We start from the raw sequence: 57,148 nt of genomic DNA, 5'->3' as shown, positions 1-57,148 counted from the left end.
TGCGCGTCGATAGAGGTCGGCCACCCAGGCATTGGACAGTCGGGAGTCGAGGGCGAACTCACAGACCGCGTCGCGCAGTTGTTTATCGGCCGGCCAACAGACGCTGACGATGGTGAATTTGCTCGAGTGGCGCGTCGAACGCATCACACCGGCGGCGCATAGGTCGATCTGGAGCGTGTCGCTGGCGGTGGACGATTGCGGAGCGCGTTTCGCGACCTAGACGCGTGGCTCATGGCGCCCCCGACCTCCCGGCCCTAGTGATTCGGTCTGCTCGGCGAGCACCGCCCCGACCAGCCGGATCACCGCGGCCCGGTCCGGGAAGATCCCGACCACGTCGGTGCACCGGCGGATCTCCTTGTTCAACCGCTCTTGCGGGTTGTTCGACCAGATCTGGCGCCACAGCTCCCGCGGGAACGAGGTGAACGCCAACTGGTCCGCCCTCGCGGCGTCGAGATGCTGTGCTGCGACGGGAAACTTCGCTTCCAAGCCCTCAACGACCCGGTCGAACTGCGCGTGCACCTGCGCCGCATCGGGCTGGTCGAACACCGTGCGCAGCAGCGTGAGAACCCAGGGCTGCGCCGACTTCGGGACCCCGGTGGCCAGGTTGCGGGCGTAATGGGTGCGGATGATCGTTGCCAGCTCGCCCCGCCGAGGGTGGCGCCGATGGCCTCGACCAACCCGGCATGAGCATCGGAAACAACCAGCGCCACCCCCGACAGCCCACGCGCCACCAGCGAGCGCAGGAACGCCAACCAGCCCGCCCCGTCCTCGCCCGAGACGACGTCCAGACCCAGACCTCGCGCTGCCCACTCCGGAAGTCTCCGCGGCCGATGTCGCCGAGACCAGCTACACCTGTTTCGCCCACCCCAGGGACGCGATCGAGGTGCGGCTGATCGTGCGCCGGGTCCGCCCCGCCCCCGGTTCCCAGCTAACGTTGTTCACCGACTGGGACTACCACGTCTTCGTCACCGACCGCGACGGCAAGACGCTCGAACTGGGGGCCGATCACCGCCGCCACGCCGTGGTCGAGCAGTCCATCGCCGAGCTCAAATCCGCCGGCTGGGCCCACGCCCCTTCGGGCCGGTTCTTCGCCAACGCGGCCTGGACCAGCCTGGCGGTCATGGCCATAACCTCGCTCGCGCCATCGGCGCGCTCGCCGGCGCCGAACTGGCCCGCGCCACCATGACCACCCTGCGGCTGCGGCGCAGGCTATTCACCGTCCCCGGCCGGCTGGTGCGCTCCGCCCGACGCCAGCACCTACGCCTGCCCCGCAGCTGGCCCTGGCAGACAGCCTTCCTCACCACGCTGACCGCCATCACCGCGCTGCCCATGCGATGTTGAACCACCGCTGACCCGAAAGCCGGACAGACCGACCGATCACGCCCGCCTTCAGACCTACCGACAGGGGATCGCCAAGATCACAAGCAGCGAAGATCCACCTCAAAGCTGGGCCGCGGATCCGGGCTCAGGCGTCTTTAGGCCAGCAAATCGACAGCGAGGGCCTGCTGTGAAAAACCTCCATCTCGCGGTTCCGGACTGGACGGGTCCGGTGCGGAGTTCGGCAGACTGTGACGGGACACGCCAGCGCAACCTGGCGGTCATGCTCCTGATCAGGCCAGCTGCGCCGGTCACATCCGCTGCTGCCATCACCAGCTCGGCATGACCGAACCGGTCCAACGATCCTCACAGTCAGCCCCAAGCGCGGAGGTTCGTGGACCGACGAGATGAAGCAGTACCGGCCCCCAGGGGTGCTGGATCTCGGACCAGCGCGCCTCGGTCGGGCGGGCAGGACGGCGTGTATCTCGTTGACGTCCTACCGTCGGCGCTGCGGCTTGTTCCTGGCCGTTGGCTGCTTCGAATCTTCGCCAGCGTTGGCTTCGAGTTCGTTGATGCGGGCGTGTGCGGCGTCGAGTTCGTCTTGCAGGCCCACGATCCGTACGGCGGCGTCGAGAGTCATTCCTTCATCGAACAGCGCGCGCATCCGGGCGGCGAGTTCGAGTTGGCGGCGCGAGTAGCGGCGATGTCCGCCGCTGGAGCGGTGCGGTTCGAGAATGCCCGCGGCGTCGAGGCTGCGCAGGAACGCAGGCTGCACGTGTAGTAGCTCCGCGGCCTGGCCCATGGTGACGGCGGGGTAGTCCTCGTCGTCGAGTCGGCTTACACCCATCGGGCGCCTCGTTTCCCTTCCTGACCTGCCGAGTGGCGATACCCGCCGGGTGACGCGAAACGGGGCCCGGCCGTTGAGCCGGGCCCCGCATTGACAAGGTGTTTACGGAAGATCCAGATGTTCGGGGGTTGTCCTGATGATCACCCTCCCGTCTGTCTCGACCGGTCGCCGTCCCTGTGGCGTTCGAGCTCGTTTCCTACTGGACGAAAAGTATCGTCTGCACTGTAGGTCCTGTCAAGCGGTGAGCGTAGAACGCTGGGCGTCTGTTCGTGGACGCGCCGCCGGTGGTTCGATTCCTCATCTGCGCGATGGCCCCGCTCCGGGGCAGAGCCGGGCGGGGCCTCATCGCTTGCTGGACGTGCCAACTGATTGCACTCGTTGTCACGCCTCGTGTCGATGGATAGACCCACCACCTCCTCTGCTTGTCTCGGATCGACGCTGTCGGACCGGTGGGGTGCCCGGACAGGCGGGCCGCGTTGGCGGGCGCGGAGGTTCTGCGGCCGGTCGCAGCTGTCCCGCCTGGAGTGGGCGGCCGCCAGGGCGCGACGGCGGTGCGGTGGTAGCGGTCCGGTCACGGTCGTGACCGTGCGGGCCGGTGCGAGCCGTTGCTGGTCACCGGCGGCGTCGGGGAGGTTCGCGGCGATGATCGCGTTGAACTCAGCCCGGAGCAGCTCGTGGTCTGCGCAGATCAGGTCGACGAACGCCGCGGTGATTTCTGCGGCGTTCGCCCACTCGTCTGCGCGGAGGCGCACGGTCGCGGCGGGCTCAACTGTGGGGTGGTCGCTCATAGCCACTGCCCTCCCCGGTCGATCACCGTCCCCGGGGTCGGGGTTCAGGTTGAGGCGTTGATCTGCTTGGGCTCGCTGCCGGCGTCGGAGATGGCGATCCTGCGGGGCTTGGCCTTCTCCGCGATCGGGATCCGCAGGGTCAGCACCCCGGCGTCGTAGCTGGCGTCAATGTGGTCGACGTCGAGGGTGTCGCCGAGGAACAGCTGCCGGGAGAACACCCCCAGTGGGCGCTCGGCGACCTGCATCTCCACGTGCTCGCCGGTCGCGACCGGCCGCCGCTCGGCCTTGACGGTCAGCACGTTGCGTTCGACGTCGAGTTCGATCGCGTCCGGAGACACGCCGGGCAGGTCGAACGCGACCACGAACTCGTCCCCGGTCCGGTAGGCGTCCATCAGCATCGCGGTGGGCCGCGACCAGGTGCCCGGGGCGTTGGTGCCGAACACCTGCTGGGTCAGCCGGTCCAGCTCACGGAACGGGTCGGTGCGCATCAGCATCGCAGGCCACTCCCTTCATGATCGACGACAAGGCGGCGATGCTCTGTTGCGGCCCGAGGGATGACCCGGTACCGCTCCAGGTATCTGCAATCATAGGTAGAGGTTTCCATGTTCGCAAGCCTAGTATTGCCGTAGTCGGAGTTGGATGGTTGAGCGCGGGGAGGTCGCGATGGGCCTGACGAACGTGTGGCTGCAGACCGCCGCGGACGGGCGGGTGCGCACCGATCAAGTGACCGGAATCGGCGCCCACCAGGCCCCGGCACCGAGTGGGAAGCCGTCGCGTTGGCTACTCGATGTGGTGGTGCCGGTCTCGACCGGCAACGGCACCCGGGAGAACTAGGGAGTCACCGTGTCACCCGCACCCTGATCCAGACCTCCGAGCACCCCGGGGGACGCTCCCACCGAGCTGACCCCGCTGCTCACCCAGCTCGACATCACCCTGACCCCTATAGCGATCACCACCAGCCATGAGGACAGCCGAGACGAGGTACCCGGCAGCGATTCTGCGGATACCGCCCGCCTACCGGCACCAGAGACGATCTCGTCTCCGGATCCGGTCTGGTGAAGTTCCGCTTCGTCCCCTTCGCCAGCCCCGCGCCGGGCCATCACACCGACGCCGGATACCTCTGAACGTGCCCGGTCCTTCTGCGCTCGTCCGACCATCCGCCGCCGCAGTTCGACCGCGGTGTCGGGGCGGCGATCCGAGGCGGCGGAGACGGGAGGCAAGCGGCTCGCGTCTCCGCCGCGCAGGCCAGCGCGCTGGCGTAGCCAGCGGACAAAAGGTCGCCCCGGTACAGCCTCTCCGCGCTGGCCCTTGCCGCGGGCGCCCAGGAGTTTCAGTCGACTATCGCCGCTTAACGCTCCACAACGCCGTCAACCTCTCAAAACCAGCGGACCGGCAGGCATGGCTCCGCAAAGTGAGCTTCCCCCGGTGGCCCGGAGTGCTGGCTACCTGGCGGCGGCCGGGTCGGGCTCGGCAGCGTCAGCTGCCGGGTTATCGCTTTGGCCAGCATGCCAGGCGGCTTCGTACTCGTCGGGTGAGCGCCAGCCCAGCCGGTGTTGGATGCGTTCGGTGTTGTACCACCCGTCGATGTAGGCGAACCGGTCGTTCTCCGCCTCGTCGCGGGTCCGCCACGATTTTCGGTAGACCAGCTCGGTCTTCAATGTGGAGAAGAAGTTCTCCATCAGCGCATTGTCGTAGGAGTCCCCGACCGAGCCCATCGACGCAAGAATGCCGTGATCATCGAGGCGTTGACCAAAGCGCAGCGACGTAATTCGAACCCCTGTCCGAGTGATGGACCACCTGCCCGTCGCGGATCCCACGGGACCAGACCGCATACTCCAGCGCGCCGAGGATGAGGTCGGTGTCGCAGCAGTCCGAGCACCGCCACCCGACGATCCGGTTGGAGAACGCATCGCGCACCGCGGCCAGCCAGAACACCCCCTGAGCGCACGGGATCCGGGTCGCATCGGCCACCCAGAGCCGGTTGGGCGCCGGCGCGGTGAAGTCGCGGTCGACCAGATCCCGCGCCGGTTGTCGCGGCCGGGTTCTGCCTGGTCGAGCAGGTTCTCCACCTCTTACGCACGCGCCCTGCAATCCGGCCTCCCGCATCAACCGCTCGACCCGCTTGCGGGAGACGCGAACGCCGCGCCGTAGAAGGGGTGGCGTGCCCCCGCGGCGAGCCGTAGGTGGCGCCCGAGCGGTCGTGGATCGCGGCGATCTCGGCGAGCAGCACCGCGTCCGCCTGCTGCGACTCGGATGGCCGTCGGTGGCGGTCCAGCCAGCCGTAGTACGTCGATGGCGCGATGCCCACGACGCGCCGGATCGGGTCGACCCCGAACCGGTCGCGGAGATGCGCGACCGTTTTCAATACTTCTTCCTTATCGGGTGCATTCCCTGGGCAAAAAAAGCGCTTGCCGCCTTCAGGATTTCGTTGGCCCGGCGCAGCTCGGCGTTCTCTTTGCGGAGTCGGCGCAACTCCTCGGCCTCCGCGGTCGTGGGCCGGTCGGTGCGCTCGCCGCGGTTGGCCTCGTCCTGGCGAATCCAGTTGCGCAAGGCCTCGTGATGCACGCCCAGCTGCTCGGCCAGCCGACGGATCACCGGCCGCGGGTGTGTCTCCCGGTAGAGACGCACGGCGCGTTCACGCAGCACGTCGGGGTACTTCTTCGGTGCTGCCACAGAGACTCCCCTCACGGCCTACGGCCATGATCGTCGGTCTCCGGGCTACCGGGGGAACCTCACCTCTGTCCAAGCCTTGGAAGCCGACATCCGCGCCTGGATCGCCACGTGGAACACCGACCCGAAGCCTTACGTCTGGACCCGGACTGCGAACGAGATCCTCGAACGCCTCGCCAGTTATTTGAACAGGATTCCTGACTCAGGAGACTAGTTGGAGCCGATCCGGCCGGACAGGTAGGCCACCAGGGCGCCGACGTGGTTCAGCCGTCGAACCTGACGGGACAGCGCGAGAAGCCAGATCCTAAGGCTGCGCCCACCACAGCGAGCTTCGTGAGTACTGGCTGCGCGGGCCGGATCCGATACCTCGATTGCCGATTCAAGTTTCGGGACTAATCGACATGTATAACGAGTCGAAGCCGATCAGTGCGACGGCATCACACGGTGCGCGCAGCTCGGGAGGCAAGGTTCAAGCTCTTGTTGCAATGGCAAGGGCCGCAAGGGTCGTGGTTCATGCCGATCGCGCTTGGCGGCGGGTCAGGCGCCGGACCGCCCGGCCCCAGGGTGCCGATGAGGAAGAGGCGGTGAACCCAACGATTCGGCGGACCGCGCGCTCGAACTCCTCCACCGCGTTGACCACTGCCTCGGAGGTATGAGCCAACCTCGAGGGCGCCTGCGCGCTGTCCGACTCGGTCGCGCGGGCGTACCAGGAATCGAGGGCGTCCGCGTAGTTCCCCACGGTGTATCGGAGCTGGTCGGCTGCCCACGCGATGCTCTCGCTGCCGGAGATGCGCACCACCGGCAGCCGGGCGCGCAGCTGAGTCCAAGCCTCCAGGTACGCCACGTGCTGCTTCTCCCGGCGCTCGCGGCCGGCCGCGCCGGACTCCAGGACCGCGCGCAGCTCCCGGGCGTGGTCGAGGAACACGTCCACCGCGCTGACGTAGGCGCCGGCGGCCTCCCGCAGGGCGTCTTGGTTGGCGCGCTCGCGCTGGCCGCGCGAGCCTAGCCAGTTGTTCACCACGATGCCGCCGACAGCGATGAGCGCCGGGCCGAGGGCGAGGATGGCTCCGGCGCTGCTCACCGGCTCGATGTTTGCCATCCCCTGCTCCCCTGTCCCCGCGCCGCCCGCTGGCGCACTGCCATGCCCGATTCGAGCGCTACGTCTATTCCCCACACCCACCACGACCAGCTGCTCGCGGACAGTATCGATCATGAGTCAATTGCCCGGAACGTCGGCCCCAATGAGGCAAGGTTCGATTTCACCGCGCTGCGCAACTCGCCCTGAACGAGACCGATCGCTGCAGCCACACCGAGCAGAACGACGCCATCTCTGCCTACGTGCGCTGGCACAACCTCCGAACCCAAACCCCAGGTCAGCTTCGCGGTCGGCTCACCGATCCGGGCGAGGACCGATTACCCGCACGGTGCAACTCCGCGCGGGCCCGTTCGCCCCACCCGTGCGACCGAGGGCATCAATGGTCTCGCGGACCGGTCGCCGGTGGATACGCGACTACACAACGCGGCGCCGCCTCCGCAGCAACTCCGCGAAGGCCTGCTTGAGGCCGTTGGGCTTTCTACGCCGCTCCTCGCGCGTGATCGCGCCCCTGACAAGGGGGCCGCGATGGGCAAAGGTCCACGTCGCCGTGAGCTCTCTGCTGAGAGCATTGACATCGTGGCGTAGCCAGCCGGCGAAAGCGACCCCGCGGTCGACCAGAACCCTGGTACCGCGTTGAGTAGTACTGGGGCCGCCGCTCAGGAGGGGTCAGCTGCAGGCCCCTGTGGACCGTTGCGCCTCGGCTTGGAGCGCGCGGCATGCCGCGGTACCGGCTCGGCGACTTTCATGCCGTCGTCGGTCCTAATTCGGCACAGTGCGCGGCCGTCAGTGTGTGACCACGCGGGCACGGGCCCGTCGGCCATCCGCCAATAGCCCGGCCGCTGCACCCGGACCGCGCGACGACAGACCGGGCAACACAGGTTCTCGGCCTTCTGCCACCGACGCTCCTCGCGTCCGGACGGTCCGGGCACCACGTACCGGCGATTGATCACATCAGCCGAGCGTGGTGCCGCGTGTTGCTTCCTCGTGGCGTGCGGCGTGGTCATCGCGCGACCACGAGGCCGCCGTGCCGACGAACACGTCCCAGCCGCACCCGGACCGGACGCTTCCCCCGACACGGAGGGAGGTGGGTCGGTGATCGCAGTTGCAGGGCCGACGAAGGCGTCGACTATGCGAGGCCATCGAGGAGGTGCGCGACGGGGTCGACTGTCCGTTGCCGGTGTCGCAGGTGGTGTCGGGACCACGACGGTCGCCACGGCCATCGGCGCCGTAGACGGGGGCCTGTTCGTCGGACGTCCGGTCGGTGTACTGGTCTGCCGGGCCACTGGTGACTCCTTGATCCGAGCTGGCCGCGCGGCACAGCTTGTGACCGCAGCGACTGGGAGCAAGCCAGTTCTGGCGGTCACCGCCGCGGACGCGTCAGGACCGAGCCGCCCGGTGACCGCCCGACTGCGCCTCCTGGAGCCGCACGCAGCAGTTGTCGTGCTGCCGTTCGTCCGGCGCTGGCGTGACCTCGCCACCCCGCTGGACGAGGTACGCGGCTTGCTCACCGTCCCCCGGACGGAGATGCCCCGCTCATTACGGCGCTACGCCGCCGCCCTGAACGACCTGTGCGCCGGCCTGGAGCACCGCTCCCCGGCCACGGCCCGCCCGGCGGCTACGGCCGGGCGGGCCGCAGTCCCCACTCGAGGAAGGACATCATGATCGTGCTCAGAGCCGCTGTTCCCAACCCACCGCCTGCTGCTCCGCCGGGTCTCGACGAGCTCGCGGGTGAGCTGCTCGGGTGGCTCAAGTGGGGCGTGATCGTCGCCGGGGTCCTCGGGATCTTCATCTGCGCCCTGATGCTCATCATCGGCCGCCGCAACCGCTCGGCCACCGCCTACGAGGGCCTCGTCGGGTCGGCGTGGGTGATCGGCGGGCTCGCGCTGGCATCGGTGGCTGCGCTGCTGGTGGGGGCGTTCCAGATATGACCAAGCGCCTCCTGCAACCCGCCGTCGCCGCGACGGTGGTGCTGGCCGCTGCGGTCGGTTGCTCCACGACCCCGGGCCCGGAACACCACGCAACAGATCGTGTCGTGCTCGTGGCAGTGCCCGGCGGCCTCGCAGCCTCATCGCTGCGGCACGGCCCTTTCCAGGAGCTCAACGGCCGCGCGATCGGATTCAGCCACGACGAGCTGGGCGCCGGGCTCGCGGCGACCCACATCGGAGCCCGCACGGCACCCGCCGCAGGAACGGACGTCGCTTCAGCGACGCTCGACGAGCAGTGCTGGGGCGACATGGCGCGCGCCCGTGAGCGCCTGTTCACCGCCCTCCCCCGCCCTGACGCCCCGCCGCAAGAGACTGTCAGCGCGACGGCGATGTACTACCGCGTCATCGCCGGCGACGCCCGCGGCGAGTTCGTGGTGCTGTCGTTGCTGGCCGACACCCCGCAGGCCCGTGCCCGGGGCGGTCTCTCTCGTGTCGACGCGACGATGCGCTGGTCCGGACAGGACTGGCAGCTGCGCGTGCCACTCCCCCGCCCCAGCGTCCACCCCGACACCACCGGCTACCGCCTGCTCGGACCGACACCGTGAACGCCCCCATGCAACCCGCAGACGGGTGCGGAACCTTCGACCTGGGTTGCCAAGCCGGCCAGGCGTTCGGATCGGTACTGCAGAGCATGATCGCCGAGGTCGCGCGCGGCGCAGCCGAACTCGTGGTGACCACCGCGACGTGGTGGGTGGAGACCGACAGCGTCGACCCCCGCGATCCCGCCGTTGTTGCCGCGCAGGGCGCCACCCGGGACCTGATTCTGATCATCCTGGTCGCTTCGGTGCTGGTGCAGTCGATCCGGCTCATACTTTCCCGTAAGGGCGAGCCATTGATCATGGTGGCGACCGGGCTCATCCGCTACGCGGTCGTTTCAGCGCTCGGGTTGGTGATCTTGCAGAGCGCGCTGCGCGCCGGCGACGCTCTGGCCAGTCAGCTGCTCGACGGTGCCGCGAACAACTTCGCCCTGCTCATGCAGCAAGTCCTCACCGATGGCGACGCCACGTTCCTGGTGCTGCTCGTCTCGTTGATCGCCGCGGTGCTCTCACTCGTGCAGTGGGTGCTCATGGCGATGCGCCAGGCCGGGCTGCTGGTGCTGGCGGCGATGCTGCCCCTGGCCGCGTCGGGGTCCTTGACCCGCTCCACCCGGGGCTGGCTGGACAAACTGATCGTGTGGCTGATCGCAATGGTCGCCTACAAACCCGCGGCCGCGTTCATCTACTACATCGGCTTCTCTTACCTGTCCTCCCCGAGCGCGGCTGAGGGCGGCAGCACCGCGACGATGATCACCGGACTCATGGTGCTGCTACTCGCGGTGATCGCGATGCCGGTACTGCTGAAGTTCTTCGCCTGGTCCGGCACCCAGATCAGCGGCGGCGCCGGCAACGGCTCCGGGTTCCTCGGCGCCGCCGGCGCGATCGCCATGACCCAGGGCCACGGAGCAAGCGGGGCAGTCGGACGAGCCGCCACGATGGAGGCCAACGGCCCCGGCTCCTACGCAACCTTCGGCGGTCAGGCAGCTCCGAGCGGTGCCGCTTTCAGCAGCGGACAGGTGGGCCCCGGCGCTGCCGCTGGTGCAGGCTCGGCCGGTGCAGCCTTCGGTGGCGCGGCAGCTGCCGCGGGCATCGCGGCGACGAAGGCCGCTCAAGGCGCCGCCGGCCAGATGCTCGGCAAGCCCGATGCGGGAGACCGCGAATGAGCATCAACAACTCTCGAAGCCTCGACAATGGGCCGCGCCTGTTCGGGAACTGGCGCGCCGAACGCGGCTGGGGCATCGGATCGCTGTCCACAACTTCGACAATCGTGCTTTTTGGCGCCGTCCTCGCCCCGCTGCTGGCGGTTTCTGCCGTCCCGTCCGCGACCATCCCGCTCCTCGGCGCCTCTGCCCTAGTCATTGCAGCGGTGGTCGTGCGCGTCGGCGGCGTCAGCGCCACCGACCTGGTGCTGCGCTGCGTGCGCTTTCACCGGGCGCGGGTGGCTGGGTGGACGGAGCTGTCCGCGGGGGTGCTGACCGAGCATCCCCGAGCGGCGGACCTCCCCGGTGTGCTGGCGCCGCTTCGCCCCCTCGATGTCGATGACGGCCGCGGCGGGCGGCACGCCCTGCTGTGGCACCGCCGCACCGGCACGCTGACCGCGGTCCTGCGCTGCTCCCCCATCGGCCTCGACCTCGCCGACCCCGATCGCGCCGACACCTGGGTCGCCGCGTGGGGCGCCTTGCTGGCCGACCTGGGCTACCTGCCGCTGATCCGGCACATCGCCGTCACCGTGGACACCGCCCCGGCCGGTGGCACCACGGTGCGCGACCACGTCGCCCGCGAACTCGACCCGGCCGCTCCCGCTCTGTCGCAGCGGATCCTGGCCGAGCTCGTGGATCTCACCCCGGCCACGACCGCGGACATTGATACCCGCGTCTCGGTGTGCCTCGACCCTGCTCGTGCCACTCCACGCCCCGCTGATCTGCTTGCCGCGGCGGTGGAAGTCGGGCGCCGTTTGCCGGCGATCGAGAACAGCCTCGCCTCGTGTGGCGTCGCCGTCCTCGGCCGCGCCTCCACCGGCTGGATCACCGGCCGCATCCGCGCCGCGTTCGATCCCCACCTGCGCCCTGACATCACCCGCCTCGCCGACAGCGACTCGATCCTCGCCTGGCACGAGGCCGGGCCGGTCGCGGCCCGCGAGCGTTGGGACAACTACCGTCACGAGGGCGGCCTGTCGGTCACCTGGGCGTTGCGGGAGGCACCGCGGCAGGCCGTCGGCTCCGGCGTGCTCGCCCCCTTGCTCGCCCCCGGCCCGTTCCCCCGCCGCACCACGTGGCTGTACCAGCCCTACCCGGCCGATCAGGCCGCGGCGAAGGTGGAAGCCGAGGTCACCTCGGGGCAGGTCCGCCGCGCCTGGGCCGAACGCACCCGCCGCGACGAAACCCAACGCGAGCGCGACGACCGAGCCCGCGCTCTCCAGTCTGCGCGCGAAGAGGCCCAGGGCGCCGGGGTTGGCCGCTTCACCCTCTACGTCACCACCACCGTGACCCACGACGACAACCTGCCTGCTGCCGTCGCCGACGTTGAGCAGCGCGCCGGCCAATCGAAACTGCGGCTACGCCGCCTACGCGGGGCCCAGGCCGCCGGCTTCGCCACCGCGCTCGGGGTCGGCATCGACCCGGCCGACCTGCTCACCCACCGCCGCGGCCGCTGACCACAAAAGGATCACGCGATGACCACACCCGACCACGACCCGATCCCCCGCGCCTGGGGATGGCCCGTCCGCGGCGGCGGACGCGCCGGGCACGTCGAAGCCGGGCACCACTTCGCCGCCACCACCAGCCAGGTTTGCGGGCTGTTCCCTTTCGCCACCCCGTCTGGCAGCGACGTGCGCGGCGTCCCCATCGGCCGACACCTACACACCGCCGAACCGGTCGGACTCGACCCCGCACACTGGCTACGCACCGGCCTGGTCTCCAACACCGGAGTCTGGGTCCAAGGCCAGCCCGGCATCGGGAAATCCTCGATCACCAAACGCATGCTCACCGGCCTGGTCGGATTCGGTATGCGCGCGGTCATCCCCGGCGACGTCAAAGGCGAGTACACCGCCCTGATCACTGCCCTCGGCGGCTCGGTCTGGCACATCGGCCGCGGCCTGCACGCGCTCAACCCGCTCGACGCCGGCCCGCTTCGGGCCGCGATCACGTCTGCCTCGGCTACCGACAGCACCCGCCTGCTCGAGACGCTGCGAGCGCGGCGATTGTCGCTGCTCGAGGCGCTGATCACGATCGTCCGCCGAGACGAGCCGGATGTCACCGAGCGCCGGCTGCTCGGGGCGGCGCTCGATATCGCCGTCGATGCCGCGCACGGACGCGAGCCGCTCATTCCCGATGTGTTCACCGTGCTGCTGTCCGCCGCAACCCCGCTCCAGCTGATCGCCGCATGCGCCGACGACATCGACTACCGGTGCCTGACCCGCTCGCTGACCAACGCCCTCGGGCTCCTGTGCGAGGGCGCGATCCGCGGCATCTTCGACCGCCCCAGCAGCGCCAGTTTCAACCCCACCACCCCGGCGCTGTCCCTGGACATCAGCGCACTGGACGACGATGACGACGACGTCGTAGCCGCCGCGATGCTCTGTTCCTGGGCCTGGTCCGCCGCCCTGACCGACGCCGCCGCCTACGGCGAACAGCGCCGCAACGTGGTGCAGGTGCAAGACGAGCTGTGGCGCGCCCTGCGCGTCGCTCCCGGGCTGGTGGAGAGGTCGGATCGGATCACCCGCCTCGGGCGACACCGCGGCGTCGTGTCGTTCCAAGTCACCCACTCCCTCGACGACCTGGAAGCCCTGCCCACCGAATCCGACCGCGCGAAGGCCCGCGGCATGGCCTCCCGCAACGGCGTGCTGCTCCTGGGCGGAATGGCCGAGAAAGAACTCGACGGACTGCGCCGGATCACCGCGCTCAGCCAAGGCGAGGCCGCGCTGATCACCTCCTGGGCCGCACCCCCAACCTGGCATGCCGGTCGCATCCACCCCGGGCGAGGCAAGTACCTGATCAAGTCCGGACAACGGGTCGGCCTCCCGGTCGCGCTCACCCTGACCCCGACCGAGATCGCCTTGCACGACACCGACCGCGCCTTCCACCGCAACGAGCAGCCGTGACACCCGGCCTGCTCCGCGAGGCGACGGCACCACTGCTGCTCGTCGGCGCAATCGGGTCGGTCTCAGTTCTCGTTGGAAACACCTGGGTGGCTTCGGGCGCCGCCGCGCTGGTCGGCACCGGTGTCTGGTTCGCGCCCGAGGCGAACGTCGAACTGCTGGTCCGTCTCGTGCGCGACGGCGCGGCCGGAGTGCTCGCGCCGGGCGCCAGCCCGGCCGCGTTCTACAGCCTCTTCTCGCTGCTGCTCATGGTCGAGGCGTGCCCGGCGCTCGTGATCGGACGCGTCATCGCCAGGCGCGGACGCCCGGGCGATCCGCAGCGCGCGATGCTGCGCTCCACCGAGCTGGGCGACCTGACCGGCGCCGCCGCGGTCCGCCGGGCCCGACAGCTGCGACCCGCCGCGCGCGAGTTCGGCAGCTCCGATCATGGGCTGCGGCTGATGTCGGTCGACCGGCATCCGGTGTCGATGTCGTGGGAGGACGTCGGGCTGGTCATCATGGGCCCGCGGTCGAACAAGACCAGCGCGCTGGCCGTCCCCACCGTGCTCGCCGCACCCGGCCTGGTCGTCGCCACCTCGAACAAAGCCGACCTGTGGGCCCTGACCTCCGGGATGCGCGGGCAGGCCGGTCCGGTGTGGACGTTCGACCCACAGCGCATCGCACATGCTCGGCAGACCTGGTGGTGGGATCCGCTGCGCAGCATCGCCGACGCTGACCCTGCCGAACGCGTCGAAGCCGCCGCGCGGCTCGCCGGGCACTTCATCGCCACCATCGGCGGCGACCGACGTGACCCGTTCTTCCACGCCGCCGGAGAGCAGGTCCTCACCGCCACCCTGCTCGCCGCCGCGATCAGCGGCGGCACCCTGCGCGACGTCCTCGCCTGGCTACAACCCGGCCGCCGCGACGCCATCGCCGCCCTCGACAACGCCGGAGCCGGAATGGAGGCCGCCGACCTCGAAGCCACCCTCTCCGGGGCCGACGTCACCACCAAAGGCATCTTCCAAACCGCGCGCACCGCCACGAAAGCACTCACCTCCGAGCGCCTGCTGCGCTGGATCACCCCACCCCACACCTGGCGCGACCCTCCCGAACACGACTGGCCGGGCGAGCTCGACCTGTGGGACCTGCTCGCCGCCGCCCGCACCGGGCGCGCCACCATCCACCTGCTGTCCAAGGAAGGCGCCGGCACCGCCGCGCCCGTCGTCACCGCGCTCGTCGACCGCATCCTCGAGATCGCCGAACTCCTCGCCCAAGCCTCCGGCGGCCGCCTCGAACCACCCGTAGTCGCCGTCCTCGACGAAGCCGCGAACATCTGCCCGATCCGCGCGCTCCCCCAGCTCTACAGCCACTACGGCTCCCGCGGCATCCAGGTCCTCACCATGCTGCAGAGCTACCAACAAGGCGTCGGCGTCTGGGGCGAACAAGGCATGCAAGCCCTCTGGTCCGCCGCCACCATCAAAATCATCGGAGCCGGCGTCGACGACCACAGCTTCCTGCAACGCCTCTCCGGGCTCATCGGCGACCACTACGTACCCCGCGTCTCCACCAGCGTCGACCGCGGACGCACCTCGCGCCAATACTCCCACGCCCGGGAACCGATCATGCCCTCCTCGGCTCTCCGGGCGCTCGCCCGCGACCGAGCCGTCCTGCTCACCACCGGACGCCGCCCCGGTCTCGGACACCTGCACCCCTGGTACCGCGAACGCGACCACACCGACATCAGCGACTACTCCCACACCGCACTCGCGGAGCTCAAGCGCGCCGCCGCAGCAGCACTCGGCCCCGACAACCCCGTCAACCGCCCGAAGGAGCCAGAGGATGACCACGTCTGACGACCGGCTGATCGCCGAGCTGTGCGCCCGCGTCCAAGCCCTCGAAGCCTGGCGCACCCACCAGTCCGATCAACTCGACGAACTCCTCAGCAACATCCCCACCGCCAAGCCCGTCGACATGACACTCGCCGAGGACGACGACCAGCTCAACACCGACGCCCTGATCGACTGGGTCCACGACACCGTCACCTCAGTAATCGCCCGACCCCTGCGCGGCGAACTCACCTGGTGCCCGCTGTGGTGGGAACACCCCGAAGCCGTCTTCCGCCTCGAAGCACTCCGCCGCGCCTGGACCGAACTCGCCCCCGAACCCGGCGCCGCCATGTCCATCTGGATCCGCGACCACCTCGACCCCTGCCTACGCGAACTCCTCACCCCCCTCGGCCCCTTCGCCGACTGCACCCACAACGAGCGCTACCGCGCCCTCAACGGACACACCCCACTCCCGACACTGCCAACAAAGACACCAGAACAGACCGGGTGAAGCTCGTGCGCACAGCTGCCATCGTCGGCGCTGGCCTCGTCACGGCACTGCTCATTCCCCTGCTCGTCGTCGGCGCTCTGCTGAGCGGTTTGAGCACCTCGGCATCGTCGATCGGGGTCAACACAGCGGCCATCCCAGCGCTGGCGGCTGAGTCCCTCGACGTCATCACTTCAATCACCAGCACCAGCTGCCCCGAACTCCCGCCGGTCTGGGTGATCGCCCACGTCCAAGCCGAGTCCAGCTGGAACCCCACCGCATTCAGCACCGACCGCAACGGCGGCGCCGCCGGCCTCTACCAACTCAACGAGACGAACTGGCGCGAGGCCGGCGGCGCCACCTGGACCAGCAACCCACCGCCACCGAGTGCCGACATCCTTCGCCCGCAGGAACACCTGCGCGTCGCGATCCCGTGGATCTGCCGCAACCTGCGCCTCGCCACCGCGCACCTACGCGCCACCGGGAAACCAACGACACCGCTAGACGGCATGCTGGTCTGCCACATCGCCGGATGTGGCCGCCTCACCGGCTCGGCGACTGGCATCCCGAGCCCAGGCGAAGCGGACTGCGACACCTCGTGCATCGAACTCATCAGGAAGTACATCGACCACGTTCACGAGCTCGTCAAGCAATACAGCGCCCCAGCAGGCCCCGTCTCCATCAACGATCTCCCGGCACCGACATCATTCACAGCAGCCAGCAACACCTGCACCGCCACCGACCCCACCGGCGGACGCTGCCTCACCCCCGCCACCCGCCACGCCCACGACGAAATCATCCGCGCCTTCGGCAAGCCCGGACCCGACGCCCCGATTCGCTCCGCCGGCTGCTGGGACGAACACGCGTGGAACCCTGACAGCGACCATTCCCGCGGAACCGCGTGCGACTACTTCCCGGCCAGCGCGGGACGATTCCCCGAGGGGGACGACCTCCAGAACGGCTGGCGACTCGCAACCTGGCTCCGAACTCACGCCGCAGCACTCCGGGTGAAGTACGTGATCTGGCAGGGCCGGTTCTGGTCACCCGACACACCCGACACCAACGGCTGGGGACGGCCCTACACCGGCGGCGGAATCTACGACCCCAACGACGCCACCGGCGGCCACTACGACCACCTACATCTCAGCATTCTGAACGGAGATGGACTGGCTCCACAGCGCTAGCCCCGCGTCTCGGAAGTGGATCGACGGGTCGAGAGCGAGCCGCTCTCACACGAAGGCAAGGGACGGGATCGACGTGTCACTCACAAGTCTGAGACGCTCCTCCCATGGATCTTCGTGAGCTGACAGCGCAGGTGGAACGTGTATCCCGCCAGTATGCCGCGGAGTTCGGAATTGAGCGGACCAGTGACTGGCAGATCATGAAGCTTCACGAGGAGGTCGGTGAGCTCACGCAGGCACATCTGATGCGGCAGGGACAAGCGCGGTCGAAGGGTCTGAGCGCGGCCGAGCTGGATGCGAAGTTCGCTGCCGAGATCGCCGACGTCCTCTGTCACACGTTGCTCATCGCCCGACATCACCACATCGACGTCCAGAGTGAAGTCGAGCGGAAGTGGCTGGCTCGGGCGAAAGCGCCACTGGAACCTTTCCCGGCGGGCGACAGCACCTCTCCCTGAGGTGGTGACCTCCTTGCGGCGCTGGCTGTTCTTGCGCGCGTCGGGCCTTACAAGACGGAGACCACTGGGAGCCCTGGCCAGGGAAATGCAACAGGGCTAGGGGAATCTGGTTTCGTCTTAGATCTCACTGACTCGCACAAAAACCCAGCAAGAGACGTAGCCGTGAAAACCCTATTCGATCAGCGTCTTGCGAAATTCCACGCTCGATCTAGAATGCAAGCGCCAGGCTAAGCCATCGGCTCCCCGCTCAGCAACACAACCGTGACACCGACTCGCCATTGAAGGGAACGACGTCGGGACCGAGGATGCATCAGCACGCGCTAACGAGCCAGCCTCCAGCGTTGATCTCAACGGAATTGCCCACAGCGAGAGCGCGCCACTCGGCGCGCAAGTTCGGCCCGCGATGAAGCCACCTACGACCTTTGGAAGCCCGGTCTGTAACGCAATGCTCACCCGAGTGCGGGGTCCAGAACTCAAGACCGAGGCGACTGAAAAGTCCGCACTCTACGCACAACACTTTTTGGATTGGGGTACCGACAACACCCGCACTACTTCAAGGAGTTGGACCACGCCCCACGTCCTGAATAAGCAATTCAAGTGCACTAATGCATGCCTTCGCGAGGTCAGCGTTCGCAGGCTGCCCAGATCGAACCGAAAGGCCAGGATGCACGTAATTGCGCCACGGCCTGCAGGTGAAGTGGACGAACTTTGCAGTTTCCTGATCAATAAGCCGCCTGGGAACAGTATCCTTATTTCTATCCAACTGTTGATTGAATTTTGGGCAGCACGCTTCTATCAGCTGACTCAGGTTCTTCTTCAGCAGGGATCCATGGTCTGCCGACGGTTGATCAGCTAACAACGCGGCCAAGAGAGTGCCCTCGATCGCTGCACCCGCCATAACGACCGCCGCCCTATAATTCCTGGATGCCAGGCATCTACTAGCCTCGTCACGATCCTTCTCGATGAATTCGCGCAGTTGCGGATTTCCGACGAATCCGAGAGGGTCGAGTTCCGCTGCCCTTTGCTCACCGATGCGCTGCTCAACATCCGGGATCAGCCACCATTCCCCGTCAAGGCGAACGGAAACCGATCCGACTCCCTGCTCTGCGGGCAGTCCGGACCGCCAGTGCATCAACGAGGCCCGAAGATGGAAGGATTCCGACAATCTTTCCCATGTCAATCGATTAGCGAAGCTGCTTGCCATCGTCAGCGATGGCGCTTCGATCCAGCGCGCCAAGATGCCCCGTAAGGACGCAGAGAACTTGGGCGACTCCATAGAGAAGTTGGTGTCATCCCTTAAGAATAAGCGGGCAAAGTGCGCCAAGATCGCCAGGTCAGAAACTTTCGCGAGCCGACCATAGTGCGGACTCCGATAATTCCACTTCGGGAGTACATGGATAATGCCTTGAGAGTTGACAAGCAGAAGCTCCGAGGGCGCCTTCTCATTTAACGACGAGTTCTCTTCATATATCTTGTCGACGACCCGCTCGCCCAGTTTCGCAGACTCCGGGACGCCCGTCAGTAGAGACGCGATACTCTGCCGATCCCTCGCAAGCAGGCCTGGCATCCCCGACTGATCAGTAGGGACCTGAAGACTTAAGGAGAAGTAGTCTTCGTATGAGACGCTCAGTTCTCCGCCCCGATCTGCCTGAGCGAGAGCCAGGACGGCTCGTATGGCTGCATCAACTGCAGGCAGCTTTCGCGGAGTCCTCAGAGCCCGCAAGTCCGAATAGTTCGGCTTACCCTCACAAGTCGTCAGCTCGGCGCGACCTCTTACCCTGGCGACCACGACTCCGCCGGGGAAAAGTTCACCTGACACGGAAGTTATAATGAAGGATTCGGAATTGTCGAGACTCAAAGGCCCATACGGCGGCCTCGTTCGCTCTCTTGAGGACGACAGGCCGTCCATAGAACGCGACAGAAGCCGATGAAATCCATCAGCCGGGTTCAACAGGTAGGGAACAATCCGATCTCGAATCGGAACGTTGAACTGCTCGCTTACTTTAGGGTGCGGCTTCACATTGAAGTACTTGCGAACCCGCGCATCGGGCCACGAAAGCGATTCGATAGCCGCGACGCCCAACCATTGGACTTCGACGATCATCGGCTCCCCCATTCGTAGCGCGCCGGGGAATCGAACCCCGTCCGTGGCCAAAGCCACGTCCACCCCATCAGTGGCCGCGCTGCGTCCTGACCGTACGAAAGCTACATCAGCGCGAAGAGCGCCACGCCAGCGGCCAGGGCAACCGCGGCGGCTCGGGGCAGAGCTGGACGACGTCGGCTGCCGGTCGCCTCGAGGGCTGTCCCGGGCCGCGGCGCGGTCGGGCGTCGCCAGGTCGACGGGTTGGCGCACGAGCCCCGGCGTTTCCTGCGTACCAAACTCGCAGCAAATGGGCCGCGGGCACCCGTCGCGGCCCGCGATTCGCCATCACAAAGGCCTAGCTCAAGCGGCCCGGGCCGGTACGCGCCTTCAGCAGCCGAGAGCCCCCGTGCGCATTCACACCGACTTGTTCAATGCCGGCAGGAGATCAGGTCTGCAGGCTCAACCCGGGGGCGAGGAGACGGTCCACGGCGGTGATCGTGTCGGCGCAGTCATCGGACATGACGGCTATCGTGTCCCGCCGACGTCGACAACGTGGCAACTTCGCACACCTGCTGGAGTGACATCGTCGGCGGCACGCGGCACGCGGCACGCAATCAACCTCACGCCTGCAAGACCGGACTATGCGGATAGTCCGCCGCAGGTCAGCGCGCTGTGACCTGCATATCGTCCCGAGGTGCTCCGCCCGCCCGTACAACCGATGGTCGCCCGACCAACGTCGAACCTGCCCACAGCAGGCCCGTGGGCGTTCGAGCCCAAGTTCGACGGATTCCGCGCGATCGCCACCGCCGACCGTCGGCGAGTACGGCTGCGCTCCCGCCAGAACCGCTCCCTCACCCGCTACTTTCCCGAAATCGTCGCCGCGATCGCCGACCGGTTCGCCGGCCACATCGTGCTCGACGGCGAACTCGTCGTGTGCCGAACCGCTGGACTGGATTTCACGGCGCTGCAGCGCCGCCTCACCGACGCACGCCACGCCGCCGAGACACCCGCCACCTTCGTCGCATTCGACGTCCTCGCCGCAGGGAACACAGACCTGCGCACCTACCCCTACCGGATCCGCCGAGCTCTCCTCCTGCAACTGCTCGACGACGCCGCCCCGCCGCTCGCGGTCGTCCCCATGACCACCGACAGCCAGGCCGCCCACGCGTGGCTCACCGGGCACCTCGACGCCGGGATCGAGGGCGTCGTCGCGAAATGCCTCGACCACGGCTACCTCCCGCAACGGCGCGCCTGGCGAAAGGTCAAGACCAGAACCAGCACAGAGGCAGTCGTCGGCGGGGTACTGGGCCCGCTCAACACGCCGGTCGCGCTGGTCCTCGAGCGCCGCGACAAGGCCGGACGCCTGCGGGTGGCCGGGCGCACCGGCCCGCTTTTTCCCCGCGACGCCCGGCAAGCCATAGGCGCCGTGCCGCACCCCGCCGACGACCAGCACCCCTGGCCCGCCGTCCTGCCCCCGGCGAGGTTCAGAGACGCAGCCCCCGTCGAGTACACGCGGGTGGAACCGTCAGTCGTCGTGGAACTCGCCGTCGACGCAGCAGCCGACATCGTTCGGGGTCGGCCCGTCTGGCGGCACCCAGCCACCTTCCGCCGAGTCCGCCACGACCTCCAGGTCGACGACCTGTAAGCACATCCGCTGGGCCCCCTTGGTTCGGGAAGCGGCTCTGAGGCCTACATTCCCCGACTGGTCGTTAGTGCCAGGACGTGCAGCCTTCGAGCACGTATCCCGTGCTTGCTGAGAGATCGAACGTAGCGAAGCATCCTCGGACGTAATACCGGAAGCTCAGGAGGTTAGTCCAATTGGCACCGCCGCTGGCATTCCCAAGCGAGTACTCGTCAGTTGACCCGCTTCCTCGGCTTGCCTCTAGCACGACACCGCAGTCACGAGGAAGACAGGTGCCGCCCGTGGCGCGAACCCAGGCAGCATCGCAAGCGGGCGAGTATCGAAGTTCCATGAGCGTTCCAGCCAAATCGGCGTTGGCTCCCTCATAAACGAAAGAGTCGATTGTTCGACCGTCTTCAGTGCAGCCAGACGCCATCGGGTCCTGATAGTTGCAGCCAGGTCCCTGGCAGGTGGCGGCCAGAGCGGTCGGTGTCAACGCGAAAGTATCGATGCTCGCGAATAGCGCGGTCACAACGAGCAAGTGCGTCAATAGGACGAGCCGAATGCAGGCTCGGCCACATACCCTGGTTCGTCCTCGCATGACCCCTCCTGTATGTCGTCCCCGGACGGTCGTCCGCTGGCACATGGTCACCGCAAATCAGCGTGCTGTTCGCTCCAGATAATGTCGTCGACGACCGTTGATCTCTTCAGTATTCTTGATCGACCTACCTTGATGAGGTCGGCAGCCTTGCGGCCATCACCAAGGACGTGATCGTGAGCCAAGCACTGCTGTCCGCTTGCTGTAACGGAAATACATGACAGCGCCCTGCCGAGCCACCGGCGTTCGTCGTCAGCGGGCTATGTGCAGGATGGTACAGCGCCATTTTGGCCATAGGGGGCGATCAGGCCGCCGTATACCCAACCTCGCGCCTGGTCACTTGGGTCAGATTCGAAGCGTTGCTGGCTCGGGGCTGTGTTCTTCCACCGGATCTGGAACCATTTCGGGCCAACGTCGTTTATCGGATCCACTGGCGTGTACTTTGACGTCGCTTGACAGTCAACCCAAATGACGCTGCGGTTCTTGACGAACCCAAGGCGGTCAGCGTCAAGCTCATTCGTCGACCGAACGAAAAGTCCATCGACATCAGTGTCGACAACAACAAAGGGCCACGGTCCAGGGCCAATTGGATCTTCGACGGCAGTCTGCGCGAGCTTCTGTTTCAGCTCGACGTCTGTAGCGGAGGAGGCTGCTATCTGCGCGATGCCACCGCTGATCTCTACTATGTTGATACCTGATAGGATATTCTGAGTTCCACCCTGGTTCTGATTCTGAGTATTGCCGGTCCCCGATTGGTTACCTTCGAGCGAGTCGCCCCCCGCGCCGTTGCAGGAAACTACTCCAAAGATGATCGCTACTATAACGCCAGTGCATGTGACAGCAAGCGTCCACTTATTGATTATGACGGACTTGATTGTGGCGGTCATTGAGCTCTGTTCGAGATCGGTTTGGTTGCTCGTGTCACCGCCCTCTGCGGCTCCTTCGCTCTGCTGAGCGGCGGGACTCTGTCTTATACTGGAAGTGGAGTCGCCGTCATTGGGAGGGGGTGAGGATTCAGACAAGACTCTGCCTCTCTAGCTCAAGGGTTAACGAAGCTAGCCGCCCGGGTAGGGTTCCCCTCTCCTTCAGGGGGTGTCAATGCCCGCCGTGCTTCCCGTTCGGCCTGGCCCGAGGTATTCGACGCATACCACAAGGGGCCAAAGATGGGTATGTAGGTGTTCGGCGCTGACGAAGGAAGGGGTGAAGCTGAGCGGGTGAGAACCAAGCAAACATGCAAGCTATGTGGATCTTCTTTCGCGGGGTTCTCTGGTTCAAGTCCACAGGACAGCGGCCGAGGCGACGTTGCTCGACGGGCAGCCCTGATGCCGGCGGGCCAGCGAGGTGACGAGTTTCATCAGAACGATCTAACCGGCGAGCGGTACATCCAGCGATCCCCCAGCCCGTGATTCAAGACTGACCCAGGGTTCGTCCGAACCGGTCTACCCGTTACAGCGAGAGCGGGACGCGCTCGACCGTCTGGACGGACACGTTCGCGCGCCACCTCAGGTCGCTCGGCGATCCCGGTAGTACGCGAAGCGACTGCCATGGTCATGGAGCGCTCCCTCCTCAGCCTTCTGGACGACTGCTACCAGACAGGGCGTCGGGCGCAGGCTTAGCGGAGTGGGCCGTGGTCGGCATGGTCGCTGCGTACACGGCGCCGCGGTCGGGCCGGTTGGTGCCTCCTCGTGTTGCGGCACAGATGCGCGCATCGGGCCCTGAGACCGCGCGTGCGGCCCGATCCGAGCAGGCTTGTGAGGGGCCCGAGGGGGTCGGCGGCCCCGACGCCCATGGGAGCTCGCATGGTTCTCTGATCGCCGACCAGCCGACCCATGTGCCGCCATAGCCGCCCCCTGCGCCCACGTGCCGCCACCAACACTGCCGAGGTTTCACAGCAGCGCTGGCACGCCTCCGACCCTCCGGAGTACCGGCCCACGGAGGGCCCACAGACAGCTGCTCAGGGCCGGTAGGAGCCGAACACAGCCGGACCGCAGCAGAACGGCCCCTGTCCTGCGTTTCCGCAGTTCAGGGGCCGTACCGCCTGGGTGTGGCAGGTGAAGGATTCGAACCTTCGTAGGCTAAGCCGACGGATTTACAGTGCGCTGTCATATCGGCTCTGACCTGCGGTGGAATGCTGCTCCACCTGTTTGCGTCCGTGCATAGTCCGCGCGGGTAGTTCTTGCCCCTCGCACGCCGGGTCCTGGTGGGGATCTCCTCGCGGCGCGGGCTCGTCCCTGCCAGGCCGAGGGGTGGGGTGCAAGGTACTCAGTCCAGCCTTGCACCCCACCCCTCGGCCTGGCTGCCGTCTCGGCGCGCCGTGAGGAGATCACCACCCCGCCGCACTCCCCCGATCTCCGAAGCGGCGACGGGTTCGGGCAGAGCCCGCGTGCTTTGTCGGTCCGCTGCGCCAGACTGCTGATCGTGGATCAGCGCGCCCGTTTCCTCGACCTCGTCCAGCGAAACCTGATGAACGCAGCGATCCTCGACCGCGGCCCGGCCCTCGGTGTCCCGGACTGGTGGCTGACCGCCGGGGCGGTGTTCCAGACCGTGTGGAACGTCCTGGACGGCCGTGACCCCGGCGCCGGGATCGCCGACTACGACTTCTTCTACTACGACGCCTCGGACCTGTCCTACGAGGCCGAGGACGCGGTGATCCGCAAGGCCGCCGCCCTGTTCGCTGACCTCGGCGTGACAGTGGAGGTCCGCAACGAAGCGCGCGTGCACCTCTGGTACGAGGCGCGCTTCGGTGTCCAGGGCGTGCGGTTCACCAGCTCGGCGGATGCCATCGACCACTTCGCGTCGACCACCTGCTGCTTCGGCGTGTCTCGGACGCCCATAGGTGAGCTGGTCGACTATGCGCCTCACGGGTACGCGGACCTGTTTGCGATGCGGGTGCGCCCGAATCCGCTGTTGGCACCGCGGGCGGTCTATGAGGCGAAGGCTCGGCGGTGGCAGCGGGAATGGCCGGGTCTGGTCGTGGATCCCTGGCCCGACTCCGCGGGAGTGGCCGAGTAGCCGGACGCGCCGGCCCCGACCGGGCCGGAGGTAGAGGGAGTGGGTCGGCGGGGCCGGCGTAGCCGGCCACGCGCGCCGCCGGAGGCGGCGCCCTTGATCCAATACAGGCAGATTCGGCAGTGCCCTGCGCTGACACCTGCGCTGACACCTGCGCTGACGCATGTCCGGTCCCGGCTGATGCTTGACACCTGCGCTGACGTCAACGACTACCGATGTGCCTGCACGATGCCGCCGAACACTTTCTTGTGAACGCGGTTCCACGGTGCCGGTCAGGGTCATCCAAGACGCTTCTCGCCGGTCGACGTGCTAAGACGTGTCGCGCTGAGGCGGCCGTGTTATGGCCCGTGATGCCTTCCTGCTGCCTCGACGTGGCCTCTACTTGTCCGGCGCTCGCTGGGTTATGAGTCAGGCGCCGGACGTTTTTGCTGTACTTCACCGCTGTACGCCTACCCCTTGACCCCAGGCCGGACCTCGCCGCCTACAGCTGTTCAGGGCATTCCACGACCAGCGCTGACCCATACGCCATGATCCGCCTGCCCCTTCGTGCGCCTGGAGCAGGCTGCTATCAAGCCACGCTGTCAGCTGGCGAGTAGATAGGCCCGCCGGCCGTACGCCCGAGCTGCAGCACACCCACAAGCTGGCTGGTTCGTTCCGGCTGCCCCGGTCGTCTCCGGTTTCCCATGGACAGGCCTCCTACCCGCGCCTTCGCCGCAGCCCGGCTCTCCGCCACCTGCCGTCACCAGGGGCGGTCTGTGGATGCTTGAGGTGGGTGGAGGGTGGCAGCACCCCCAGGCAGCAGCGTCACTCTGGGCCAGCTAACCAATACGATGCTCTTGCGGGCCTCGCGGTGTACTTTCTTCGGGAGCGGAACAGCAAGCAGGCCCGCCGACTGTCGCTTACAGCTAGGGACGGGAGCTTTCGACACCATTGAACGCTGTGGATCGACTTGCGGGCGAGCGTGCCGAACTCGCCCGGACACTTGCAGGAATTGATTCCATTCAGAGCGCCCTTGACTTTCAGGTCGCGCTGGCCAATAGCATTCGAGCGGCCGAATCCTTACCGGAACGCGACGAAGCGAAGTTTCATAACAACATACTAAGGAGGATGGGAGACGCATTTGCAACCCAGCTTCTAGGGGCGCATACCGTCCGCGAATTTGCGCGTGATCGCGGAAGGCCACCGCATCTAACAGGTCAAGGCGCTGACTTCGAGTTTGTTCTCGACACGGCCAGCAGCATCGCGACAGCCGGAGCCGTCCCGATTATTGCCGACTTAACAACGCTCTTATCTGTTGGCGATATCATCGCAATGCGATCAGATTTACTCCTACTAATCGAGTGCAAGAATCGAGTACCACCGAAACCTCACACTCCTCGAGGCCGCCTCTGGAGACAGATGCGGCGGCGCGACAACGCGACTACCTATCTTCGTGATGATCAGGTTGTCGAAGAGGGCGGTACTCGACGCATCGCAATCGATGCCGACATGTTGGAGCCGCGGAATGACCTACTCATCCGCGAGTGCATACTTGCGTCTGAGCTATCTGACACCGGACTAGCGTGTCGCCAAATGACTGACAATGACTTCATTGTCGCGATTTGGAATCACGACTGGAACCAGGGTGCAGCCATGGCCAGCCTGTCTAACGCCATGCATGAGATGAGGGGCGACACATGGCGTTATCCGCTGATCGGTGGAGGCTCAGAATTCATGCGATCCAGTTCGCCATGGCACCTCAACCCTTTCTCACTTGACATTGACATCAAGTACCAGATTGCCCTAGCGGAGGGCGATCTGATGTTGTGGCGATTCGCAGACATCTCGCCCATCGTAGGGCCCGTACCAGACTGCTGCAACGCGGCAATTCGGTGCGACGTCACTCCCGACGGCGCGCTTCAGTTGAAACTGACGATTGACAATGACGACCACAGCATTTCGCACCGTTTTCTAGATGAGATTGGTCTTGGCTTCATGCCAGTTCGCGCGATCCGAGACGCTATCCATCAGCTCTGTGGATCAATGGTTAGAGATGTGGAGGCAGTCACGACCCAACCCGATACAGAGCCAGTGCACGAAAGGTCCGAGTCGAGGACAACAAGCGCCGGACCAAGCGCTGTACGTGGACGGCCAATAGTGAGTGCCATCGCCTACAAGAGCCCCGCGGGCGACAATCGATCTCCGGTCCTAGTAGTTGATCTCGAACAGCTCATGCGTCTAGGTTATCAGGTTCCCGTTGACGAGCTCAGGTCTCTGTACGAACAACTCGACAACTCGCGCGACTGGGCTATTCCGTTGACTCTCGCATTTACCGCCGACCAGTCTCGGTTCGACCTGAGCAATCGTCAAGACCTGTGGATGAAGATCTTTTAGGCTGCTTCGGGTTGATGGGTTTCGTCGGGTCGTTCGACGAGCTTGCCGTTGACGAACACCGCGCCGGCGCGGACGAGCGCGACGAGGTGCGGGGCGTTGACCGCTCGCCAGCGGTCCTGGGCGGCCTCGATGAGCTTGAACGCCATCGCGAGCCCGGCCGCGCGTGAGCCGGGACCGCGAGTGATCTTCGTGCGGTGCCGCACGGTCGCGAAGGTCGACTCGATGGGGTTCGTGGTTCGCAGGTGGATCCAGTGCTCGGCCGGGTAGTCGTAGAACGCCAACAGCACCTCGAGGTCATCAGTGATCTTCGCGACCGCCTTGCCGAACTTCGCGCCGTAGACGGCCTTGAACGACGTGACGGCGTCGAGGGCGTGCTGCTTGTCCTCGGCGTTCCAAATCTCGGCGAGGGCCTTCTTCGCCCCGGGATGCGCGCTCTTGGGCAGCGCACCCAGAACGTTGCCGATCTTGTGGAACCAGCAGCGCTGCTCCCGCGTGGTCGGGAACACCTCGCGCAGCGCGCCCCAGAACCCGAGCGCGCCGTCGCCCATCGCGAGGACCGGGGCGTGCATACCGCGCCGTGCGCAGTCGCGCAGCAGATCCGCCCAGGACTCCATAGATTCCCGGTAGCCGTCGGTCAGCGCGACGAGCTCCTTCCGCCCGTCCGCGCGAACGCCGATCATCACGAGCAAGCACAGCTTGTGCTCCTCGAGGCGGATGTTGACGTGGATCCCGTCAACCCACAGATAGACGTAGTCCACACCCGACAGATCCCGGGTGGCGAACGCGCGCTGCTCGGCCTTCCATGTCTCGGTCAACTTCGTGATCACCGGCGCCGACAGGCCGGCCGAGGAGCCGAGGAACTGCCCCAGGGCGGGCACGAAGTCTCCGCTGGACAGGCCGTGCAGGTAGAGCAGCGGCAGCACCTCGGTGACCTTCGGGGTCTTGCGGCACCAAGCCGGCACGATCGCCGAGGAGAACCGGGCCCGCTCGCCCGTCTCGGGATCGACGCGCCGATCGTTGACTCTAGGCGCGATCACCTCCACCGCCCCGGCGCTGGTCAGGACCTCGCGAGCCTGGTGGGAGCCGTTGCGCACCACCAGCCGGCGCCCGCTGGAATCGCGCTCGCCGATGTGGCGGGCGATGTAGTCGTCGACCTCGGCCTGCAGTGCTTCGGCCAGCATCCTGCGGGCGCCTTCGCGGACGAGCTCGTCGATCAACGACGCACCACCGCACCGGCGGTCGTCATCGGCGTCGGCAGCTCCAGGAACTACGGTGAGCACGGGTCGTACCTTCCCGACCGGCGTTGGCGCGCCGGCCTTGCTTGAGAGCCTCAAGATCACCGGGAGGGTACGACCCACCCTCGTGATCCACAGGTTTCAAGCATTGCTCGTTCGACCTTGGTCCACCGATAGAGCTTGACTGGCCTGAACAGGCACCATCGGGCCTGACTGGCAGCGCGGGATCGCCGTCATGATGATGGACCGGCCTGTTAAGCTTACCGAATACAACGAAGTAGTCCTCGAATCCGGTCGAATCATTCGGGGCAATGGCGGCGAAGAGCTGATTGTCACATTGGAGGACTTTGCCGAGGTTGGCCTCAGCGCACTGGCGCGGCTCTGGTCGAGGAGTCATGAGGTTCGCGCCCCAAAGGGCGAGACTGTCCACCCGGAACTGGACGACGTGACGAACATGCGATACAACGACCTCGAAGAGCTTCTTATCTCACTTGTCTCTCCCGATGAATTTGACCGCAAATGGTCGCCAGCGAGCCACGTTTCCATTGTTTTCACTCCTGCTGGCCGGTTGGCAGTGCGGACACTAAGCACTGTCTCTGGACCAACGTCGCCGGCCGATGTTGCAAGATTAATTCAGCCGCAAGCAGCACTTATCGGCGGTCAGGTCTTACGAGTTGAAGTAATTAGTGGGTCACGCGATTCATCCTGTGACATTCGAATTGAGTTCCCAGCTAGAGGCAAGGTCGTTCGCGACGCTTTCAACTTCGGAAATCGGGTATCTGGGCTCATCTCCGCGCTGGGCGGCGCGAATCTGTCGCCTTTTACGGCATGGGGACTCCTTCAGGGGGGACACGGTGATGCACTTGTCGGCCAAATGGAATCAAGCTGGCTAGATGTGAAATCAGCTGCCTACAACCTGGACAGCCTAAGCGACAAGGTGGAACTCGCACAGGACGTTGCACGCTTCGCAAATGCCGAACAAGGCGGCTTGCTTATTATTGGGATGCGGACCAAACGGGTTAGCAGGGAGGAAATAATATCAGGCCTTACTCGCACGACCATCGACACTCGAACGCCGCGCCGATATCGCGACATCATCGATAAGCGGGTATTTCCTCCAATCGACGATCTACGCGTCGAACTCTTCACGACTGGAAGTGACATAAAACTGATCGGCATGTACGTCCCTCCGCAGCAAGAGGAGAATAAGCCATTCCTTGTACATGGCGCGATCGTTAACGGGCGCTACGAAGGCGGCTTTATCTCCATTGTCCGGCGTCGTGGCGAGGACTCAATCCCGATCTCGGGACCGGCCATACACTCGACCCTTGCGGCAGGTCGCGCCCTGCTTCGCGGTCGCAGCGAGATGTAGGGTGGTCGACCCTCGAACCAAGGTCCACGGCTGGAACGACCCGACCACTGCGACCTTCGCCCATACACGCTATTGGTACGGGGGCAGTCCAGGACCGCTTGTGCGGATCAACCGCGATCACCACCGGACCCGAGCCAGTACCCCGACGCGACACCCGACCTCCCCCAACAACAACCAGCAGGAGCTCGACGTGGCGTAGCCCGACCGCACCGACGCTCGTGGGCCGCCCTTGACGCACGCCCGACCCGACCTTGCGGGGCTCTGCCCACGAGCGTTCGGATGGTAGCCCTCCCGGAGGTCGTCGGGATGGCACGCCCCCATCCAGGAGATCTGCCCGCCTGGCGAGGGCACGCCTGCGCTCAGGTCGCCCCTCCACGACCGCCGTCAACCTCGTCGGCCGGCGCCAACTCGTCGAACAGCCGAATCTGAGGACCCCATTCACCAGAATGGTATGCGATGAAGCGCTTCAACCGACCGACTTCCCACTCGTCAAACTCAGCTTCCGAGGTCCAACCGCAAGAGGCGCACTCGTCGTGCAAATAGGTTCCCCAACTGCCGTCAACCTCGACCAGCTCGCCAGTCTCTTCGACGACTCGATAAGAATCACAGTCAGGACATCTCACCTGTACTCCCTCAGCGTGCCGTGCTAGGAGGAGCTGAAAAGCTCTCATTAGCTGCTGGGTAGCACCGAGCACTAGTTCTGCGTCCGACTCAGTAGCGTCCCAATAGTGCTGCAGCCACACGGCCAGGTCCCATACCCGGTCGGCAAGCGCCTTTACGTAAGCGCGAGGCTTCTTGTTCGCCGTCAGACTGTTTACGTAGAGATCTATCCATCCGGTCGCGTCCGCGACTTTGGGTCGCTCCCCCGTGATTACAACCCAGTCCTCGTTCTGGTATTCGCGAGCCAGCGCCAGCACGACCTCGCGACACCTAATACCTACAGCCTGAAAATCCTCCGACTCCAGGGCCTCGGCCATCGCATTGACAGCACTCGCATACTTTCGCCATGGCTTCGGCAGTGCGTCGATTGGATTCCCGACCACCTCCGGCCGAAATTGCTCATGTAGTATCTGATTGCGCCCCAGATGGTAGGTAAAGACCTGCTCTAGATCGTTGAACTCCTCCTGCGCGTACAGGCACGTCATATTGGTTATCACCCAGAACCTGCGCCCACTGTCCATCCAGACGTCGTACAAATCATGGTCCCCACCCCCCACACGGCGCCGACCGACCTTCTGGACGAGGTTGACAGCATCGCCGGCCGCGTGAGGCTGCGACATGACGTAGCTCCGGATTTCGCGCTCCTCGTGCGAGGACATGGTGGCCACGTCGTGATAATGACAGGGCAACCGACGACAGACCTCGGCAGGCGGCAGCAACCGCCTGGGTACTGTACTGGCATGCCGGAACCGTCGCTCCTCGCCAGCATCCTCGCAGCAGCCGCCCGACGCATGCGCTCAGACTTCGACGACAGCTCACTGATTCACCACAATGCATCAAAGGGGACAGTCCGCGAAGGCGACCTTCTCGAGTTCCTCAAAAAATACCTCCCCGATACAGTACGGGCAGCAGGCTCAAGCGAGATTATTTCTGCCGATGGCCAGGTCAGCGGCCAGACAGACATCGTCATCTACGACCCCTCAGCACCGCCACTGTTCAGTCGGAGCGGCTACCGCATTCTGCCGATCGAGTGTGTTTATGGCGTGATAGAAGTCAAAAGCCGCCTCACCGCCGCCGAGCTGACGAAATCCATCGACTCCATTGCCCGATTGAAGCGCATGCCGAAGACTTCGTACTTCGAGGAGCCGTTCACAAAGATTACACAGATTTACGGCCGCACATACAACGGCTATAGCCCTGTCTTCGGATTTGTCTTCGCCTACGACAGCGGCGACCTCATGACGATGTCAGATGCATTCATTCGTCGGCTCCGACTTCAGCCTTATGATGAGCGGATTGATGCCGTCTGGGTCCTCGGGAAGGGCTCCTACACGTGGACGGACCCGAAATTAATTGTCCCTCATATGCACGCGGCCGAGGGGCTGCACCTAGCCGTTGCGAGGCCAGAGGAAAGCGTCGACGTACTCATGAACATGGTGCTAACAATCAGCACGCTCATGAGCAGGTCGCACATGTCGCCCTTCAACCTGACTCCGTATGCAGCCAACGATCCGCTCTGGGATGGAGCGACTGTCCGCGGTCCAGTTGACTACCAGGCTTTCCCGGCAGGCTAGCGCTCCGACAGTCGACGGCTGGCCGCGTGCGGGAGGGGGACCTGCCGGAGGCCGCACGCCCCGGCCGGCGGGAAGCGGCGCGGCGGCAAGCCGCCACCTTAAACAGGTATCGAGAGTCTGAACACGCACACTGTGGCACTGTGGCGCTCAGGTTCGGGCTCCGTGTCGGGCTCCGTTTGATGGGTGACACGCTGGCTTCAGTTGATGGGTAACGCTCCCGTCCCCGGATCTGCTTTCCGCGACGACTGTCGTGTGGGAGGGGCCGGGCTGATGCTCGTGGAGTTGAGGGTCATGGAGCAGCGTTATCACGCCGTCATGGAGGGCCTGCCCGCTGGCGCCCCCGTGGTCATGGTCGTTATGTGGTCTCCCGCAAGACCGTAGGTAGAGCATCGGCAGCGGCGGACGGGTAGAGCCTGCCGGGCCGCGCTTTGCGGTGGGGCTGAGCCTCGCCGTCGACGAACCAAACCACCGGATGGCGAGTCCCGAGTTCCCCCACCACGAACCGGGTCACGGATGCCGCGAGGACTCGCCAATCCCTCGACCGGTCCTTGGCGTACTCCACCGCTTGGCGCTCGGTGGTGAACAGGATTTCGACGGCCCCGATGTCGTCGGGCCGAGTGGTGTGAACCGAGTAGACGTAGCTGATGCCGGTGCTCGTGCTGCCCATAGGAGTGACCTTACGGGAACCGTAAGGTCCTGTCTCCTGAGACTTTCAGGGTGACCGCCCCGGGAGACGACGATGTCGCCGAGTTGGCACGTCTGCTGTCCCGCGACGTCGAGACGCTGTCCGACGATGAGCTCGTGGGCCTGATCGCCACCTGGGGAGCACTGCGGAAGTCAGCTCCGGAAGGCATCGGGCGTGCGCTCGCTGCGCTGTATCAGCGGAAGCGGCTGAGTTGGCCGCAGATCGGGCGCCTGACCGGGATCCCGCAGATGACCGCCCATGACTGGGCCCGCCCCTACCTTCCCCAGGACGACGAGGAAGCCTGACGCGGCGGTAACCGCCCGAGAGACGGGCGTCCGTCAGCCACGGCCTACGAGCGGGCCAAGCCCTACCTCAAACCGCCGTGGGCCTCGCGGGGCTGCCCGCTCGCCAGGAGCCAACCGCGGACTCGTTATCCCAGACCAGTGCCCGTGGCTTCGCGCCCCAGCCGGTCAGCAAGACCCAATGCCCGGCCAGCAGGTCCTCGCTTTGTCGAGACGGGACCATCCGCGCGGTCGTGATCCGCAGACCCGACACCATCACCAGCACCGGCGGCCGTTCGTGCTCGTCGGCACCGACCGGGACGTCGACCGGCGGGAACCACAGATCGCACTGAGCCAGCTGTCCGGGTCGGTACTCGGTGCGCGAGACCAGGTCCGCAGGCACGAACAACGGCCGCAGCTCAGCGATCCGGTCGAACAACACCGTCCGACCCCGCGTCCAGCCGATCCGCTCCATGATCACCGTCGAGGGCATCGTCGGGAACTCCGACAACAACGCCCGGACCTGCGACTCCACCACGTCCACGATCGAGCCCTTCCGCGGCAGCTGATGCCGCGGCGGCACGTCGCTGACCAGCGCCTTCTTCACCGTGTCTTCGAGATCCCCAGATGCCGCGCGATCGCCCGGATCGGCATCTGCTCGGACCGGTGCAACCGACGGACCTCCGCCAAATCCTCCACCCTCAGCACCTCATGATCGTCAGAGGCGGGTCAACATTCACCCGCAACCAGCGGGTCAGGATTCAGGTTCAGCCGTCGTTGACAACCTCGATGCTCAGACTATCCATCGGCGCGCGCAAAGACCTGACTGACCGGCAGTGGCGGATCCTGCGACCGCTGCTGCCGACGGGAAAACGCCCTGGTCGGCCAGCCACGTGGAGCCGCCGTCAGCTGATCAGCGGCATCCGATGGCGAGTCCGGGTCGGCGCGCCCTGGCGGGATGTCCCCGAGCGCTATGGGCACTGGCAGTCGATCTATCACCTGTTTCGGTGCTGGCAGCGCGAGCAGGCCTGGGCGCGGATCTGGATCGCGCTGCAGGGCTTCGCCGACGCGGCCGGACTATTGACCTGGCAGGTGTCGGTGGACTCCACCATCGACCGGGCCCACCAGCACGCCGCCGGGGCCCGCCACCACCCTGATCAGCAGGTCGAGCCGCCCGGTGACGAACCTGCCGATCACGGGTTGGGCCGCTCTCGCGGCGGGTTCAGCACGAAGATCCATCTAGCGTGTGAGCAGGGTCGTAAGCCGGTCGCGCTGGTGTTCACCGCCGGTCAGCGCGCCGGCAGCCCACAGTTCACTGCGGTGCTGGAGTAGATCCGGGTGCCCCGCCCCGGGGTCGGGCGCCCGCGCAGCCGACCGGAGCGGGTGTTGGCAGACAAGGCGTACTCGTCCCGGGCGAACCGCACCTACCTGCGCCGCCGCGGGATCAGTGCGACCATCCCGGTCAAGGCCGACCAGGCCGCCAACCGCGTCAAGAAGGGCTCACGCGGCGGACAGCCACCAAGGTTCGACCCGGACGCCTACCGAGACCGCCACGCCGTCGAGTGCGGCATCAACCTGCTCAAACAACATCGAGCGGCCGCACCCCGTTTCAAGCTGCAGGTCCGCTACGCCGCCACCCTGCACGTGGCCACGATCGACATCTGGCTCCGCGCCCTGGCCCGCGCCACTTCCTGAACACGGCCTAGCTTGAGTTTTAACGTCTGGGTGGTCGACGGCACACCCGGTTGATCATGGGTGAAGCCCTTGGTTGATCATGCTTCTTGCTGAGAGAAGACGATCACTCCAAGGGCTTCACTTGATCAGTTTGCACCACCCCGACTCCGTTGTGGCGCTTGGGCACCTGTCGGCGTTCCGGCGCGAGTTCTACTCGTGTCTGTCTCGGCGAGCCGATGCCCTGTTCGAGCTGACTGATGCCGTGCTCTGCTGCGACGGGCCAGTACGCACGCTGGTCGAGGCATCGCTGGCCGCCGAACATCGACGCGGGCACGGCAGCCTTTACAGCGCCCTGGCGAACGGGCGGGTCGAGATCGCCCGGCTGCGCCGCGCGCTGGCCACCGTGCCCCTGCCGAAGGCAGCGGACGGGCGGCTGGTGCTAGCCGTGGACATCACCAGCTGGCTGCGTCCGGAAGCTCACACCTCACCGGCGCGGGTGCTGTGCCATACCTACGGCCGTGGCAAAGACACCCACATCATGGTCCCCGGCTGGCCCTACTCGCTGGTCTGCGCCCTGGAAACCGGTCGACACTCCTGGACCGCGCCGCTGGACGCCCAACGACTGGCCCCCGGTGACGACGCCGCCGCGGTCACCGCCACCCAACTGCGCCGGGTCATCACCGACCTCATCACCGCCGGGCAGTGGCGGCCCGGCGACCCCGACATCCTGATCGTGGCCGACGCCGGCTACGACGGTCCCCGCCTGACATTCCTGCTCGACGACCTCCCGGTCGCGGTGCTGGTGCGGATGCGCTCCGACCGGGTCGTGCGCCGCCCGACCCCACCCCACACGCCCGGCACGATCGGGCGCCCCCGCCGGCACGGCGGCGAGTTCGTCTTCGGCGACCCGGCCACCTGGGGCCAACCGGCCATCACCACCCACACCGACACCCGCCTCTACGGCCCGGCGACCGCACGCGCGTGGGACCGGCTGCACCCGCGACTGACACGCCGCACCGCCTGGATCGCCCACGCCGAGCAGCTCCCGATCCTGGAAGGCACGGTGATCCGTCTGGAAGTCGCGCGGTTACCCTCCGGCGCGATCCCGAAACCGGTGTGGCTGTGGTACTCCCGCATCAAGCAAACGGTGTCCGATGTGAATCGACTATGGCAAGCGTTCCTGCGCCGGTTCGATATCGAGCACACCTTCCGATTTTTCAAGCAGACGCTGGGTTGGACCGCCCCGAAGCTACGCACCCCCGAAGCGGCGGATCGATGGACCTGGCTGACTCTGGCCGCTTACACCCAGCTCCGGTTGGCTCGTCGGCTGGCTGTGGACCTGCGGCGTCCGTGGGAGAAACCCACCCAACCGGACCGGCTCACCCCGGCCCGCGTCCGCCGCGGGTTTCGGCACCTCCGCCCACAGGCTGGCTGTCCAACCAATGCGCCGAAACCCTCCCGGCCCAGGCCGCCCGCCGGGACGCCGTAATAGCCGTCCAGCCGACCGCCACGACGTGCACATAGTCACCGCGACAACAACCAAGCCAACCAAAACCCACACCCCGCGCCCACGACGCAAAGGTTAAAACTCAAGCTAGTGTCCTGAGTCAGGAATTCTGTTCAGATAGTTGGCAAGGCGTTCGAGGATCTCGTCGGCGGTCCGGGTCCAGACGTAGGGTTTCGGTTCGGTGTTCCATGCGGCGATCCAGGCGCGGATGTCGGTCTCCAGGGCCTGGACGGACTTGTGGACGCCTCGGCGTATCTGCTTGTTGGTCAGCTCGGCGAACCACCGTTCCACGAGGTTGAGCCAGGACGATCCGGTCGGGGTGAAGTGCAAGTGGAAGCGGGGGTGGGCCAGCAGCCAGGTCTTGATGGCCGGAGTCTTGTGGGTGGCGTAGTTGTCCAGCACCAGGTGGATGTCCAGGTCCGCCGGCAGGTCCTTCTCGAGGCGGACGAGGAACTTCTTGAACTCTTCGGTCCGGTGCCGGCGGTGCAGGGAGCCGATCACCTTCCCGGTGGCGACCTCCAGGGCGGCGACCAGTGTCGTGGTGCCCGCGCGCACGTAGTCATGGGTGATTCGCTGTGGAACACCGGGCATCATCGGCAGCACCGGCTGGGAGCGGTCCAGAGCCTGGATCTGACTCTTCTCGTCCACACAGAACACCAGGGCCCGCTCGGGTGGATCGAGATACAGCCCCACCACGTCATGGACTTTGTCGACGAAGTACGGGTCCGTGGACAGCTTGAACGACTCCGACCGGTGGGGTTGCAGACCGAACGCCCGCCAGATTCGTGACACGCTCGACTGCGACAACCCCATCTCTTTCGCCATCGCCCGGGTCGACCAATGCGTGGCGTTCTTCGGTGCCGACTCCAGTGTCTTGGTGACCACTGCGGCCACCTGCTCGTCGGTGACCGCGCGGGGGCCACCCGTGCGTGGCATGTCACCCAGCCCGGCGATCCGGTGCTCGACGAACCGAGCCCGCCACCGACCCACCGCATGCGAGGTCGAGCCGAGTTGGGCCGCAACGTCTCTGTTCGATGCGCCGGATGCGCACGCCAGGATGATCCGGCACCGCAAGGCCCACGCCTGTGGAGTCGAACGGCGCCGCACCCATCCCTCCAACGCCGCTCGCTCCACCTCCGACAGGGTCAACTCGGCCTTGGGCCGCCCAGTCCGTGTCACCTCTCCAAGCTACATCTGAACAAGACTCCTGACTCAGGAGACTAGAAGCCCTGCTGTCGCGGGGCGCCAGCGTCGCCTGCAGCAATCCAGCCCTCGCCGCGACCGTGCAGGCCTTCGCCGACGTCCGCAGCTCCGTCACCGAGTGCGCACGGTCCCTGCAGATCCATCCCAGCAGCGCGATCTACCGCCTCGACCGCTCGCAGGCTGGTGTGCCTGGGGCTGTTCGCTCCCTCGGATCCGTGCGCCCCCGCCGGCTCCCACGGGGCCGGGGACTGCGCGTCGGCCCGACGGATCAACGGCACATCGGTCCCGACCTGGCGGGCGACCGTACCGATCGTTCAACGAGCTCACCGGTGCAGAGCGCGGCGCGCCAGCCAGTTTCCGAGCAGCTGTGCCACCTGCACGATCACGATGATAATCACGACGGTGACCAGGGTGACCGGCCAGTTGAACTGCTGGTAGCCGTAGGTGATGGCGAAGTTGCCCAGCCCGCCTCCGCCGACGTAGCCGGCCAGCGCCGACATGTCGACGACCGCCACGAAGATGAACGTGTAGCCGAGGATCAGCGGGCCGAGCGCCTCGGGAACGAGCACGCTCCAGATGATCCGCAACCGGCTGGCGCCCATGGAGCGGGCGGCTTCGATCAGCCCCGGGTCGACCGAGACGAGGTTCTGCTCGACGATCCGGCCGATGAAGAACGTGGCCATCGCCGACATCGGGAACAGCACCGAGCGGGTGCCGATCGTGGTGCCCACGACGAGCAGTGTCAGCGGCCCGACCGCGGTGATGAAGATGATGAACGGGATCGGCCGGATGATGTTGACCAGCACGTTGAGCACGTGGAATGCGGGCGCGTTCTGCAGCAGCCTGCCGCGGCGGGTGGCGTAGAGGGCCACACCGAGCGCGAGCCCGAACAGCCCGGCGATGAGCATCGTCCAGAAGACCATGTAAACGGTCTGCTGGAACGAGAGCCACAGGAGGGGGGTGAGCTGGCCCCAGTTGCTCACGACACCGTCTCCGCCCGGATCTCCTCGACCCGGGTGTGCGCGGCGAGGTCGGCGACCAGCGCGTCGATCGCGCCGTCGTCGCCGGTGAGCTCGAAGGTGATGCTCCCGAACGGCTTCTCGGCCAGTTCGCGGATCCCGCCGTAGACGATCGTGCTGTGAACCTCGTGTGCGGCGAGGGCACCGGACAGTGCCGCGCGAGCACCAGGGTCGTCTCGCACCCAGACGGTGACCATCCGGCCGCCGAAGTGCTCACGCAGCCGGGCGAGGGTTTCACCGGACGGGCGGTCGTGCAGCACGCTGTGGACGAACCTGCGGGTGGCCGGTTGCTGCGGGTCGGCGAATACGTCGTAGACCGGGCCGTGTTCGATCAACCGGCCCTGCTCCATCACCGCGACTTTGTCGCAGATGGAGCTGACGACCTCCATCTCGTGGGTGATCACCACGATGGTCGTGCCGAGCTTCTGGTTGATCCGCTTAAGCAGGGCGAGGACGTCGCGGGTGGTCTCAGGGTCCAGGGCGCTGGTGGCCTCGTCGGCGAGCAGGATCCGCGGCGAGGTGGCGAGTGCCCTGGCGATGCCGACACGCTGTTTCTGCCCGCCGGAGAGCTGGTGGGGGAACTGGCGGGCCTTGTCAGAGATCCCGACGAACTCCAGCAGCTCGGCCACCCGCTCTCGGCGACGGTCGCGGGGCCAGCCGGCGATCCGTAGCGGGTAGCCGACGTTGCCTGCGACGGTACGTGAGGAGAACAGGTTGAACTGCTGGAAGATCATCCCGACCTCGCTGCGGAGCTCGCGCAGGCCGTGTTCGCCCAGCTCACCGGTGACCCGTCCGCCCACGGTGACGGTGCCCGCGGTTGGCAGCTCGAGGGCGTTGATCATCCGGATCAGCGTGCTCTTGCCCGCCCCGGAATAGCCGATGACACCGGTGATCTCGACGTCCTCGATGTCGAGGTCGACGTGGTCGACGGCCAGCACATCTGATCCCCGCGGCCCCGGGAACGCCTTGGCTGCGCCCCGGAAGCTGATCACAGGAGCCACGGTCACCTGCCTGTCTTGCGAATGTCATCCTCGATCCGCGTCGTCTCGGCCTGAAGGTCCGCGGCGTCGTTGTTCTTGAAGATCGTGTCCTCGCCGAGGTCGGCACGGATCGCCGCCTCCACGTCCGAGTCGTGGTAGAGGGCGACGAGCTCGCGGTAGGTCGGGTTGTCCTTGTCGGCGGCGCGGGCGACGAACACATTGATGTAGGGCTTCGACGCGTCCGAGTTCGGGTCGTCGGCGAAGATCCGCTTGTCCGTGCCCAGCTTCGCGGCGGTGGCGTAGTTGTTGTTGACGATCGCGCCGTCCACGCTGGCCAGGTTCGCGGCGGTCTGCGCGGCGTCCACCGGCAGGACGGTCACCTTCGAGGCCGCGGTGTCGATGTCGTTCGTCGTGGACAGCGAGTCGCCGCCCCCGCGGAGGGTGATGAGCTTGGCGGCCTGCAGAACCAGCAGCGACCGGGCCTCGTTGGTGGGGTCGTCGGGGATCGCGATCTGGCCGCCCCGTGGGATCTGGTCGACCGAGGTGTGCTTCACCGAGTACAAGGGCAGCGGGTAGACAGCGGTAGCCCCGATCGGCACCAGCGTGTCGTTGTTCTTGACGTTGTAATTCGCCAGGTACTGCAGGTGCACGCACTGGTTGAGCTGCAACTGGCCCTGGGAGACCCCGAGGTTGGGCTGGTCGTAGTCGGTGAAGTTCACGAACTGCACGGTGATGCCCTTGGCCGCAGCCTTGTCCTTGTAGACGTTCCAGTAGTTCTCGCTGGCGTCAACCACGCCGATGGTGACGACCGGGGCGCCGCCGGACCCGCCGGCTGGGGTCGAGCCGGGTGCTGAGCATGCAGCCCCCAGCATCAGTACAGGCAGGAGCAGAGCGGACAGGAGCACGAGCAGTGCTCGACGAGCACGTCGCATGACTGGGAATCCTTTCGGCGCGTGAGCCGCCTGTTAGGCGGCCCGCGCGGAAGTATCAGTACTCCGGACAGGACGCCCGGAACGACGGGGAGGGATGTCCACCCCGCGCCGCAGCCGGGCAAGTGCAGCCACCGCCGTCGGATCCCGCGGCACACCGTGCCCGCGGCTGGGGAGCGTCGGTGCCTTTGTGGACGCACGCAGTAAAAGATCGGCCGGGGCGTCAGCCACACAGTCCTCCAGGCAAGATTTCATGCTGGTGCCACAACCGGCGAAGTAGTCGATGGTGATGCGAAAGGCAGCGCGGCACGCAGCTCCGAACGAAGCTACATGTCGATTCAGGTCGTCAGCGGGGTAGCCGCAGCAGATGAGAACGTCGTGGTCGGCCGTGTTCGTCCAGCGATTCGGCACTGATGTTGGGTGCACGGGTCGGTCATCCGGACAATCCGATTCGGTCGACCTTGATTCGTTCGCTCGGCACCCCGGCGGATGCGATCAGGCGGGTGGCAGCGTCGCAGAACGCGCTGGAGCCACAGACGTAGATGTCGCGCTCCTCGGCCATGGCCGAGGCGAGGTCCTCGGCCGTGAGACGTCCCGGAGGGCGGACGTGCCCGTCCGGCGCGGCGCGGGTGAAGACGATCGTCGCGTCCGGCCCCTGAACCTCGGCGGCGTAGTACAGCTCCTCGGGCCGACGCGCCGAGACAACGAGGCGAAACAGGTCGGGCTGCCCGAGCATGCGGGCGTGGCGCAGCATCGACATCGCGGGCACGATCCCGGATCCACCGGCCACCCCGAGTGCGGGTTGTCGGTACCAGACGAAGTGGCCGTCGATCGGCCCCCGCACCTCAAGCACGTCTCCCACTTCGACAACCTCGTGGAGGAAGCGTGAGACCTCATCGCCCGGAAGGATCTCGATGGTGAGATCGATCTCCGGCGAATCCGACGGCGCGGTGGCAATCGGGTACGACCGCTGGGCCCGGTACCCACCGGGTGCGGTCAGGCGAACGATGAAGTGCTGACCGGCCCAGAATGGGCGGGGTTCGGGCAACTCCAGAGTGAAGGTCTTGACGGTAGGGGTCTCCTGACGGACCCGGACGACCGTGGCCGCCTGCCACGTCCCGAGTCCTGGCGGCTCGGCGGCTGCGGTGGTCATCAATCCTCCTGGTAGCGGCACGGGGGGCCGCCGTAGATGTCGTTCGAGGGCGTGCCGTTGACGTCACACGCGGCCCAGGCCGTCATCCCGGTAAGACCCTGAAGTGCGACGTCAATGGTGTAACCCGCGTGCGACCTCGTCGGCGTGAACGCTTCGCCATGTTGGACCGATACGTCCATACTCGCGCCGTTGTGCACGGGAGGCAGTCGTGAGTCGCGCACGCCACGACGACAGGCGGCGAAGCCCCACGTTAAGGGCATCCGAGCTCCTATTTTGAGATCTTTACGGGCCGACGGCGACGCCTGCGCGGAGGCCTGCGACGGCCTGGCCCAGTCGACTATTAGCGAAACTCTACTGGACTGTCAAGTCCAGCCGTGACGGCGTCCGGGAGCGCGAACAGCTTCAGCTCGCCACATTTAGCTTGATCTTTAACCTCGGGCTACCGGATCGAGCCGGTTTGTGCAGCTCGTGCGGCGTGTCGTCGAGACATGGCACGGCCACCGCTTGATCCGCTTCGGGTTCCTTCCACAGAACAGGGGTGTGGGAACGACTGCACCGCAGCGTGCTCGACCGGCTCGGCCAGCACGGGTTGCTGGACTGGTCCAGAGCCGCGCTCGACAGCGTGAGTGTGCGGGCCAAGCGCACGGGCGAGCTGACCGGGGCCCGGCCGGGGTGTTCCGCTAGACCAGCCAGCCCAGCGCCGAGGTCCGGCGGCTACACACCGCCCTCGACCTCGCGCTGCCGCCGCGGATCCTGCATCTCGACCCCGAGCAGCCCGCAACGCGCTGACCAGGCACAACACCTAGGCCTAGTGACACGACATGTCACCAGGCCGACCCGTTTCCAGCTCAGACCCCACAATCGGGCACTTTCACCCGCCGACAGCTGCGGAACCCAGGTGGCCGGGGCAAGAAAGTGGACTTGACAGTTCGAAGAGTCACGGAGATGGTTGGCCTGCCTGGGCCCAAGAGAGTCGGTTCGTCTGCCGGCTGGCCGGTCTGGAAAGCCGAGCGCCTCTCGGACTAGTAGGCGGTGGGCAGCGGTGACGGAGCCGCGTCGCCCGACTCACGTGCGTCGCCAGCACCTCGGACAGACAGGGCAGGAGTCCGGCTGTGGACCGGAGGTGCAGCGTCCGATGGAACACCTGGGAAGAAGTGGAGCACCCGATGACTGATCTTGCGATCAATGTTGCCCTGCCGCCGACGCGGCGTTCGCCGGAGTACATCCAATGGGCCGAGGGACTCGGCTATTCGCACGCCTTCTTGTTCGATACGCCGTTCCAGGGCGACGACGTGTGGGTGCAGCTGCATCGGGCGGCGGAGCGGACGAGCACCATCGGGCTCGGACCGGGGGTGCTCGTGCCGAGCCTGCGCCACCCGCTGGTGAATGCCGCGAACACCATCTCGCTACACCAGTTGGCGCCCGGCCGTGTGAGCGTGGCGTTCGGCACCGGCTTTTCGAGCCGCGCCGCCACGGGTCAGCCGACCATCAAGTGGTCCTACATGGAGCAGTATATCCAGGTTTTTCAGGCGCTCCTGCGTGGCGAGTCCGCGGAGTGGGAGGGGGCTCTGATCAAGCTGTTGCTGACGTCGGACTTGGTGGGGGAGCTTCCGTTGCGGGTCCCGCTGCTGGTCGGTGCCATCGGTCCGAAGGGTGACGCGGTTGCCCGTCGGGTCGGCGCCGACGGGCTGTTCGGCATGCTGCGACCGACGGAGAATCTTAAGCGCTGGAAGCGGGCGAGCCTCGTGATCATGGGGACCCCGATGGACGAGGGCGAGAAGGTCACCGACGAGCGTGTCCGTCTTGCCGCGGGCCCGCTGTGGGGCGGCATGTTCCACTTCGTGTACACGATGCAGGGCGCGGACGCGGTACGCGAGATGCCCGGCGGTGAGGCGTGGTTGGACGTCATTGAGCGAGTCCCGGAGCGGGAGCGGCACCTGGCGATCCACCTGGGGCACGTCCAGGAGATGAACGAGGCAGACCTGGCAGCCTGGGATGCGGGTGGGTACGTCTCGCTGACCGAGACGACGTGGACCGCGCCGGTCACCGAGTTCGGCCCGGCCGTGCGGGCACTGGCCGAGCAAGGAGTCACCGAGGTCCAGCTGCAGCCGACCGGCCCGGACATCCGCCGCGAACTGGAAGTATTCGCAGACGCCGTGCGTTCCTGAGCACTCCTAAGCTTGCTCTTTAACCTCGGTGGTCAGGCGTCCGCCGCTGCGTCGACCCGGGTGATCATGGACGCACCCCTTGGCTGATCATGCTTCTGTCGAAGGAAGAGGATCAACACAAGGGCTGCGGTGGGTACCAGACCGGGCGCGCTCGGGCCGGCCGACGGCGTCCATCTCCTGCACACCATGGGTGGGACGTTCGCCTTGCAGGACTCGCTCGCCTGCGGGGCCGCCACCGCGCTCATCGTTGGCGTCGGCTACATCGGACCCGCGGCTCATCGCTCGCGGTGTGCATGTCACCCAGGTCCAACAGCTGCTCGACGTTGCGGACGCTCGCGCGGGTCGGCGAACTGTGCACGCATAAATACCAGACGCCCGTGGACAGGCCGGTTGCGTGATCGTCTGCCCGGTACGTTCACACGACACAGCACATGAGCAATCGTCAAGACCTGTGGATGAAGATCTTTTAGGCTGCTTCGGGTTGATGGGTTTCGTCGGGTCGTTCGACGAGCTTGCCGTTGACGAACACCGCGCCGGCGCGGACGAGCGCGACGAGGTGCGGGGCGTTGACCGCTCGCCAGCGGTCCTGGGCGGCCTCGATGAGCTTGAACGCCATCGCGAGCCCGGCCGCGCGTGAGCCGGGACCGCGAGTGATCTTCGTGCGGTGCCGCACGGTCGCGAAGGTCGACTCGATGGGGTTCGTGGTTCGCAGGTGGATCCAGTGCTCGGCCGGGTAGTCGTAGAACGCCAACAGCACCTCGAGGTCATCAGTGATCTTCGCGACCGCCTTGCCGAACTTCGCGCCGTAGACGGCCTTGAACGACGTGACGGCGTCGAGGGCGTGCTGCTTGTCCTCGGCGTTCCAAATCTCGGCGAGGGCCTTCTTCGCCCCGGGATGCGCGCTCTTGGGCAGCGCACCCAGAACGTTGCCGATCTTGTGGAACCAGCAGCGCTGCTCCCGCGTGGTCGGGAACACCTCGCGCAGCGCGCCCCAGAACCCGAGCGCGCCGTCGCCCATCGCGAGGACCGGGGCGTGCATACCGCGCCGTGCGCAGTCGCGCAGCAGATCCGCCCAGGACTCCATAGATTCCCGGTAGCCGTCGGTCAGCGCGACGAGCTCCTTCCGCCCGTCCGCGCGAACGCCGATCATCACGAGCAAGCACAGCTTGTGCTCCTCGAGGCGGATGTTGACGTGGATCCCGTCAACCCACAGATAGACGTAGTCCACACCCGACAGATCCCGGGTGGCGAACGCGCGCTGCTCGGCCTTCCATGTCTCGGTCAACTTCGTGATCACCGGCGCCGACAGGCCGGCCGAGGAGCCGAGGAACTGCCCCAGGGCGGGCACGAAGTCTCCGCTGGACAGGCCGTGCAGGTAGAGCAGCGGCAGCACCTCGGTGACCTTCGGGGTCTTGCGGCACCAAGCCGGCACGATCGCCGAGGAGAACCGGGCCCGCTCGCCCGTCTCGGGATCGACGCGCCGATCGTTGACTCTAGGCGCGATCACCTCCACCGCCCCGGCGCTGGTCAGGACCTCGCGAGCCTGGTGGGAGCCGTTGCGCACCACCAGCCGGCGCCCGCTGGAATCGCGCTCGCCGATGTGGCGGGCGATGTAGTCGTCGACCTCGGCCTGCAGTGCTTCGGCCAGCATCCTGCGGGCGCCTTCGCGGACGAGCTCGTCGATCAACGACGCACCACCGCACCGGCGGTCGTCATCGGCGTCGGCAGCTCCAGGAACTACGGTGAGCACGGGTCGTACCTTCCCGACCGGCGTTGGCGCGCCGGCCTTGCTTGAGAGCCTCAAGATCACCGGGAGGGTACGACCCACCCTCGTGATCCACAGGTTTCAAGCATTGCTCCAGCACATCGGCTTCCACGGGTGAAAGCCTGATTGTGGTGGCCGCCCTGTCTTCTCTGAAGACCACTGTAGTCGGCGCGTACGGATGCAGATAGGCAAGACACGGTCGCTGCGCTCCTGGCAGGCCGGGCTGAGTAATAGGGCCGGAGTGAACATCGCTCACGCAGGCGGGTAGGTGTTCAAGTAGATCTGCGAAGTAGTGCGCTGCGGCTCCGGGACCAGCGCGCACGACTGAGGCCCCAACGCGCGAGTCCTAGGCACGCCAATCATCGACCAGGAGGCATGCGCGTCGCGGCTGTCAGTAGTGCGGAGCGCAGTAAGGGCGCGCAGCTCTGGGACGAACAACCCGCCCGGCCGGCGCAGCTCGGAGCCGGTCGACTCCACAGTCAGAGCAGCCCGCGCGTCCCGGGAGTCCGCCGCCGGGAAGTGGGCGAGCATGTGCATGCACGTGCCCGCGAAGAAGGACACTGCCCGGTTTTGGCCATTCGTGGCATTCAGCGTCTACAGCCAGGTGGCGTGACCACCTCGATCCGCCCATCGGGCGGGGCCCAGTTTGGACCTAGGCCGTCGGGGTGCGGTTCTCCCGGGAGATCAGGATATGCCCGAGACGGGCCGGCCCGGTGGTCCGACTTGGGCGGGCAACAGTGTTGCTCCGCCGCCTGCCGCTCGGCGGGCTTGCCGAGGTCTCGCAACGCCGCGACTCCAAGATTAACTCACGCCGGACGGCGGGTCGTCAGCGTCACCCTCCTTTTCGGCGCTGAATAGCTCGCGGTATTCACCGTACCCTTCGCGCTCTAGGTCAGCCAGGGGCACGAACCGCAGTGCGGCGGAGTTGAGACAGTAACGGCGCCCACCTCTGTCGCGCGGACCATCATCGAAGACGTGTCCCAAATGACTGTCTGCATGAGTGGATCGAACCTCGACCCTGCGCATCCCGTAGCTCCGGTCGTCGAGCTCCGCCACATTGCGCTGGACGATCGGCTTTGTGAAGCTCGGCCAGCCCGTATGGCTATCGTACTTGTCGATAGAGGCAAAGAGCGGCTCCCCGGACACGATGTCCACGTAAATGCCCGGCTCCTTGTTGTCCCAATAAGCATTACTGAACGCGCGTTCGGTTGCGCCCTCCTGAGTGACACGGAACTGCTCAGAGGTCAATCGAGCGATGGCCTCCGGCGATTTACCGTACTCCGGCTTCATGTCATCTCCTCCGTTTTCGCTATAGGTTGCATCGCGATAATGGTTGCCTGACCGACCAGAGATCAGCTGCCCAAACGGGTTAGTTGGCCTCACACCCCTCCTGATCGCAACCGCTGCCTGCTAGGTGGCAAGCAGCCTGCCAGATCGACTGGACTTCCTAGTCCGATTATAGACGGCCTGTAGCGGCGTCGAGGGCCTCGCCAGCGGTGAGTCCGCGGACCTCCTCCGCCACAACGCCGCCATCGAGGCCGACGTTGACCGCGATCTGCTTGAGCGGGGCCTCCAGGGCGACCTTGACGATGTTGGCGCCGGTGGCCTCGTCACCGTTTCCAGGGCCAGGCCCTCGAACAGGCCGCCGGCAGGGCCCGAGGGGTCTGGACGAGGCCCCGCAGCCCCGGCTCGGCATCGCGGCGGGACGTGCGAGCCGCCTCCCCCTACAGGGCCCCGGAGTTGAGGCCGGCTTTCGAGGCACGCCCGCAAGGCCGTATCACTCAGCTCGTCGCCGCGACGGAGCGTCGCCCGACCCTTGAAACTCGGACTGTCTAGTCCAATGCACGACCACGGGCGTTCGTCAGTTGGCGCGTTCGCGCGGTGCGCGGTCGGGTACCCTCGCGCGGCCCGGGAAGCGACTGTCGACGAGTTCCTTGTATTGAGGGTGGTCGGCAATGTAGTCCGCCACGAAGGGGCAGTAGTTGGTGAGTTTCAGGTCTTGCGCTCGTAGATCGTCCAGGGCGTGTTTGACGAGCCGGGTTGCGACCCCTCGGCCGCGGTACTCAGGCTCAACGATCGTGTGGGTGAGCGTCACGCGTTGATCGCCTCTCGGTGCGTGGTAGACGATCATGCCGACAACCTGTCCGTTAACCACGGCTTCGTACGAGCCGCTGTCGCTGTTCTTCTGCACATTCATCTCGGGGTTCACTTGGTTTCTCCTAATATTTCCTAGGGCAGTTCGATCTTCGCTGCCCGGTTTGGGCGGCTCGAGTCTGGCCAGGAGCCATCGCGCGTCAGCAAAGCCCCCATCCTGTGCCGAATCGGCGAGGGCAAAGCAATCTCAGGGTCGTGGTCCCGTCGATGCCGTCGTCATCGTATAACTCCGCTGCACGGCGTTATAGGTCCAACCCCACGTCCAAAGGGTAGAGCAGCACGGACCGCGGAACGTAACGGGACCGTTTTGAACGGCCGCGTTTCGGTCCGCGCTGACTCGACTAGCGGGCTATATCTCGGCGCCGCGCTCGACCTCCACCAGTTGGTCAGGGGACGCCCGCATGCTCGGGCGGCCGACCTGTTTCACCGTTGTCTCGGTGCGCCGACCCGAGGAGCTGCACGCGCAGCATCGACATCACCGGCACGATTCGACCGGCCACCCCGAGTGCGGGTTGTCGGTACCAGGGTGAAGTGGCCGCCGATTCGCCCCCGCACCTCAACCGCGTCTCCCACTTCGACAGCCTCGTGGAGGAAGCCTGAGACCTCACCGCCCGGGAGGAGACCTCGATGGTGAGATCGATCTTGCGCACGGCGAGGCCTGTTCCCCGCAAATCCGAGAGCGCTCCCGGCGCCGCGCATCGGTCGATGCCGTGATACTCGAGCGCATGATCGCCGACTTTCGACACCGGGGGCTGCCGAACATGACATCGATCGCGATGCGATGGTTGGCATCCCCCGGCACGGCATAGGCAGCCAGATCCCCCGCAGGAGCGGTCTGAGGATCAGACTTCCCCTCCCTCCAGAAGTGTCGGGGCCGGATCGCAGTACGCCGAGCCTCCAGTGATTCCGCGGAGCACACCGCGTCTCCGTCAGCGTGATCGTGGGTCTGAGTTGGGTTGCGTTTCCTGCGCCGTGGCCTGAGCTGCTACTTCGGAGGGGGCGGCCTGGTGGCCGGCGTGTGCCTCGCGGCGGTAGCGCTCCAGCAGGTGCGGGTAGTGCAGCTCGAACGCCGGACGCTCCGAGCGGATCCGCGGCAGCTCGGTGAAGTTGTGCCGCGGCGGCGGGCAGCTGGTGGCCCACTCCAGCGAGTTGCCGAAGCCCCACGGGTCGTCCACGGTCACCACACGGCTGTATCGGTAGCTGCGGAAGACGTTCCAGATGAACGGGAGCGTCGAGGCACCGAGCACGAACGCACCGATCGAGGAGATCGTGTTGAGCGTGGTGAACCCGTCGGTGGGCAGGTAGTCGGCGTAGCGGCGGGGCATGCCCTCGGCGCCCAGCCAGTGGTGCACCAGGAACGTCAGGTGGAACCCGACGAAGGTGAGCCAGAAGTGGATCTTGCCGAGGGTGTCGTCCATCATGCGGCCGGTCATCTTCGGGAACCAGAAGTAGATGCCGGAGTAGGTGGCGAACACGATGGTGCCGAACAACACGTAGTGGAAGTGCGCCACCACGAAGTAGGTGTCCGAGACGTTAAAGTCGACCGGCGGCGAGGCCAGCAGAACTCCAGTGAGGCCGCCGAGCAAAAACGTGACCAGGAAGCCCAGCGCGAACAGCATCGGCGTCTCGAAGGTCAGGTGACCCTTCCAGAGAGTGCCGATCCAGTTCACGAACTTGATCCCGGTGGGGATCGCGATGAGGAACGTGGTGAAGGAGAAGAACGCCAGCAGCACAGCTCCGGTGGCGTACAAGTGATGAGCCCAGCGCGTCGCGTCCCACCTGGCTGAACATGTTCCTAAGGAGGTGCGGCCTACGACGCGTACTTCGAGCTGAACTGGGCCACGTTCTTCCTTTTTCTTTTGGTAGGTAGCGGTGGTCTCGACAGCCGATTTGAGATCACAGCGGCTTGCCTCTAGGCGCGACCGTCATCACCGAGCAACACAGGAGTCAGGATGTCTGAGAACCGTTTCATCGACGACGCCATCAACCGTAGCGCCGAAACCGCGGAAGATCGCGCCAAGCTCACCAGCATGGTCGCCGAAACCGCCACCGGCGCACCGACGACCACGGCAGAAGAAGGAGGGCCAAGTGACGGTTCGATCCTGAACTTCGCGCTCAACTTGGAGTACCTCGAAGCGGAGTTCTACCTTCGTGGCGCAACAGGTCAGGGACTGCCCGATGACATGGTAGGTGGGACAGGGACGCCCGGCCAGGTGTCCGGCGGCCGACAGGTCGCCTTCCGTAGTCCTCTGATCAAGAACATCGCCCGCGAGATCGCCATGGACGAGCGAGCCCACGTTGCGTTCCTCCGCGGCGCACTCGGTGACGCGGCCGCTGCGCGCCCACGGATCTCCCTTGACCACAGCTTTACCGCCGCGGCGACTGCGGCCGGATTGATCAAGCCCGGAGAGATCTTCGACGCCTATGCGAACGACCGCAACTTCCTCTTCGCTGCCTTCCTCTTCGAGGATGTAGGAGTCACCGCGTTCAAGGGTGCGGCACCGTTCATCTCCAACAAGACCTACCTGGATGCAGCAGCAGGCCTGCTGGCCACCGAGGCCTACCACGCCGGGATCGTGCGGGCCACGCTGTTCAGTGAAGGGCTCGCGGATGACTCGGTGTTCGACGCCGTGCACAAGATCTCCGCGGTTCGCAACGCGGTCAGCGGCCCCGCTGACGATGATCAGGATCTCGGCACCAAGGACGAGGCCAACCTGGTTCCCACCGATGAGTACGGCCGTACATTCGGCAGGAGCGCCGCGCAGATCCTCAACATCGTCTACCTTGATTCCCAAGCAGGCTCCTCCGGCGGCTTCTACCCAGATGGACTCAATGGGGACATCGTCCAAGGCACCGGGCCCGCCGCGGGCTAGTTTCTGCCTCCGCCATTCAGCCGTGCCGACGGAAAGCTCATGGAGCGAGCGAGGCAGCTCAGTCGGGTGCGAATGCGTGTTTGAGAGGGCTCGGCGTGTCTGTGTGATCACCCGCCTGTCTCGGTTCCGGTGGACCGATGCCCGGACGAGAAACACCCGCGGCGGGCGGTGGTCGACGCGATCCTCGCTGCTCGCGTACCAGCGCCGCCGCTCAGCTCGGGATCCCGGAGAGCGAGTGGTGGACAGCGGGCGCCGCGCAGGCTTGACCGAGGGTGCCCAATTACTCGTCGAGCGTCCTTACCGCTGCTCACCCCCCAGCTGAACCGCTGGGTGCTAGGCGAACCACACCTCCGGCCGCGCTCCGACCCGTAGACATGGACTCCACCACAGGACGAGCATCGATACTGGTTCCTCGGCGCGATCACGCGGTAGCCCTAGTTCGACCGGCCCAACCTCGGTACGGACCGTCTTCGGCGAGCCACCGTTGCGAGGCTTCCTGTACGTGCCGCCGCACGATCACCCTTCTCATGTCCGAGATGCTCGGACATGTCCTCGTTCAAGGCAGTTTGCAGTACCGTTTGAGTATTCGCCGCTGGTCAGGCAGGTGGTGGCGATGTGATCGGCGCGGCCGGATCCGGCTGGTGGCGGTAGGTGGCTGGGTATGTCCAGCCGGACGGTTCGCCGCCGGACTTCTGGCTGTGAGCGTGCGGCGCTGGTGGGCGTCTGGTGAGGAGGCGGCGTGGCTGCCGCTGGGGCGGAGGCCCGATGGTTACTCGGTTAAGCGACCGGATCGCCGGGGAGCAGGCGGCGCTGCGGCGGGTGGCGACGCTGGTGGCCCGGGCGGCGCCGCCGGAGGAGGTGTTTGCCGCGGTCGCTGAGGAAGCCGGGCGGCTGCTGGGCGCCCACCACGCGTGGATGACCCGGTACGAGCCCGATGGCGCGGCAAGGTTGGTCGCCACGTGGAGCAGCACCGGCGCCGCCGTCCCCGCCGGGACCCGGCTGAGCCCTGGCGGGCGGAACGTGTACACGCTGGTATTCCAGACCGGCCGTCCCGCGCGGATCGACAGCTCCACCGACGCCCCGGGCGCCGTCGCCGACCTCGCCCGTGAGTTCGGTTACGGCGTGGCCGTGGGCGTGCCGGTCAGCGTCGAGGGCCGCCTGTGGGGCGTCATGATCGTCGCATCCTCGCAAGGGGAGCAGCTGCCGGCCGACTCCGAGGCATGGCTGGCTGGGTTCACAGAGCTGGTGGCAACCGCGATCGCCAACTCACAGGCGCGGGTGGAGCTGCGCTGGTTCGCAGGGGAGCAGGCGGCGCTGCGGCGGGTGGCGACGCTGGTGGCCCGGGCGGCGCCGCCGGAGGCGGTGTTTGCCGCGGTCGCTGAGGAAGCCGGGCGACTGCTGGGCGCCCACCACGCGTGGATGACCCGGTACGAGCCCGATGGCGCGGCAAGGTTGGTCGCCACGTGGAGCAGCACCGGCGCCGCCGTCCCCGCCGGGACCCGGCTGAGCCCCGGCGGGCGGAACGTGTACACGCTGGTATTCCAGACCGGCCGTCCCGCGCGGATCGACAGCTCCACCGACGCCCCGGGGCCGGATTGCGAGGTCGCCAGCGAGCTGGGCGTCCGAACGGCTGTCGGCGTGCCGGTCAGCGTCGCGGGCCGCCTGTGGGGCGTCATGGTCGTGTCATCTACGCAAGAGGAGCCGCTGCCGGCGGGCACCGAGGCCCGGTTGAGCGGGTTCACCGAGCTGGCCGCGACCGCCATCGCCAACGCCGAGGCCCATGCAGAGCTGGCCGCCTCCCGGGCGCGGATCGTGGCCACCGCCGATGCCACCCGCCGGCGGATCGAGCGCGACCTGCACGACGGCGCCCAGCAGCATCTGGTCTCCCTCACTCTGCAGCTACGAGCCGTGCGGCCGGCCGCGCCGTCCGGGGTCGGTGAGCTGGTGCGGCAGCTGGACGAGGTGGCCACTGGGCTGGTCGAGGTGCTGGAGGAGCTGCGCGAGATCGCCCGCGGCCTGCACCCGACCATCCTGGCCGAGTGTGGACTGCGCTCCGCGCTGAAGGCGCTGGCCGACCGCTCTGCGGTCCCGGTCCGGCTGGATGCCCGGGTGGAGGGGCGGCTGGCCGAGCCGGTCGAGACCGCCGCTTACTACGTGGTGGCCGAGGCGCTGACCAATGCGGCCAAGCATGCTCACGCCACCGCCGCCGAGGTCCAGGTGGCCGCAGGTGAGGGCGTGCTGCACGTGCGCGTCCGCGATGACGGCTGCGGCGGCGCCGACGTCACGCGCGGCTCCGGTCTTACCGGCCTCAAGGATCGGGTCGAGGCGCTCGGCGGTCGCCTGGCGCTGCACAGCCCGCCCGGAGAGGGCACCACTCTTCAGGTTCAGCTCCCGGTGGAGCAGGCCAGCCCCACCGCGGCAGGTGCGGCAGGCCCAGGCGCCGCAAACAGCGCGCAAGTGGTGCAGCCGTGGTCGCGTTCTCTCAAACTTTGATCTTTAACCTTCGGGTTGGTGCGAAGGTGCAGCTCTCCTGCAAGCGATGCGCGACTCCGCGCCGACCTCGACGCCCGTAGGCGGGGCCAGACGACATGGCCCACCGTGCGGGTGCCAGTCGGTGTCGGCTGGCCGACGCCCTGGAGCGGATGGGTGTGCCGCCGCCCTCCGGGCTGCGCGCCGGCGCCCGGCTCGCCAGCCCACCACCGGCAGCAAAGGTAGCCACCCCCGAGCTGATGACGGCATGATCTGAACCGCAGAGCCTCACCCGGACCGAGCTACACCACCCAGCTCAGTGTCAAAGTGATCACGGCTCGGCCGGCCGGCCACACCCCTGTGTTGGATTCGGACCGCACGCTTTCGAGATCTGCGGACGGGCGTCCGTGGCGGGTCGTACCCGTTCCTACCTGCCACACCTGATCGCGCCAGCCGAAGCTAGCGGACGGCGCCTAATGAGACCACGAGTGAAACTAACGAAGATCATCAGCGGCAAGCTCGTCCACCCGGTCGGTTCTGCGGCCGAGAGATTTCCGGAGCGCTGTCGTTCGCTCGAGAGGGCCCTATGGCCTGATCCAGGTCGGCGAGCACCCGGCCTCCTCCCCGGAGCCGGGCCGGCAGGCGCAGACAGCTTCGCTCTGCTCAGGAGCTGGGGACGCGGGGCGGGGGTGCGCCGGGGTGCTGATCACGGCCGGCTGCAGGGGGTGCCAGCCTTTCGGTGGGAGCGAATCCGCCCTTCGGGCGTTCGGGGCAGCATGGCGGCCGGGCTCGCCGCGGATCCGGCGGATCGCCCGCCGCACCGCCAACGCCACGAGCCGGACGTACGCGCTCACCGTCAGCCACACAGTGATGGTGCCGTAGGCCGCGGACCGCAGGCGCAACCGGCTTACCACTGGTGCAGCCATCGCTGACCCGGCGGCCGGTTTGATCTGGGCCTAACTCACCCTGCCTGGAGCGTGCCGCGACATGGGCGCCGGACGTGTCGTCGCTGCAACCTGGGTCAGACGGCACCTGTGGCCGGCCCACAAGCACCGTGCCGAACAGCAAGCACGCCTCAAGGTCACACCGGAACGCCCCCGTTCCGCGCTCCGCCTTCATGGCCGACAGGAAGGATTACTTCCGACATATCTCGCTGCTCCCCGACCACGGATCTGCCTCACCTGTCTCTGCGTTCGAAGCCGTGGATCCTTCAAGATCTTTCACGGTCCCCCGGGCCCGAAACATCGGTACGGCGCGCGAATGATCGCACCCGGCGACCACCATCCCCGCGAAACACCGGCGCTTCGAACGCCGGCGCTCTGCCAGCGCGGTCGGGGACTGCACGACGCAAGCGCGGGCCCGCCCGTGGACGGGGCCCGCTGCCCGTCAACGCGGACTGGTTTCCTCGGCGAGGAGCGCGAGCTCCTGCAGGGTGTGCTGCAGCAGCGTGGCCAGCGAGGTGACGGCGTCCAGGGCGAGTGTCGGTTCGCCGCAGAGGGCGGCGACCTGGATTTCCTCGCGTGCCTGGCAGACCTGGGCCTCGAGGGCGGTGAGGCGGGTCGCGCGGGTGTCGGACTCGATGATCTCATGGGTGGTGGTCATGAGGGCCTCCGGTGCTCGGCGTTGGGGGAACGCGGCACTGCCTCAGCGCGCCGGGGCGGGGGTCCCGCAGGGACGGCGGGGGTTCTGGCTCGCCCATCCCGGTGTGATCGCAAATGCAACCGCCAGCCGGCCCCGAAACGTGCGGGCGATCTCGGCGGGATGGGCGGGCCAGGTTCATCGCCGCTCGCCCCCGCCCCGGTGTGCTGACCTCCGGCGATCCACCTCAGCTGGGCACCGGAGACCCGACCCACCACCACATGACCACGCATCCGCCACGCCTGGCCACCTCTCCCACCCGACCGACCACGAAACAGCAACGCCTCTGACCAGCGCTGGCCATCAGGGACCGGCGCCTGCGAGACACTGATTGGGCGCAGCGTGCGGTGGCCGACTCGGCCACCCGTTGCCCGGAACGGCACCACCTGCAGTGCACACGACCGCCTGTCCCCGCGGTCGACGCTCTCGACGGTGTGGAGCAGACCCGGCCAGCCGTTAGGCTCTGCTGGGTGAGTTCGCCGGGCTGGCACGGTCAGGGATGTCGTCTATCCGGCGTGGATGCCGGGCGCCGTAGGCGAGGCCGTCGGTGATGTCCCGCGAGATGTGTGCAGCGGTGTAGCCCTCGACCCCGATGAAGTGCTGGGCAGCCGTGGTAAGCGCGGGCCGTGCCTCAGTTTCGGCCAGGGCGCCGCTGGCGACCCAGTGTCCGAGCCGGCGCGCGGCGCGCAGCAGCGTGGTGTGCCGCTCCCCCACTCCGGCGGCCGCGACCGCAGCGATCTCTCCGTCCACCACGGCTCGCAGGTAGGCGGCGGCTCGTCGATGGGAGACCGGGCCGAGGCTGCGGGCTTCGGAGGGTCGCGGAGGTGGCTGCGGGGTCAGGGCGGTGAGCAGCCATCCGGGAAGCGGGGCGATCGGATAGCGGCGCACCACTCGGTAGGTGCCCTCGGGGCGGACGGAGCCGGGACCCAGGACGTAGCCACCGTGGCCGCGGGTGTCCACACACCATCCCAGGCCACAGCGGGCACCGCCCTGGCTGTTGCGCAACTCGACCCCAGCGGGTGGACGGAAGTACCAATGGGTGCCGCCGCTCGCGGTGGCCACGACGAGCGTGTGCGGCGGCCAGGGCGCACCGGCCGCGGCCGCGAGTCGGGCCAGCACATCGAACCCGCCCCGGGCGCCGGCCCACTCGCGCGGGCCCGCGTAGGGGACGAGGTCGAGGTCGATCACAAGCAGGCCGCTCTTCCCCGTGGCGATCCCGATGTTGTAAGGCCGCGCGTCCCACCAGCGGCGGATCTGCTCGAGGTCGCGGGTCGCCGCGGTCTCCCAGCCCTTCACCGCGGGGATCTTGCTGCGCGGGCGGATCGGGAACACGTATCGACCGGCCGTGGCCGCAGCGGTAGCGGCGTTCCCCAGGCGCGTACCGGCCCGCCGAGCCTGTCCGAGTCCCGGACGGCGGTCCGGTTGGCGGCGCGGTGTCGTCGTGGTCATCGGGCTCAACTCCGTCGGGTCCGGCTGTGCTTGTGTCGGCACGCCAGAACGGCCCGGGGTTCCGGGCCCGCGACCCGCCAGGAATGGGGCCGTCGAAGATCGCGGTTATGTCGCGGGCCCGGGTTCTCGGGCACCGTGTCGGGCCGACACGAGACACGAGCCGCGCTCCGGGAGCGATGAAGCCAGGTTGCCCGCGCGACCGTGACGAGCCGCAGCACGAAAAGACGCCCGGCGGTCCGGACCGGGGTGGTCCGGACCGCCGGGCGTCCGGGGTTCAGGCGACCTCGTCCTCTGTGGCCGGCTCGGGCAGCAGCTCCGGGGCGGGGTCGGTGTCGGGGCGCTTGTTGCGGGTGATCTGGGCGGTGGCGTAGCGGAGGCTGGCGGCGATCTCGGCGGCCTCGAGCTTGATGCCGCGTCGCCGCTCGCCGTCCTTGGTGTAGGAGTCGTCGGCGAGTTGGCCGGTGATGGTGACGGTGGCGCCCTTGGCCAGGCTGGTGGCGGCGTTCTCGGCGAGCTGGTTGAACGCCACGACCCGGTGGAAGACCGGTGGCAGGTTGGTGTAGCCGCCGTTGCGCCGGTCATAGCGGCTGCGGTTGACCGCGACGCTGAGGGTCAGGACCGGCACCCCGCCGGGCGAGAAGCGCAGCTCGGGGTCGGCGGTGAGGTTGCCGTGGATGGTGATCTCGTTCATGTCGGGCTCCCTGGTGCTTGGTGTCGGTGGGTGACGCGGCTGGGGCCTCAGCGCGGTGCGGGTGGGGTCCCCGCAGGGGACGGCGGGGGTTCCGGCTCGCTCACCCCGGTGTGATCGCAGCGCCTTATGGCAGCCGACATCGCGACCGCAGGCGATCTCACCGGGATGGGCCGGGCCGGGTTCATCGATGCTCGCCCCACCCGGGCTGTGCTGACCTTCGGGCGTCATCAACAGACACCACAACCTGGCAACGACGATGGGCGCGATCAACCCGGCAGGCTGGCCGGGCGGGAGTAGCTCCTTGGGACGACACCCGGAGCTGCACGCGCCCCGTGAGCGTTGTGTGATTGCGCGCCGGCGCGGGCTCGCGGTGGAGCCCGCGCCAGCGGGTGGTGGGTTACGGGTTGAGCCAGCGATCAACGATGGCCGCTTGCAGGGGCACCGAGGGGACCACGTGCCGGTCCTCGTCGGGGAGGTCGTGGCCGTTGATGCAGATGCTCCAGCGGTCGTCGCCGGTTTTGCGCCAGTCGGTGAAGGTGCGGGTGCTCACCAGCAGGAACCGGTCGTCGCCCCAGGCCAGGACGGCGACGATGGTGAGCGTCCCGCGGCGGTGCGCGGCCTCGTGGTAGTGCAGGCACAGCGGCACCGCACCGGTATGCCTGCAGATCTCGACGAGCAACCCACGCGCAGCGTTGTGGGCGCCGAGCATCCCGTGGCTGCCG

General features: G+C 66.8%; 48 protein-coding genes and 8 pseudogenes (1 of these 56 cut by a window edge). 27 read left to right on the top strand and 29 right to left on the bottom strand.

Going from position 1 to position 57,148, the window contains the following annotated elements:
• Positions 1 to 143 precede the first annotated feature (143 nt).
• Positions 144 to 794, bottom strand: a pseudogene (locus tag ACQPZQ_RS14875) (IS256 family transposase); the annotation flags it as partial.
• Positions 795 to 883: 89 nt separating this feature from the next.
• Between ACQPZQ_RS14875 and ACQPZQ_RS14870 the strand changes: the two are divergent.
• Positions 884 to 1,186, top strand: coding sequence for a hypothetical protein (locus ACQPZQ_RS14870; RefSeq protein ID WP_433296001.1), 303 nt, complete (start codon positions 884 to 886; stop codon positions 1,184 to 1,186).
• Between the two features lie 627 nt (positions 1,187 to 1,813).
• On the opposite strand, the gene ACQPZQ_RS14865 is transcribed toward ACQPZQ_RS14870, so the two are convergent.
• The 3 genes from ACQPZQ_RS14865 to ACQPZQ_RS14855 all read right to left on the bottom strand — a co-directional run bounded on the left by ACQPZQ_RS14865 (position 1,814) and on the right by ACQPZQ_RS14855 (position 3,446).
• Entirely contained in the window at positions 1,814 to 2,164 is a 351-nt protein-coding gene (locus ACQPZQ_RS14865; protein ID WP_433295999.1) for a helix-turn-helix domain-containing protein, read from the bottom strand.
• Positions 2,165 to 2,304: 140 nt separating this feature from the next.
• The gene (locus ACQPZQ_RS14860; protein ID WP_433295997.1) at positions 2,305 to 2,952 is read right to left on the bottom strand and encodes a hypothetical protein; all 648 of its coding nucleotides are present in this window, start codon (positions 2,950 to 2,952) and stop codon (positions 2,305 to 2,307) included.
• Positions 2,953 to 2,996: 44 nt separating this feature from the next.
• Entirely contained in the window at positions 2,997 to 3,446 is a 450-nt protein-coding gene (locus ACQPZQ_RS14855; protein ID WP_433295995.1) for an Hsp20/alpha crystallin family protein, read from the bottom strand.
• 169 nt (positions 3,447 to 3,615) lie between these two features.
• Here ACQPZQ_RS14855 and ACQPZQ_RS14850 point away from each other — a divergent pair, with 169 nt between their 5' ends.
• Entirely contained in the window at positions 3,616 to 3,786 is a 171-nt protein-coding gene (locus tag ACQPZQ_RS14850) for a hypothetical protein (protein ID WP_433295993.1), read from the top strand.
• 608 nt (positions 3,787 to 4,394) lie between these two features.
• Here ACQPZQ_RS14850 and ACQPZQ_RS14845 read toward each other — a convergent pair.
• Genes ACQPZQ_RS14845 through ACQPZQ_RS14835 form a run of 3 tightly spaced genes read right to left on the bottom strand, consistent with a single transcriptional unit; the run spans position 4,395 to position 5,625 of the window.
• Positions 4,395 to 4,784, bottom strand: coding sequence for a transposase (locus ACQPZQ_RS14845; protein ID WP_433295991.1), 390 nt, complete (start codon positions 4,782 to 4,784; stop codon positions 4,395 to 4,397).
• The gene (locus ACQPZQ_RS14840; protein WP_433299209.1) at positions 4,687 to 5,301 is read right to left on the bottom strand and encodes a DDE-type integrase/transposase/recombinase; all 615 of its coding nucleotides are present in this window, start codon (positions 5,299 to 5,301) and stop codon (positions 4,687 to 4,689) included. Before ACQPZQ_RS14840 ends, ACQPZQ_RS14845 begins: the two co-directional genes overlap by 98 nt.
• Positions 5,302 to 5,313: 12 nt before the next feature.
• Positions 5,314 to 5,625, bottom strand: coding sequence for a transposase (locus ACQPZQ_RS14835; RefSeq protein WP_433295989.1), 312 nt, complete (start codon positions 5,623 to 5,625; stop codon positions 5,314 to 5,316).
• Between the two features lie 49 nt (positions 5,626 to 5,674).
• On the opposite strand from ACQPZQ_RS14835, the pseudogene ACQPZQ_RS14830 reads away from it, so the two are divergent.
• A pseudogene (locus tag ACQPZQ_RS14830) lies at positions 5,675 to 5,836 on the top strand (IS630 family transposase); the annotation flags it as partial.
• Between the two features lie 297 nt (positions 5,837 to 6,133).
• On the opposite strand, the gene ACQPZQ_RS14825 reads toward ACQPZQ_RS14830, so the two are convergent.
• Positions 6,134 to 6,721, bottom strand: coding sequence for a hypothetical protein (locus ACQPZQ_RS14825; protein WP_433295987.1), 588 nt, complete (start codon positions 6,719 to 6,721; stop codon positions 6,134 to 6,136).
• A gap of 1,392 nt (positions 6,722 to 8,113) precedes the next feature.
• On the opposite strand from ACQPZQ_RS14825, the gene ACQPZQ_RS14820 reads away from it, so the two are divergent.
• The 10 genes from ACQPZQ_RS14820 (at position 8,114) to ACQPZQ_RS14775 (ending at position 17,263) form a co-directional block, all read left to right on the top strand.
• Positions 8,114 to 8,380 carry a hypothetical protein gene (locus tag ACQPZQ_RS14820; RefSeq protein ID WP_433295985.1) on the top strand — a complete coding sequence of 89 codons (267 nt, stop codon included), beginning with the start codon at positions 8,114 to 8,116 and terminating at the stop codon, positions 8,378 to 8,380.
• Positions 8,377 to 8,646: a hypothetical protein gene (locus ACQPZQ_RS14815; protein WP_433295983.1), complete on the top strand. Its 270-nt coding sequence runs from the start codon at positions 8,377 to 8,379 to the stop codon at positions 8,644 to 8,646. Before ACQPZQ_RS14820 ends, ACQPZQ_RS14815 begins: the two co-directional genes overlap by 4 nt.
• Positions 8,643 to 9,248, top strand: coding sequence for a hypothetical protein (locus tag ACQPZQ_RS14810; RefSeq protein ID WP_433295981.1), 606 nt, complete (start codon positions 8,643 to 8,645; stop codon positions 9,246 to 9,248). The genes ACQPZQ_RS14815 and ACQPZQ_RS14810 overlap by 4 nt, the downstream gene beginning before the upstream one ends.
• 8 nt (positions 9,249 to 9,256) lie before the next feature.
• On the top strand, positions 9,257 to 10,402 hold the full coding sequence (locus ACQPZQ_RS14805; protein ID WP_433295979.1) for a hypothetical protein: 1,146 nt from the start codon (positions 9,257 to 9,259) through the stop codon (positions 10,400 to 10,402).
• Positions 10,399 to 11,892: an SCO6880 family protein gene (locus tag ACQPZQ_RS14800; RefSeq protein WP_433295977.1), complete on the top strand. Its 1,494-nt coding sequence runs from the start codon at positions 10,399 to 10,401 to the stop codon at positions 11,890 to 11,892. Before ACQPZQ_RS14805 ends, ACQPZQ_RS14800 begins: the two co-directional genes overlap by 4 nt.
• Before the next feature lie 18 nt (positions 11,893 to 11,910).
• Positions 11,911 to 13,338: a hypothetical protein gene (locus ACQPZQ_RS14795; RefSeq protein ID WP_433295975.1), complete on the top strand. Its 1,428-nt coding sequence runs from the start codon at positions 11,911 to 11,913 to the stop codon at positions 13,336 to 13,338.
• Entirely contained in the window at positions 13,335 to 15,167 is a 1,833-nt protein-coding gene (locus tag ACQPZQ_RS14790; protein WP_433295973.1) for a type IV secretory system conjugative DNA transfer family protein, read from the top strand. The genes ACQPZQ_RS14795 and ACQPZQ_RS14790 overlap by 4 nt, the downstream gene beginning before the upstream one ends.
• Complete coding sequence (locus ACQPZQ_RS14785) at positions 15,154 to 15,651, top strand: DUF4913 domain-containing protein (protein ID WP_433295971.1); 498 nt, start codon at positions 15,154 to 15,156, stop codon at positions 15,649 to 15,651. Before ACQPZQ_RS14790 ends, ACQPZQ_RS14785 begins: the two co-directional genes overlap by 14 nt.
• A 5-nt stretch (positions 15,652 to 15,656) precedes the next feature.
• The gene (locus ACQPZQ_RS14780; protein ID WP_433295969.1) at positions 15,657 to 16,811 is read left to right on the top strand and encodes a transglycosylase SLT domain-containing protein; all 1,155 of its coding nucleotides are present in this window, start codon (positions 15,657 to 15,659) and stop codon (positions 16,809 to 16,811) included.
• Positions 16,812 to 16,915: 104 nt separating this feature from the next.
• Positions 16,916 to 17,263, top strand: a complete 348-nt coding sequence (locus ACQPZQ_RS14775; RefSeq protein ID WP_433295967.1) for a hypothetical protein — start codon at positions 16,916 to 16,918, stop codon at positions 17,261 to 17,263.
• Between the two features lie 553 nt (positions 17,264 to 17,816).
• Here the strand turns inward: ACQPZQ_RS14775 and ACQPZQ_RS14770 are convergent.
• Positions 17,817 to 19,367 (bottom strand): hypothetical protein, encoded by a 1,551-nt coding sequence (locus ACQPZQ_RS14770; RefSeq protein WP_433295965.1) that lies wholly within the window; start codon positions 19,365 to 19,367, stop codon positions 17,817 to 17,819.
• A 673-nt stretch (positions 19,368 to 20,040) separates the two neighbouring features.
• Here ACQPZQ_RS14770 and ACQPZQ_RS14765 point away from each other — a divergent pair.
• The gene (locus ACQPZQ_RS14765; RefSeq protein WP_433295963.1) at positions 20,041 to 20,991 is read left to right on the top strand and encodes a hypothetical protein; all 951 of its coding nucleotides are present in this window, start codon (positions 20,041 to 20,043) and stop codon (positions 20,989 to 20,991) included.
• A 64-nt stretch (positions 20,992 to 21,055) separates the two neighbouring features.
• On the opposite strand, the gene ACQPZQ_RS14760 is transcribed toward ACQPZQ_RS14765, so the two are convergent.
• Entirely contained in the window at positions 21,056 to 21,568 is a 513-nt protein-coding gene (locus ACQPZQ_RS14760; RefSeq protein ID WP_433295961.1) for a DUF2690 domain-containing protein, read from the bottom strand.
• A gap of 449 nt (positions 21,569 to 22,017) precedes the next feature.
• On the opposite strand from ACQPZQ_RS14760, the gene ACQPZQ_RS14755 reads away from it, so the two are divergent.
• The 3 genes from ACQPZQ_RS14755 (at position 22,018) to ACQPZQ_RS14745 (ending at position 26,947) form a co-directional block, all read left to right on the top strand.
• Complete coding sequence (locus ACQPZQ_RS14755) at positions 22,018 to 22,263, top strand: hypothetical protein (RefSeq protein WP_433295959.1); 246 nt, start codon at positions 22,018 to 22,020, stop codon at positions 22,261 to 22,263.
• A gap of 1,720 nt (positions 22,264 to 23,983) precedes the next feature.
• A complete protein-coding gene (locus ACQPZQ_RS14750; RefSeq protein WP_433295957.1) occupies positions 23,984 to 24,577 on the top strand; it encodes a nucleotidyltransferase family protein in 594 nt (197 codons plus the stop codon).
• A gap of 936 nt (positions 24,578 to 25,513) precedes the next feature.
• The gene (locus ACQPZQ_RS14745) at positions 25,514 to 26,947 is read left to right on the top strand and encodes a hypothetical protein (protein WP_433295955.1); all 1,434 of its coding nucleotides are present in this window, start codon (positions 25,514 to 25,516) and stop codon (positions 26,945 to 26,947) included.
• Here ACQPZQ_RS14745 and ACQPZQ_RS14740 read toward each other — a convergent pair.
• The gene (locus tag ACQPZQ_RS14740) at positions 26,944 to 28,227 is read right to left on the bottom strand and encodes an IS256 family transposase (protein WP_433292910.1); all 1,284 of its coding nucleotides are present in this window, start codon (positions 28,225 to 28,227) and stop codon (positions 26,944 to 26,946) included. The genes ACQPZQ_RS14745 and ACQPZQ_RS14740 overlap by 4 nt on opposite strands.
• Before the next feature lie 190 nt (positions 28,228 to 28,417).
• Here ACQPZQ_RS14740 and ACQPZQ_RS14735 point away from each other — a divergent pair, with 190 nt between their 5' ends.
• Positions 28,418 to 29,554, top strand: coding sequence for an AlbA family DNA-binding domain-containing protein (locus ACQPZQ_RS14735; RefSeq protein ID WP_433295953.1), 1,137 nt, complete (start codon positions 28,418 to 28,420; stop codon positions 29,552 to 29,554).
• Between the two features lie 359 nt (positions 29,555 to 29,913).
• On the opposite strand, the gene ACQPZQ_RS14730 is transcribed toward ACQPZQ_RS14735, so the two are convergent.
• Positions 29,914 to 30,882 (bottom strand): hypothetical protein, encoded by a 969-nt coding sequence (locus tag ACQPZQ_RS14730; protein ID WP_433295951.1) that lies wholly within the window; start codon positions 30,880 to 30,882, stop codon positions 29,914 to 29,916.
• 72 nt (positions 30,883 to 30,954) lie between these two features.
• Between ACQPZQ_RS14730 and ACQPZQ_RS14725 the strand changes: the two genes are divergently transcribed.
• Positions 30,955 to 31,788: a DUF6602 domain-containing protein gene (locus tag ACQPZQ_RS14725; RefSeq protein WP_433295949.1), complete on the top strand. Its 834-nt coding sequence runs from the start codon at positions 30,955 to 30,957 to the stop codon at positions 31,786 to 31,788.
• A 355-nt stretch (positions 31,789 to 32,143) separates the two neighbouring features.
• Here ACQPZQ_RS14725 and ACQPZQ_RS14720 read toward each other — a convergent pair whose 3' ends face one another.
• A complete protein-coding gene (locus tag ACQPZQ_RS14720; protein WP_433295947.1) occupies positions 32,144 to 32,455 on the bottom strand; it encodes a hypothetical protein in 312 nt (103 codons plus the stop codon).
• A 50-nt stretch (positions 32,456 to 32,505) separates the two neighbouring features.
• On the opposite strand from ACQPZQ_RS14720, the gene ACQPZQ_RS14715 reads away from it, so the two are divergent.
• Positions 32,506 to 32,778, top strand: coding sequence for a hypothetical protein (locus ACQPZQ_RS14715; RefSeq protein ID WP_433295945.1), 273 nt, complete (start codon positions 32,506 to 32,508; stop codon positions 32,776 to 32,778).
• 67 nt (positions 32,779 to 32,845) lie between these two features.
• On the opposite strand, the gene ACQPZQ_RS14710 is transcribed toward ACQPZQ_RS14715, so the two are convergent.
• A complete protein-coding gene (locus tag ACQPZQ_RS14710) occupies positions 32,846 to 33,361 on the bottom strand; it encodes a hypothetical protein (protein WP_433295943.1) in 516 nt (171 codons plus the stop codon).
• A gap of 182 nt (positions 33,362 to 33,543) precedes the next feature.
• On the opposite strand from ACQPZQ_RS14710, the pseudogene ACQPZQ_RS14705 reads away from it, so the two are divergent.
• Both ACQPZQ_RS14705 and ACQPZQ_RS14700 read left to right on the top strand, forming a co-directional pair.
• A pseudogene (locus tag ACQPZQ_RS14705) lies at positions 33,544 to 34,449 on the top strand (IS5 family transposase).
• A gap of 130 nt (positions 34,450 to 34,579) precedes the next feature.
• Positions 34,580 to 35,917, top strand: coding sequence for an NF041680 family putative transposase (locus tag ACQPZQ_RS14700; protein WP_433295942.1), 1,338 nt, complete (start codon positions 34,580 to 34,582; stop codon positions 35,915 to 35,917).
• Positions 35,918 to 36,022: 105 nt separating this feature from the next.
• On the opposite strand, the gene ACQPZQ_RS14695 is transcribed toward ACQPZQ_RS14700, so the two are convergent.
• A complete protein-coding gene (locus ACQPZQ_RS14695) occupies positions 36,023 to 37,114 on the bottom strand; it encodes an IS630 family transposase (protein WP_433295940.1) in 1,092 nt (363 codons plus the stop codon).
• Positions 37,115 to 37,218: 104 nt separating this feature from the next.
• Between ACQPZQ_RS14695 and ACQPZQ_RS14690 the strand changes: the two are divergent.
• A pseudogene (locus ACQPZQ_RS14690) lies at positions 37,219 to 37,299 on the top strand (hypothetical protein); the annotation flags it as partial.
• Positions 37,300 to 37,461: 162 nt separating this feature from the next.
• On the opposite strand, the gene ACQPZQ_RS14685 reads toward ACQPZQ_RS14690, so the two are convergent.
• The 4 genes from ACQPZQ_RS14685 to ACQPZQ_RS14670 all read right to left on the bottom strand — a co-directional run bounded on the left by ACQPZQ_RS14685 (position 37,462) and on the right by ACQPZQ_RS14670 (position 41,219).
• Complete coding sequence (locus tag ACQPZQ_RS14685) at positions 37,462 to 38,061, bottom strand: methionine ABC transporter permease (RefSeq protein WP_433299207.1); 600 nt, start codon at positions 38,059 to 38,061, stop codon at positions 37,462 to 37,464.
• Positions 38,062 to 38,117: 56 nt separating this feature from the next.
• On the bottom strand, positions 38,118 to 39,149 hold the full coding sequence (locus ACQPZQ_RS14680) for a methionine ABC transporter ATP-binding protein (protein ID WP_433295938.1): 1,032 nt from the start codon (positions 39,147 to 39,149) through the stop codon (positions 38,118 to 38,120).
• Positions 39,150 to 39,160: 11 nt separating this feature from the next.
• Positions 39,161 to 40,069 carry a MetQ/NlpA family ABC transporter substrate-binding protein gene (locus ACQPZQ_RS14675; RefSeq protein ID WP_433295936.1) on the bottom strand — a complete coding sequence of 303 codons (909 nt, stop codon included), beginning with the start codon at positions 40,067 to 40,069 and terminating at the stop codon, positions 39,161 to 39,163.
• Between the two features lie 430 nt (positions 40,070 to 40,499).
• Complete coding sequence (locus tag ACQPZQ_RS14670; protein ID WP_433295934.1) at positions 40,500 to 41,219, bottom strand: FAD-binding oxidoreductase; 720 nt, start codon at positions 41,217 to 41,219, stop codon at positions 40,500 to 40,502.
• Between the two features lie 535 nt (positions 41,220 to 41,754).
• Between ACQPZQ_RS14670 and ACQPZQ_RS14665 the strand changes: the two are divergent.
• Together ACQPZQ_RS14665 and ACQPZQ_RS14660 are read left to right on the top strand one after the other, a co-directional pair.
• A pseudogene (locus tag ACQPZQ_RS14665) lies at positions 41,755 to 41,889 on the top strand (IS5/IS1182 family transposase); the annotation flags it as partial.
• Positions 41,890 to 42,385: 496 nt separating this feature from the next.
• Positions 42,386 to 43,387, top strand: a complete 1,002-nt coding sequence (locus ACQPZQ_RS14660; protein ID WP_433295932.1) for an LLM class flavin-dependent oxidoreductase — start codon at positions 42,386 to 42,388, stop codon at positions 43,385 to 43,387.
• Positions 43,388 to 43,853: 466 nt separating this feature from the next.
• On the opposite strand, the gene ACQPZQ_RS14655 is transcribed toward ACQPZQ_RS14660, so the two are convergent.
• From ACQPZQ_RS14655 to ACQPZQ_RS14635, 5 genes and pseudogenes are all read right to left on the bottom strand, one after another.
• Positions 43,854 to 45,137 carry an IS256 family transposase gene (locus ACQPZQ_RS14655; RefSeq protein WP_433292910.1) on the bottom strand — a complete coding sequence of 428 codons (1,284 nt, stop codon included), beginning with the start codon at positions 45,135 to 45,137 and terminating at the stop codon, positions 43,854 to 43,856.
• 816 nt (positions 45,138 to 45,953) lie between these two features.
• Positions 45,954 to 46,442, bottom strand: a complete 489-nt coding sequence (gene msrB / locus ACQPZQ_RS14650) for a peptide-methionine (R)-S-oxide reductase MsrB (protein ID WP_433295930.1) — start codon at positions 46,440 to 46,442, stop codon at positions 45,954 to 45,956.
• Positions 46,443 to 46,617: 175 nt separating this feature from the next.
• Positions 46,618 to 46,790: pseudogene (gene groEL / locus ACQPZQ_RS14645) on the bottom strand (chaperonin GroEL); the annotation flags it as partial.
• A gap of 223 nt (positions 46,791 to 47,013) precedes the next feature.
• On the bottom strand, positions 47,014 to 47,361 hold the full coding sequence (locus ACQPZQ_RS14640; protein WP_433295928.1) for a GNAT family N-acetyltransferase: 348 nt from the start codon (positions 47,359 to 47,361) through the stop codon (positions 47,014 to 47,016).
• A gap of 874 nt (positions 47,362 to 48,235) precedes the next feature.
• Positions 48,236 to 49,069 (bottom strand): annotated as a pseudogene (locus ACQPZQ_RS14635) (cytochrome c oxidase subunit I); the annotation flags it as partial.
• Between the two features lie 189 nt (positions 49,070 to 49,258).
• On the opposite strand from ACQPZQ_RS14635, the gene ACQPZQ_RS14630 reads away from it, so the two are divergent.
• Positions 49,259 to 50,179 (top strand): ferritin-like domain-containing protein, encoded by a 921-nt coding sequence (locus ACQPZQ_RS14630; RefSeq protein ID WP_433295926.1) that lies wholly within the window; start codon positions 49,259 to 49,261, stop codon positions 50,177 to 50,179.
• A gap of 402 nt (positions 50,180 to 50,581) precedes the next feature.
• Here ACQPZQ_RS14630 and ACQPZQ_RS14625 read toward each other — a convergent pair.
• Positions 50,582 to 50,763: pseudogene (locus tag ACQPZQ_RS14625) on the bottom strand (transposase); the annotation flags it as partial.
• Between the two features lie 181 nt (positions 50,764 to 50,944).
• Here ACQPZQ_RS14625 and ACQPZQ_RS14620 point away from each other — a divergent pair.
• Positions 50,945 to 52,672 (top strand): sensor histidine kinase, encoded by a 1,728-nt coding sequence (locus ACQPZQ_RS14620; protein WP_433295924.1) that lies wholly within the window; start codon positions 50,945 to 50,947, stop codon positions 52,670 to 52,672.
• Between the two features lie 1,362 nt (positions 52,673 to 54,034).
• On the opposite strand, the gene ACQPZQ_RS14615 is transcribed toward ACQPZQ_RS14620, so the two are convergent.
• The 4 genes from ACQPZQ_RS14615 to ACQPZQ_RS14600 all read right to left on the bottom strand — a co-directional run.
• Positions 54,035 to 54,250, bottom strand: coding sequence for a hypothetical protein (locus ACQPZQ_RS14615; protein ID WP_433295922.1), 216 nt, complete (start codon positions 54,248 to 54,250; stop codon positions 54,035 to 54,037).
• 492 nt (positions 54,251 to 54,742) lie between these two features.
• Complete coding sequence (locus ACQPZQ_RS14610) at positions 54,743 to 55,735, bottom strand: bifunctional DNA primase/polymerase (RefSeq protein WP_433295920.1); 993 nt, start codon at positions 55,733 to 55,735, stop codon at positions 54,743 to 54,745.
• 274 nt (positions 55,736 to 56,009) lie between these two features.
• Entirely contained in the window at positions 56,010 to 56,426 is a 417-nt protein-coding gene (gene ssb / locus ACQPZQ_RS14605; protein ID WP_433295918.1) for a single-stranded DNA-binding protein, read from the bottom strand.
• 397 nt (positions 56,427 to 56,823) lie between these two features.
• Positions 56,824 to 57,148: the 3' portion of a hypothetical protein gene (locus tag ACQPZQ_RS14600; RefSeq protein WP_433295916.1), read on the bottom strand. It continues 83 nt past the right edge of the window; only the last 325 of its 408 coding nucleotides appear in the window; the start codon falls outside the window, past its right edge; the stop codon is at positions 56,824 to 56,826.

The organism is Pseudonocardia sp. CA-142604 (assembly GCF_050948475.1).
GTDB lineage: Bacteria > Actinomycetota > Actinomycetes > Mycobacteriales > Pseudonocardiaceae > Pseudonocardia > Pseudonocardia alaniniphila.
Note: the sequence above shows the minus strand (reverse complement) of the source record. Positions and strands in the feature narration are given on the sequence as shown.

Bases quoted from the DNA above. Each gene is read 5' to 3' on its own strand.
- ACQPZQ_RS14825 (WP_433295987.1), bottom strand. From the start codon at position 6,721: ATGGCAAACATCGAGCCGGTGAGCAGCGCCGGAGCCATCCTCGCCCTC.
- ACQPZQ_RS14855 (WP_433295995.1), bottom strand. From the start codon at position 3,446: ATGCTGATGCGCACCGACCCGTTCCGTGAGCTGGACCGGCTGACCCAG.
- ACQPZQ_RS14845 (WP_433295991.1), bottom strand. From the start codon at position 4,784: ATGCGGTCTGGTCCCGTGGGATCCGCGACGGGCAGGTGGTCCATCACT.
- ACQPZQ_RS14770 (WP_433295965.1), bottom strand. From the start codon at position 19,367: ATGATCGTCGAAGTCCAATGGTTGGGCGTCGCGGCTATCGAATCGCTT.
- ACQPZQ_RS14620 (WP_433295924.1), top strand. From the start codon at position 50,945: ATGGTTACTCGGTTAAGCGACCGGATCGCCGGGGAGCAGGCGGCGCTG.
- ACQPZQ_RS14675 (WP_433295936.1), bottom strand. From the start codon at position 40,069: ATGCGACGTGCTCGTCGAGCACTGCTCGTGCTCCTGTCCGCTCTGCTC.
- ACQPZQ_RS14610 (WP_433295920.1), bottom strand. From the start codon at position 55,735: ATGACCACGACGACACCGCGCCGCCAACCGGACCGCCGTCCGGGACTC.
- ACQPZQ_RS14810 (WP_433295981.1), top strand. From the start codon at position 8,643: ATGACCAAGCGCCTCCTGCAACCCGCCGTCGCCGCGACGGTGGTGCTG.
- ACQPZQ_RS14775 (WP_433295967.1), top strand. From the start codon at position 16,916: ATGGATCTTCGTGAGCTGACAGCGCAGGTGGAACGTGTATCCCGCCAG.
- ACQPZQ_RS14865 (WP_433295999.1), bottom strand. From the start codon at position 2,164: ATGGGTGTAAGCCGACTCGACGACGAGGACTACCCCGCCGTCACCATG.
- ACQPZQ_RS14725 (WP_433295949.1), top strand. From the start codon at position 30,955: ATGCCGGAACCGTCGCTCCTCGCCAGCATCCTCGCAGCAGCCGCCCGA.
- ACQPZQ_RS14860 (WP_433295997.1), bottom strand. From the start codon at position 2,952: ATGAGCGACCACCCCACAGTTGAGCCCGCCGCGACCGTGCGCCTCCGC.
- ACQPZQ_RS14850 (WP_433295993.1), top strand. From the start codon at position 3,616: ATGGGCCTGACGAACGTGTGGCTGCAGACCGCCGCGGACGGGCGGGTG.
- ACQPZQ_RS14815 (WP_433295983.1), top strand. From the start codon at position 8,377: ATGATCGTGCTCAGAGCCGCTGTTCCCAACCCACCGCCTGCTGCTCCG.
- ACQPZQ_RS14760 (WP_433295961.1), bottom strand. From the start codon at position 21,568: ATGCGAGGACGAACCAGGGTATGTGGCCGAGCCTGCATTCGGCTCGTC.
- ACQPZQ_RS14670 (WP_433295934.1), bottom strand. From the start codon at position 41,219: ATGACCACCGCAGCCGCCGAGCCGCCAGGACTCGGGACGTGGCAGGCG.
- ACQPZQ_RS14630 (WP_433295926.1), top strand. From the start codon at position 49,259: ATGTCTGAGAACCGTTTCATCGACGACGCCATCAACCGTAGCGCCGAA.
- ACQPZQ_RS14795 (WP_433295975.1), top strand. From the start codon at position 11,911: ATGACCACACCCGACCACGACCCGATCCCCCGCGCCTGGGGATGGCCC.
- ACQPZQ_RS14805 (WP_433295979.1), top strand. From the start codon at position 9,257: ATGCAACCCGCAGACGGGTGCGGAACCTTCGACCTGGGTTGCCAAGCC.
- ACQPZQ_RS14720 (WP_433295947.1), bottom strand. From the start codon at position 32,455: ATGGGCAGCACGAGCACCGGCATCAGCTACGTCTACTCGGTTCACACC.
- ACQPZQ_RS14685 (WP_433299207.1), bottom strand. From the start codon at position 38,061: ATGGTCTTCTGGACGATGCTCATCGCCGGGCTGTTCGGGCTCGCGCTC.
- ACQPZQ_RS14800 (WP_433295977.1), top strand. From the start codon at position 10,399: ATGAGCATCAACAACTCTCGAAGCCTCGACAATGGGCCGCGCCTGTTC.
- ACQPZQ_RS14735 (WP_433295953.1), top strand. From the start codon at position 28,418: ATGATGATGGACCGGCCTGTTAAGCTTACCGAATACAACGAAGTAGTC.
- ACQPZQ_RS14660 (WP_433295932.1), top strand. From the start codon at position 42,386: ATGACTGATCTTGCGATCAATGTTGCCCTGCCGCCGACGCGGCGTTCG.
- msrB (WP_433295930.1), bottom strand. From the start codon at position 46,442: ATGAAGCCGGAGTACGGTAAATCGCCGGAGGCCATCGCTCGATTGACC.
- ACQPZQ_RS14615 (WP_433295922.1), bottom strand. From the start codon at position 54,250: ATGACCACCACCCATGAGATCATCGAGTCCGACACCCGCGCGACCCGC.
- ACQPZQ_RS14785 (WP_433295971.1), top strand. From the start codon at position 15,154: ATGACCACGTCTGACGACCGGCTGATCGCCGAGCTGTGCGCCCGCGTC.
- ssb (WP_433295918.1), bottom strand. From the start codon at position 56,426: ATGAACGAGATCACCATCCACGGCAACCTCACCGCCGACCCCGAGCTG.